This is a genomic window from Ottowia beijingensis, assembly GCF_042680925.1.
GTDB lineage: Bacteria > Pseudomonadota > Gammaproteobacteria > Burkholderiales > Burkholderiaceae_C > Ottowia > Ottowia beijingensis.
Genome location: NZ_JBHUEP010000005.1, coordinates 481473 through 536791, shown reverse-complemented (window position 1 = coordinate 536791; position 55319 = coordinate 481473). Strand labels below are relative to the sequence as shown.

Below are 55319 nucleotides of genomic sequence, written 5' to 3'. Positions count from 1 at the left end.
AAGATCTTCATCCTGCTGTCGGTGCTGATCTTCGGCATCTCGTGGGTGCAGAGCTACTTCCCGCCCGAGCGCACGCGCCGCATCCTGGGCAGCATGAGCGGCGTGAGTGCGCGGCTGGCCGGGGCGCTGCTGGGCACCATCACGCCGTTCTGCTCGTGCTCGTCGATCCCGCTGTTCATCGGCTTCACCAGCGCCGGGCTGCCGCTGGGCACCACGTTTTCGTTCCTCATCTCGTCGCCGCTGGTCGACCTGGCCTCGGTCATCCTGCTGGCCAGCATCTTCAACTGGCCCATCGCCATCGCCTATGTCGTGGTCGGCGTCGTGCTGGCCGTGATCGGCGGCACGGTGATCGACCACGCGCGCATGGAGCGCCACGTGGCCGACTTCGTGCGCCAGGCCCAGATGGCCGAGGTGCCGCAGCAAGCACTGGCCTTGCCCGACCGCCTGCGCTTCGCGCGCGAGCAGGTGCGCGACATCGTGCACCGCGTGTGGCTCTACATCCTCGTCGGCGTCGGCATCGGCGCCGCCATCCACAACTGGATTCCGCAGCCCTTCATCACCGCGCTGCTCGGCAAGGAACACTGGTGGTCGGTGCCGCTGGCCACCGCTGTGGGCGTGCCCATGTATGCCGACATCTTCGGCACCCTGCCGATTGCCGAGGCGCTGATCGGCAAGGGCGTGGGCCTGGGCACCGTGCTGGCCTTCATGATGGCCGTGACGGCGCTGTCGCTGCCCTCGCTCATCATGCTCAAGCAGGTGGTGCGTACGCCGCTGCTGGTGCTGTTCTTCGTGCTGGTGACGAGCGGCATCGTCGTCATCGGCTACCTGTTCAACGCCCTCGCGCACTGGTTCGTGTGAGGGCTGGCTTTCACCCCACCCAAGGAGAGTTCACATGCAGATCAAGATCCTCGGCTCTGGCTGCAAGCACTGCGTGGCGCTGGCCGAAAACGCCCAGGCCGCCGTCGCCCATCTCGGCCGCAGCGACGAAGTCGTCAAGGTCACCGACATGGCCGACATCGCCAAAGCTGGCGTCATGTCCACGCCCGGCCTGGCCTTCGATGATCAGGTGGTGAGCACCGGGCGGGTGTTGACGGCGGAGGAGATTGCGGGGTTGTTGAGAGCACGGAATTAACGCGTGGCGCGCATCGCACTCAAGACTCTCCCGCCATCGGCGGCTTGCGGCCATGGTGGCAAGCGCCCTGTCGACTGAGGCAATGGCCTGGCCAAGCCGCTGCTGCAGAATCGCCGCCCATGCCCCGACTGATCCACCCCGCGCTGCCGCGCTACGACTTTCACACCGATGTGCAGATCTACATCAGCCACGTCAACCAGGGCGGGCACCTCGACAACGCCCAGCTGCTGAGCCTGGTGTCGGAGGCGCGCGTGCGCTTCTTCCAGGCGCTGGGCTACCGCGAGGGCCACATCGAAGGCACGGCCGTGGTGGTGGGCGACCTGATGGCGCAGTACAAATCGGAGGGCTACCACGGCGAGACGCTGCGCATCGAGATGGCGGCCAGCGATTTCAACCGCTACGGCTTCGACCTGCAATTCCGCATGCGCGAGTTGCAGAGCGGGCGCGAAGTGGCGCTGGGCAAGACCGGCATCGTGTTCATCGACCGCCAGACGCGCCGCGTCGCGCCGCTCCCGGCGTCGGTGCGCGAGCGCCTGCAGGCGATGGCGAATGCGGCCATGGCGGCGGGCTGACATCACCGGCGACGTCGCCTTGTCCAGCCGTTGACTTGTTTGGAGTATGCAGTTGAATCGCTTTATAGACGGGCGTTTGCGGTCCACCTATAGGGGAGTATGTAACAGCCAGCCGTGCTGGACAGCGGTGCCAGCGGCCTCGGGCGCGCCCGCAGCACACGCGGCCGCGATTGACTGGGGTCAATGCCGGCCGATGCCGCGGCGCCTATCCTCGTCGGCCATGCACTTCGACCTTCTCATCAGCGGCGCCGGCCCCGCCGGGCTGTGCCTGGCGCAGGCGCTGTCGGGTCACGGCTTGTCCATCGGCATCGTGGAGCAGCAACCGCAGGCAGCCATGGCCGAGCCGGCCTTCGACGGGCGCGAGATCGCGCTGACCCAGCCTTCGGCCGAGACGCTGCGGCGCCTTGGCCTGTGGCAGCGCATCGAAGGCCATCAGCCGGCCGCCCTGGCGCCGCTGCGCGATGCCAAGGTGATGAACGGTCCGTCGCCTTTCGCCATGACCATCGGCCACGGCCTGACGGCGCGCAGCGAACTGGGCTGGCTGGTGTCCAACCACCTGATCCGCCGCGCCGCGTGGGACGCGGTGCAGGACAGCATGGCGCGGCATGGCGACATCACGCTGATCGCCGGCGACGGCGTGGCGCGGGTCAACGTGACCACCGACACGGCGCAGGTCACGCTGGCCAGCGGCGCCACGCACCAGGCGCGGCTGCTGGTGGCGGCCGACAGCCGCTTCTCGCCCACGCGGCGCGCCGTGGGCATCGGCGCGGGCATGCACGACTTTGGCCGCAGCATGGTGGTGAGCCAGTTCACGCACGCGCTGCCGCACCACCACGCGGCTTGGGAATGGTTCGGCCACGGCCAGACGCTGGCACTGCTGCCCATGAACGACGACCCGGCCACCGGCGCGCACCGCGCCTCGGTGGTGCTGACGCTGCCGCACCAGCAGATCGAGCCGCTGCTGGCGCTGGACGAGGCCGCCTTCAGCGCCGAGATCACGCGCCGCTTCGACGGGCGGCTGGGCGCGATGCGCCTGACCAGCACGCGCCACGCCTACCCGCTGGTGGGCGTGTACCCGCACCGGCTGGTGGCGCCGCGCTTTGCCTGCGTGGGCGATGCGGCGGTGGGCATGCACCCGGTGACGGCGCACGGCTTCAACTTCGGGCTGCTGAGCGTGGAAGCGCTGTCGCGCGAGCTGCTGGCCGCCCACGCCGCCGGCCGTGACATCGGCGCGCCCGAGCCACTGGCGCGCTACCAGCGCACACACCGCCTGGCCACGCGGCCGCTGTACGAGGCCACGCGCCTGGTCGCCACGCTGTACACGGCCGATGCGCCGCCCGCGCGCCTGCTGCGCGACGCCGTGCTGCGCGTGGCCGAGCGCGTGACGCCGTTCAAGCGCGCCGTCGCGGCGCAGCTGGCGGGGCGGCCTTGACGCTATTGATTAGATGGCTGCTCGCGCTTGTCCGGCGGCGACTCGGGGCGGATAACGTTCTGATTTCTTGTGGGAGCGGGCTTGCCCGCGATGCGGCGTATCTTGTGGTCCAAGCGCTGCCATCGCGGGCAAGCCCGCTCCCACAAAGCAGGTGCCCACTCAATCCGCGACGGCCAGATCGCCCTGCTCGTCCTCGGGCGGCGGCAGCGGCGTGGCGCGCGCCAGCGCCATCCAGACGTGGAATGGCAACCGCTCGACCGTCCGGCGCGGTGCAGGGCGCAACACGGCCAGGCGATCATCCGCCTCCCATTGCATGACGCCGCACTCGGGCGGCACTTCCTCGGGGCTGGCGATGGCACGGCCCTTCGCATCGCGGCCCAGCACGTACCAGCAGGCGCCGCCCATCTGCAGGTAGGCGGCGCGCTTGTCGGGCCGCTTCAGGTCGCCCAGCAGGTCGGCGCGGCTGACCTTGATCTCGTGCACGGTGGGTTGCAGGTAGGCCTCGACGCTGGTGTGGCGCAGCGAGAACACGTCGGGGCAAGCGACGAGCCAGCGGGCCTTCGGGGCACCGGGCACCATGGTCTCGCCAAGGCCTCCATCGTCTTCAGAAACTTCACTATTGATAGCTAATGGCGCTTGCCCAGCAAGCGCTGTAGCCTGATTCGACCCATCAACCGGCGGCAGCGGCACGCGCAGCCCCAGCCCGCGCCACACGATGCGCCCGGCGCGCGCCAGCTCGGTCGCCACGCGCTGCACCAGCGCCTCGTGCGCCGACAGCGCGGCGCGGTTGCTGACGGCCGATGCGGCGATGGCCGCCAGCCCGGCGTCGGTCACGCGCAGCGTCTCGGCGCCCGCGCTGCCCGGCACGCGCTGCAGCAGGCCGGCGGTCAGCAGTTCGGCCTCCAGCACGTCCAGCATCGGCCAGCCGGCCGAGCGGAGCATCTGGCGCAGGCGCTGGGTGTGGCGGCGGGTGAGCTGCATGGCTCAGCGCGGCGGCGGCAGCAGGCGCTGCGGCGCCAGCCGCCGCAGCCACGGCGACACGGCGGCGCGAAAGCGCGGGCTGTGGATGCACGCGCCGCCGACGAGCCCGATCACGCTGCCCAGCACGATGTCGACAAAGCGCGCCTGCAGCACCGCCATGGTCGACTGCTGGCCGAACGCCGCCGCCTCGGCCAGCAGCAGCGTGAGCGGCGTGATGAACACCGCCGCCACGCCGTAGTGGCGCACCACCAGCGTTTCGATGATGAAGGTCAGCACCATCACCATGGCCGCGATCAGCCACGGGTTGAACGGCAGCGCCATGAAGCCCCACGCCAGCAGCAGACCCAGCGCGGTGCCCAGGATGCGCTGCAGCTGCTTGTCCCACACCGCGCGCAGCGTGGCACCGGCAATGACGGCCAGGCAGCTCACCGGCACCCAGTAGGCACGCTGCAGGCCCAGCGCCTGCGCCACCAGCACCGACCCGCCGACGAACACGCCGATGACGACCGAGTCGAACACCACGAAGTCGAACGTGGGCGCGGGCAGGGGCGCGATGGGCGCCGGCTCGCGCAGGCGCAAGATCCACAGGCTGTAGCCGAACGCGATCAGGCAGGCCAGCACGCAGCCCAGCGTGAACAGGCCGACGTAGAGCGGAAAGTCGGGCACGTGGATCGGCATGTGCGCGCCGATGGCCGCCGCCATGACGAAGAAGAAGCTGCCCGGCGGCCCCACGGCGTAGAAGCGGCACACCATGGTGGCCAGCAGGGTGATGACGGCCAGCGACAGCGCCATCAGCGCTGGATAGAAGTGGCTCATCAACCCCAGCGCGTAGCACGCCGACATGCCGAAGGCGCAGGCCATCAGCGTGACCATGCGGTGGTGCAGCGCGGTGCGCGGCACGTAGAGGAACACCAGGCCACCCAGCGAAGAGGCCAGGCCGTAATCCAGCCGGTTGAACCACGCACCCACCATCAGCGGCAGGCCCGAGGCCAGCGCCGCTGCCAGTGGCATCTGCCAGGGGCGGTCGCTGGCGTGCACGGTGGTCAGGTGCCCCAGCTCGGTGCGCAGAAAGGCCTGGAAGCGCGACCAGGACCACCAGGGGCCGCGCTTGAATTCGCGCACCGGATCGTCCACCGCGTCAGAACCTCGTCTGGCCGCTGTGCTGCGCGATGCGCACGGTGTACGTGGCCAGATGCACCTCGCGCAGGAACAGCGCCAGGCTGATGACCAGCGCCAGCGTGGAGAGCATGAAAGTCAGCCCGACCAACCACATGATGCGCAGCGAGCCCATCACCTCCAGAAACAGCAGCACGATGACCAGGCAGGTGGTCAGTGCCGCGAAGGTGCAGGCCGTGATGGCGCCGCTGGCCAGGCGACGGCGCTTCTCCAGATCATGGAATTCACGCTCCAGGCGCGCACTACCCGCCAGCGTGGGCGGCGGCGTCTCGGCCAGGTAGCGCCCGCGGTCGATGATGCGTGCCAGCCGCCCGGTCATGACGTTGAGCAGGCCGCCGATGCCCGTGAGCAGGAACACGGGAGTCAGCGCCAGCTGGATGGCCTGGCTGACGTTGGTGATGTTGATTTCGGGCAGGGCCATGGCGCGATTCTGCCCGCTGCGATCACGCTGCTGGCAGCGCTGGCGAACCCACCCGCTCGACCCGGACCGCGCAGTACTTGAACTCCGGAATCTTGCCGAACGGGTCGAGCGCGGCGTTGGTCAGCAGGTTGGCCGCCGCCTCGCGGTAAGCGAAGGGAATGAACACGCTGCCGGGCGGCGTGCCGTCGTCGCGGCGCACCGTCAGCGCCACCTCGCCCCGGCGCGATTGCACGCGCGCGGTGGCGCCGGGCTGCAGGCCCAGGCGCGCCAGGTCGTCGCCGTGCATGCTGACGGTGGGGCCGGGCTCGATGGCGTGCAGCACCTCGGAGCGGCGCGTCATGGCGCCGGTGTGCCAGTGCTCCAGCTGGCGGCCGGTGATCAGCACCATGGGGTAATCGGCATCGGGCCGCTCGTCGGGCGGGATGATGTCGGCCGGCACCAGCTGAATGCGTCCGCTGGCCGTGGGCACGCTGTCGGTGAAGACGATGGGCTGGCCGGGGTCGTCTTCGGCGAGGCACGGGTAGGTCACGCTGCTTTCGCGCTGCAGGCGCTCCCACGTGATGCCGGCGATGGCGCCGTGCATGGCGCGGCGCATCTCGTCGTAGACGGCGGCGACGCCGTGGTAGGCGGCCGCACGCTCACCCCTGCCCTCTCCCGCCAGCGGGAGAGGGCGTTTCTGGGCGCTGCGGTCGGCGTGTGTGGGTCCTTGCTCCCTCGCCCCTCTGGGGAGAGGGTGGGGGTGAGGGGCCGGCGGCGTATTCACATTCACCGCCGCCGGCCCCCACCCCAGCCCCCGGATCGCGTCCGGGGCAGGCTCTCCCCCAGCGCGGGAGGGAGTCTCGTTTTCATAGCGCCAGTCCAGCCCCAGGCGCTGCGCCATCTGCTGGATGATCCACAGGTCAGCGCGTGCCTCGCCCGGCGGCTGCAGCGCCTGCTGGCCCAGCTGCACCATGCGATCCGTGTTGCTCACGGTGCCGGTCTTCTCGGGCCACGCCGACGCAGGCAGCACCACGTCGGCCAGCCAGGCGGTTTCGGTGAGGAAGATGTCCTGCACCACCAGGTGCTCCAGGCTGCTGAGCGCATGGCGCGCGTGGTTCAGGTCGGGGTCGCTCATCGCGGGGTTCTCGCCCATGATGTACATGCCGCGCACTTTGTGCGGGTCGCTGTCGTCGGCCAGCGCCTTGTGCATGATCTCCACCACCGTGTAGCCCGGATTCGGGTCGAGCGGCTGGCCCCAGAAGTCTTCGAACCATTCACGCGCCGATGCATCGGCCACGTGCTGGTAGTTGGGGTACATCATGGGGATCAACCCCGCATCGCTGGCGCCCTGCACGTTGTTCTGGCCGCGCAGCGGGTGCAGGCCGGTGCCGGGGCGGCCGATCTGGCCGGTGCAGGTGGCCAGGGCGATCAGGCAGCGCACGTTGTCGGTGCCGTGCACGTGCTGGCTCACGCCCATGCCCCACAGGATGATCGCCGTCCTGGCCGTGGCGTAGGCGCGCGCCACTTCGCGCAGCGTGGCGGCCGGGATGCCGCAGATCGGTGCCATCGCCTCGGGCGAATAGCCCTGCACGTTCTGCTTCAAGGCCTCGAAGTTGTCGGCGCGCTCGCGCAGGAATGCCTCGTCGCACAGCCCCTCGGTGACGATCACGTGCAGCAGCGCGTTCAGCATCGCCACGTCGGCACCCGGCTTGAAGGGCAGCACGCGCCAGGCGTGGCGCGCGATGTCGGTCACGCGCGGGTCGGCCAGCACGATCTTCGCGCCGCGCTGCGCCGCGTTCTTCATCCACGTGGCCGCCACCGGGTGGTTGGCCGTGGGGTTGGAGCCGATGATGAGGATCAGTTCGGCGTGCTCCACGTCCTTCACCGGGTTGCTGACCGCGCCCGAGCCCACGCCCTCCAGCAGCGCCGCCACGCTGGACGCATGGCACAGCCGCGTGCAGTGGTCGACGTTGTTGCTGCCGAAGCCGGTGCGCACCAGCTTCTGGAACAGGTAGGCCTCTTCGTTGCTGCCCTTGGCGCTGCCGAAGCCGGCCAGCGCTTTCGGGCCGTGCTGCGCTTTCAACTCGACCAGCTTGCCGGCGGCCAGGTCGAGGGCTTCTTCCCAAGTCGCCTCGCGGAACACGCTGCGCCAGTCGGGGTGCTGCTCGCAATGCTCGACGTTCTTGGGTGCGTCGGCGCGCCGGATCAGCGGCCTCGTGATGCGTTCCGGGCTGGCCACGTAATCGAAGCCGAACCGCCCTTTCACGCACAGCCGGCCTTCGTTGGCCGGGCCGTCGCGGCCAGTCACGCTGACGATCTGCTCATCGCGCACGTGGTAGGTGATCTGGCAGCCGACGCCACAGAACGGGCAGACCGAATCGACCTGCCGGTCCACCTTCTGCGGGCCGATGTGCGCCTTCGGCATCAGCGCGCCCGTGGGGCAGGTCTGCACGCATTCGCCGCAGGCCACGCAGGTGCTGGCGCCCATCGGGTCCTCCAGGTCGAACACGATGCGCGCGTGGCTGCCGCGCCCCGCGTAGCCGATCACGTCGTTCACCTGCGCCTCGCGGCAGGCGCGCACGCAGCGCGTGCACTGGATGCAGGCGCTGAGGTTGACGGCCATGGCGGGGTGGCTGAGGTCGGGCGCGGGTTGGGCGCGCTTCAGGGCTTGCAGCGCGGGGCGTACCGTGATGCCCATGCGATGGGCCCAGGCGCTGAGTTCGCCGTGCTGGCCGATGGGGGCCGCGCCCTCACCCTTGCCCTCTCCCGCCTGGCGGGAGAGGGGGGCATCCGTGCCGGTAGCCGCGATGTGCGCGCTTGGGGCTGTTGCCCCCTCTCCCGCGCGCGGGAGAGGGTTGGGGTGAGGGTGCCCCCTCCCCCGCTGGGGGAGGGTTGGGGTGGGGGCCGGCGGCGCGCCCTCGTCCAACGTGGATGGCCCCCATCCCGGCCTTCCCCCAGCGGGGGAAGGAGCTTCGTCATCGTTCCACTTGAAGCCGGCTTCCGGCATCTCCGCCATCAGCATCTCGACGACCAGGTTCTGCGACTTGCGCGCCCGCTCGCTCGTGGCCTTCACCTTCATGCCCGGCTGCACGGCGCGGCAGCAACTGGGGGCCAGCACGCGCTCGCCCTCGATCTCGACCACGCAAGCGCGGCAGTTGCCGTCGGCGCGCAGACCGTCCGTATAACAAAGGCGCGGAATCTCGACGCCGTGTCGTTCGGCGGCCTTCAGGATGGTTTCGCCCTCGAACGCCTCCACGGGCCGACCGTCGAGTTCGAACGCCACGCTGGCCAGCGCTGGGGGTTTCAGCGGTGCATTCATGGCTCCACCTCGTGCGGAAAGTAGCGCTGCACGCACAGCATGGGATTGGGCGCCGCCTGGCCCAGGCCGCAGATCGAGGCATCGACCATCACGGCGCTCAGGTCATTCAGCGTGGCCGCGTCCCACACGGGCGCTTCCATCAGCTGCGCAGCCTTCACGGTGCCGACGCGGCAGGGCGTGCACTGGCCGCAGCTTTCATCGGCGAAGAAGCGCATCATGTTCAGCGCCGCGTCACGCGCCTTGTCGTGCTGGCTCAGCACGATCACCGCCGCGCTGCCGATGAAGCAGCCGTGCGGCTGCAGCGTGTCGAAGTCCAGCGGCACATCGGCCAGGCGCGCGGGCAGGATGCCGCCGCTGGCGCCGCCGGGCAGGTAGGCGTACAGCGCGTGTCCCTCAGCCATGCCGCCGCAGTACTCGTCGACCAGCTCGCGCAGCGTGATGCCGGCCGGGGCCAGCTTCACGCCCGGCTGCTTCACCCGGCCGCTCACGCTGTAGCTGCGCAGCCCCTTGCGGCCATGGCGTCCTTGGCTGGCGAACCACTCGGGGCCGCGCTCCAGAATCTCGCGCACCCAATACAGCGTTTCGAAGTTGTGCTCCAGCGTCGGGCGGCCGAACAAACCGCGCTCGGCGATGTAGGGCGGGCGCAGGCGCGGCTCGCCGCGCTTGCCTTCGATGCTTTCGATCATGGCCGACTCTTCGCCGCAGATGTAGGCACCGGCGCCGCGGCGCAGCTCCATTTTCGGGAGCTGCCCGCGCAGCTCCGGCGCGGCTTGCAGCTCGGCAAGCGCCTGCGTCAGAATGGCGCGACATTCGGGGTACTCGTCGCGCAGGTAGATGTAGACGGCTTCGCAACCGACCACGTGCGCGGCGATCAGCACACCTTCCAGAAAGCGGTGCGGGTCGCGCTCCAGATAGAAGCGGTCCTTGAAGGTGCCCGGCTCGCCTTCGTCAATGTTGACCGCCATCAACCGGGGGGCATCAAAGCCCCGCACGATGCGCCACTTGCGCCCGGCCGGAAAGCCCGCGCCGCCCAGGCCGCGCAGGCCGGCGTGCTCCAGCGCGGCCATCACGCCCTCGGCATCGCGCTCGCCGCGCGCCACGGCCTGCGCCAGCGCGTAGCCGCCGCCTTGGTGATAGGCCTCGAAAGCTATCACTTCAGGAGCTGCTTGCGCTTGACTGGCGGGCGCTGAAGCCTTGCTTGACATTGAAACGATGTCCTGCGCCGTCGCATAGCCCAGCGCGCGTTGCCCCACCAGCGCGGCCGGCGCCTGCTCGCAACGGCCGATGCAGGGCGCGGGCACCACCTGCACGTCCGTGCCCAGTAGCGCGGGCAGCCGCGCCAGCAAGTCCCCGGCCCCCGCCAGCTGGCAGCTGAGCGACTGGCACACTCGCACCGTCAGCCGCGGCGCCGCGGCGTCGTCGCGCAGCAGCTCGAAGTGGTGGTAGAAGCTCGCCACCTCATACACCTCGGCCATCGACAGCCGCATCTCGGCCGCCAGCGCCACCAGGTGCCGCTCGAACAGGCCGTGCCAGTGGTCGTTCAGCGCATGCAGGTGCTCGATCAGCAGATCGCGCCGGTGCCCCTCGGCCGGCGGCGGGCCGATCAACGCGCGCACTTCGGCGCGGGCCGCATCGCTCGGCTGGCGCCCCTTCAGCTGGTGGCGCGGGCGCCGAGGATGAATTTTGATGCTTGTCTCGGTGGGCATGACATGCATTATTGTGCAAACGCCGCCGCACTGGTGCGGGCGACCTCGGCATACTGCCAGTTCCAACCATAAGTTCAAGGAGACAAGCCATGAACCCCTTCCACCCGCTTCGCACCGTGGCCGCCGCCCTGGCGCTGGGCGCGCTGACCGCCCTCGGCTCGCCCGCCATGGCGCAGGCCGGCAACGACACCCTGGCCAAGATCCGCAGCAGCGGCAAGGCCGTCATCGGCGTGCGCGAGGCCTCGCCGCCCATGGCCTATGCGCTGGGCGCCAACACCAACTTCACCGGCTACCACGTCGAGCTGTGCGAGCGCATCATCCGCAAGCTGGTGCCGCAGGCCAGGCTGGAGTACTTCGCCATGACGCCGCAGAACACCATGCCGCTGGTGCAGAACGGCACGGTGGACATCGGCTGCGGCCCGGCCACCAACAACCTCACGCGCCAGCAGCAGTTGGCGTTTGCCGTCACCACCTACCTGAGCCAGGTGCGCATGGCGGTGCGGGCCGATTCGGGCATCACCGACTGGAAGCAGCTGGACGGCAAGACCGTCTCGGCCACCACCGGCACCACCGCCGTGCAGCTGCTGCGCCGGCTTGAGCGCGACCTCGACATCAAGATCAACGTGGCGCAGCAGAAGGACAACCTGGAGAGCCTGATGTCGGTCGAGAACGGCCGCGCCGCCGCCTTCGTGCTGGACGACAACCTGCTGGCCGGCGTGGTGGCCAACTCGCGCGATCCGAAGCTGTACAAGCTGGCCGGTACCTCGCTGCAGTCCGAGCCCATCGCCATCCTGTTCCGCAAGGACGACCCCGCCTTCAAGCAGGCGGTGGATGGCGAGCTGAAGGCCATGATGGCCTCGGGCGAAATGGCCAGGCACTACGACAAGTGGTTCATGCAGCCCATTCCGCCGCGCAACGTGGCGCTGAACCTGCCGCTGTCGGACGAGCTGAAAGCGCTGTTCGCCCAGCCCAACGACGACCCGATCGAGAGCTACAACAAGCGCTGACCGATCAACTAGAACCCACCGCCCACCGCCCACCGCCCACCGCCCACCGCCCACCGCCCACCGCCCACCGCCCACCGCACAAGGAGCACCACCCCCATGAAAGGCGACCCCAAGGCCATCGAATGCCTGCAGGCCCAGCTGAAGAACGAGCTGACGGCCATCAACCAGTACTTTCTGCACTACCGGATGCTCAAGCACTGGGGCTTCGACAAGCTGGCGAAGAAGGAGTACGACGAATCCATCGGCGAGATGAAGCACGCCGACCTGCTGATGGACCGCATCTTCATGCTGGACGGCCTGCCCAACCTGCAGGACCTGGGCAAGCTGCTGGTCGGCGAGGACGTGCCCGAAATCCTGGCCTGCGACCTGAAGATGGAGCGCGCCGCGCAGGCCACCATCAAGGACGGCATCGCCCACTGCGAAAGCGTGCGCGACTACGTCTCGCGCGACCTGCTGCAGCACATCCTGGACGACACCGAGGAGCACATCGACTTTCTGGAAACGCAGCTTGAGCTGGTCGAGAAGGTGGGGCTGCCCAACTACCTGCAAAGCCAGATGGGCGAGGTCGGCTGAGGCGGCGCACGAGCCAGGGAAGAGGGTGGGCGAACCATATACTCCCTGCCCATCGATCCGCCAGCGCCCTGTTGGTGGGCGCTGACGACCTATACTCCCTATGACCATGCTCCACGCTGCTGTGGGAGCGGGCTTGCCCGCGATGCAGCGCCTGCCTCGCCCGAGGAGCCCATCGCGGGCAAGCCCGCTCCCACAGGCATGGTGGCCGCACGCTCCTCAAGCGAATGGCGGCCGCAAGACTGCCATCCCCCCAAGCCACCTGCCCTCCTGACAGACTCCCCTTGAGCTGCGCCCCCGCGCCGCAGGAGCGGCGGCAGCCGCGAACCAGCGCTTCGCCCCACGCCAGCCCATGGGCGGCTTCCACCGCCCCTGCACCGTCTGCCGAACGCACGACGCTGCCCCTCTCGACGCAGCAAGCGCTGCGCCCCGCTGTCGCCCCATCGCCACAGCCAATAACAATCATTCTCATTTGCATATAGAATCACCGACTTTCATCACACGCCAGCGAACAGCGCCGTGAAGGGTCCAGCCCTCTGCACGCAGCGCCCAGGTAGCCAGCCGAAGTTCTTCTCCACACTTTGCTGGGCCCTGCCATGTCCGTTGACCACGTTTTCAAGCCAACCCCCCCCTGCGCACCCGCCGCACAAGCGCAAGCAGCTATTGATTCAATAGCTGCACAAACCCCCTCCAAACCCTTGCTGCCGCTGGGCGCCATGCTGCTGGCCGGCTCGCTGGGCAGCACGGCGCTGGCGCAGCCGGCCGCGCCGGCAGCGGCTGCATCGGCCCCCGCGGCGCAGCAGGCGCCGGTGGCCGGCACGCTTTCCACCGTCACCGTGCGCGATTCGGCGGTGGGCGACGGGTCAACCAACAGCAAGGCGCAACTGCGCGCCACCCGCACCGAGATCGGCAAGGGCAACCAGGCGCTGCGCGACATCCCGCAGAGCGTGACGGTGATGACCGAAAAGCTCATGCAAGACCGCAACCTCGACGACTTCCGCGACGTGCTGCGCACCACCGCCGGCGTCACCTTCCTGGCCGGCGAGACGGGCGAGGAAGACGTGCGCCTGCGTGGCTTCTCGCTGGGCACCGCCGGCGACATCTACCGCGACGGCCTGCGCGATGCGCCGCTGATCGAGCGCGACACCTTCAACGACGACCGCGTGGAAGTCATCAAGGGCTCGGCGTCGATGCTGTTCGGCAAGGGCAGCACCGGCGGGGTGGTCAACCAGGTCAGCAAGCAGCCTTTCTTGATGACGCAACACGAAGCCAGCGTGACCATCGGCAACGGCAACGAAAAGCGCGTGCATGGCGACTTCAACTGGCACACCGGGCAAGACGCCGCGCTGCGCCTGAACCTGATGGGCCACGACGCCGACAACTGGGGCGCCCGGCAGCGCAAGGTCGGCATCGCGCCCACCTTCCGCTGGGGCATTGGCACGCGCAACGAGTTCTCGGTGGGCCTGTACCACCTCGACGTGGACGGTCGCGGCAACTACAACCACCCTTGGTTCATCCGTGACGGCAGGATCGTGCCCACGCTGCCGGCGCGCAATTTTTACGGGCTCGACAGCGACAAGCAGGACAGCTCGTCCACCTACGTCACGCTGGCCCACACGCACCGCTTTGCCGACGGCGGCCAGCTAAAGACGCAGCTGCGCCACGGCCGCTACGAGCGCGACCTGTGGGCCAGCGTGATCCGTTTCGGCCAGACCGACGGCGCGCCCACCACCATCGACAACTGGGGCCCCCAGACGATCATCACCCGCTCCCCCAAGGGCCGCATCGGCCGCAGCGACCTGACCCAGCTGCAAAGCGACTACAGCAACACCTTCGACTGGGGCGGGCGCAAGCACCAGATCCTGGCCGGGGTGGATTTCTACGTCGATGACGCGCGCCGCGTGAACAACTTCGCCGGCCCCGCCAGCGGCCTGACCACCACCGTGGGCCAGCCCAACAACGGCGACTGGCGTGCCGACCCGCGCGGCGCCCCCGCCTACAACACCTTCGACGCGCGCAACATCGGCGTGTACGTGCAGGACACGGTGGCCATGACCGACACGCTGAAGCTGGTGGCCGGCCTGCGCTTCGACCATTTCAAGGGAAGCTACGACACTGTGGCCAGCACCGCCGCCAACGGCACCGTCACGCCCGGCTACAGCTTCAGCAAGACCGAAAGCCTGTGGAGCCCGCGCGTCGGCCTGCTGTGGCAGCCGAGCGATACCGCGTCGTATTACGTCTCTTACGGCACCTCGTACAACACCTCGGGCGATGCCTACCAGTTCACGCCCAGCAGCCCCAACCAGACGCTGGCCAACACCCCGGCCGAGAAGAGCCGCAACCTCGAGATCGGCGGCAAGTGGGAGCTGTTCGACCAGCGCCTGTCGGTGGGCACGGCGCTGTTCTATTCAGAGAAGTACAACGAGCGCAACCAGGACCCCGACAGCGTGGCCCAGCAGTTCCTGCTCTCGGGCAAGCGCCACGCCGCCGGCATGGAGTTCAACGCCGCCGGCCGCATCACGCCGAAGTGGGAGATGTTCTGGAACCACACCTGGATCCCCGTCGCCAAGATCAGCCGCAGCAACCAGCAGTTGGCCGCCAGTGGCGGCGGCGCCCAGGTGCAGGGCGACCGCCCCGGCCTCACGCCGCGCCACAGCGGCAGCGTGTGGAGCACCTACCGCGTCTTCCCGAAGCTGCGCCTGGGCCTGGGCGCCAACTACCGCAGCAGCCAAAGCCCCGAAGGCAGCCGCGCGGTGAAGGCCGCCGGCTTCGTCACCTTCGACGCCATGGCCGAATACAGCTTCACCGAGATGACCACCCTCAAGCTCAACGTCACCAACCTCACCGACAAGCTCTACGCCGACACGCTGTACCGCGGCTTCTATGGGCCGGGGCAGCCGCGGCGGGTGCAGTTGACGCTGAAGCACCTGTTCTGAGCATGAAGAAATGACCTCGCTGCGCTTCGATGACGGCGGCTGCGCCGCCATGACTGTGCCCGTCATTTCGTCATTGACGCCGCGCCAGCGGCAAAGTCATTTCGTCATCGAATAACCTCATGCTGATCCACCTCCAACACCTGCTCACCCCCGACGAGCTGGTCCAGGGCCGCGCGCTGCTCACCGCACCCGATGCCCCGTGGCGCGACGGCCGCCACAGCGCCGGCGCGCAGGCCGTGGGCGTCAAACAGAACCAGCAGCTGGCGCAGGACAGCACCACCGCCGCCACGCTGCGCGCGCTGGTGCTGGGCGCGCTGCAGCGCGATGCGCTGGTGCTGTCGGCCGCGCTGCCGCGCAAGATTTTCAACCCGCTGTTCAACCGCTACGGCAGCGGTGCCGACCGCTACGGCGCCCACGTCGACGGTGCCGTCATGCATTCCACCGCCAGCGGCGAATGGGTGCGCAGCGACCTGTCGTGCACCGTGTTCTTCAGCGACCCGGCCGACTACGACGGCGGCGAGCTGGTGGTGCACGGCGCGCCCGGCGAGGCCGCGCAGCGCATCAAGCTGCCCGCGGGCGACGCCATCCTCTACCCCGGCACCAGCGTGCACGAGGTCACACCCGTCACCCGAGGCGAGCGCCTGGCCAGCTTTCTGTGGATCGAGAGCATGGTGCGCTCGGGCGAGCAGCGCCGCCTGCTGTTCGAGATGGACATGGCCCTGCTTGCCCTGCGCCAGCGCCACGGCGAAAGCCCCGAAGCCACGCGCCTGACCGGCGTGTACCACAACCTGCTGCGGCAATGGGCCAGCACCTGACTTGCGCTCATGATCAGAATACCCTGCAACGCCCGCCCATTAAGCGCAAGCAGCTATGTTTATTGAAGCACCCCGGATGCAGGAGCGGGCTGGCCCGCGATGCAGCGGTGGCACCGCGCACAGGCCGCATCGCGGGCCAGCCCGCTCCCACACGCCAGGCTGCACACCAACACATACTCCCCATACACCTATCCGCCAGCGCTTGATATACAAGCGCTGAACACATATACCCCACTCCAAAAACCCTCCGCACCATGGCATCGCCCGCCCCAGCGCCCCACACCCTGGCCGACTTCGCCCTGGCCGCCGAACAGGCGCTGGACGCCGCCACCTGGGCCTACTTCAACGGCGGTGCGGGCGACGAGGCCACGCTGCACGCCAACGCCGCCGCCTGGCAGGCGCTGCCCCTGTGGCCGCGCGTACTGCAGCCGCTGGCCGGCGGGCACACGCGCGTAGCACTGGCCGGGCACGAGCTGGCGCACCCCATCCTGCTGGCCCCGGTGGCGCACCAGCGGCTGGCCCACCCCGATGGCGAATGGGCCAGTGCGCTGGCCGCCGCCGCGCAGGGTGCGGGCTATGTGCTCGGCACGCAATCGAACGTGCCGATGGAGCAGGTCGCCGAAGCCGTGCTGGCCGACCCCGGGCGCGGCCCGCTGTGGTTCCAGCTCTACTGGCAGGCCGACCGCGGCTTCAACCGCGCGCTGGTGCAGCGCGCCGAGGCGGCGGGCTTCGAGGCCATCGTGCTCACCGTCGACGCCCCCGTGCAGGGCGTGCGCGACCGCGAGCGCCGCGCCGGCTTTGCCCTGCCGCCCGGCGTGCACGCCGTGCACCTGCAGGATGCACCCGCCGTGCCACCGGCCGACGGCACCTACTGCGCCGGCCTGCCCGCCCACGCCCCCACCTGGGACGACGTGGCTTGGCTGCGCGCGCAGACGCGGCTGCCGGTGTGGCTCAAGGGCTTGCTGCACCCGGCCGATGCGCGCGCCGCGCAGGCGCTGGGCGTGGCCGGCCTCATCGTCAGCAACCACGGCGGCCGCACTCTCGACACCGCGCCCGCCACTGCGCAGGCGCTGCCCCGGGTGCGCGCCGCCGCGGGCGATGCGTTGCCGCTCGTCGTCGACGGCGGCATCCGCCGCGGGACCGACGTGCTCAAGGCCATCGCCCTGGGCGCCAACGCCGTCATGGTGGGCCGCCCCGTGGCGCACGCCCTGGCGGCGGGCGGCGCGCTGGGCGTGGCGCGCATGCTGCGCCTGCTGCGCGACGAGCTGGAGATGGCCATGGCCCTCACCGGCTGCCGCACGTTGGCCGAAGCGGGCGCTCACCTGCTTGATCCCGCCACCGCCGCTGTGTGGGAGCAGGCTGGCCCGCGATGAAGGGTTTCGTCGCCACCCACGCTTGATCGCGGGCCAGCCCGCTTCCACAGCGCTGTCCGAGACGGGTGGCACATCCAACAAATATATGACTTCGCTGCGCCTCAGTGACCAAGACATCGTTCGTCGTTTGTCATGCGGCGCCAGCCGCGGTCATGGGTCATCGTTTTGAAAGCAAAACGACATGGGCCGCACTGCCGGAAAAACGCCTATCGCCAAAATAGTGATTGACAATGAGAATGGTTCGCATTTAATATACATCTCTCATCACTGTCGCGTTCCCAGGACTTCCGCCCCATGATCGTCTGCGTCTGCAACCGCATCTCCGACCGCGAAATCACCCGGCAAGCCCGTGCCGGCATGAGCTTCGACGACATCCAACTCGAGCTGGGCGTGGCCACCTGCTGCGGCCGCTGCGAGGGCTGCGCGCGCGACATCGTGGCGCAGTGCGCACCGGGCCACCCGGTGGCGGCGCTGCACCACGCCGGCCTGGCCACCGGCCCGCACGGGGCCCGCGCATGATGACCGGCGCCAGCGCCGCACTGTGGGCTGCGCTCGGCGGCCTGGTGGGCGTGCTCATCGCCCTGGCCTGGGTCTTCGGCGGCCTGCGCCGCCGCCCGTCACGCCTCTGACCCCGCACCCCGCATCGTTGCCGCCAGCGGCCTGCCCGCTGCGCCGCGCCATCCCGCTTTCGTATCATGTTCGCGACTTCGCTCTCGCCTGCTTCCACCGTGCCACCTCCGGGCCGTACCGCCGTCATCGTCGGCAGCGTTGTGTTGCTGCATGCGGTGGCGCTGTGGGCGCTGCAGCGCGGGCTGGTGCGCCCGCCGGCCGAGGTGATCGTGCCGGCGCAGATCCTGGCCGAGCTGATTGCCCCGCCGCCGCCACCCGCCGCGCCGCCTGCGCCCACACCGCCGCCGCCCGCGCCACCGGCCCCGGCATCGCCGCCGCCGCCCAAACCCCGGCCCGCACCGCCCCCACCCAAGCCACGCGCAGCGCCGCCGCGGCCGGCCCCGGTGGTGCAGCCACGCCCCGCAGCGCCCGTGGTGGCGCCCGCGCCCACCGCTCCGGCGCCCGTGCCGGCAGCGCCCGAACCCACGCCGTCGCCCGCGGCCGCAGCGGCACCGGCGGCGCCCGCGCCCAGCCCACCGGCGCCGCCCGCACCGCCCGTCATCGTGCAGCCGTCCACCAGCGCCGCGCACCTGAACAACCCCGCGCCCACCTACCCCGCCATGAGCAAGCGCCTGGGCGAGAGCGGCCGCGTGGTGGTGCGCGTGCTGATCGGCCCCGATGGCCGCGCGCAGGACGCGCGCCTCCAGCGCTCCAGCGGCTTCGACCGCCTGGACCAGGTGGCGCTGGAAACCGCGCGCGACCGCTGGCGCTACGTGCCCGGCACCCGCAACGGCGTGCCCGAGGCCATGTGGTTCAACGTCCCCCTCAATTTCGTTCTGGAGTGAAGTCAAATGAACAATGAATTAGGTCTGCTGCACGTCTGGGCCCAGGGCGACTGGGTCACGCGCAGCGTGTTCGCGGCGCTGCTGCTGATGTCGCTGGCCTCGTGGATCGTGATCCTGATGAAGGCACTGGGCGTGGTGCAGGCCAAGCGCCAGGCGGCGCGGGTGGAAGGCTTCTGGCATTCGGCCGACATGGCCGAAGGGCTGGCCAAGCTGGGCGACGATGACGCCAACCCGTTCCGCCAGCTCGCCGTGGAAGGCCGCGAAGCCGCCGCCCACCACCGCGCCACCAGGGCGCAATTGCACGATTCGCTGGACGCGAGCGACTGGATCTCGCGCGCGCTTCGCAACAGCATCGACAGCACCACCGGGAAGTTGCAGGCCGGCCTGGCCATCCTGGCCTCGGTCGGCTCCACCGCGCCCTTCGTCGGCCTGTTTGGCACCGTCTGGGGCATCTACCACGCGCTGATGAAGATCGGCGCCGCCGGCCAGGCCAGCATCGACCAGGTGGCCGGCCCGATCGGCGAGGCGCTGATCATGACCGCGCTGGGCCTGGCCGTGGCCATCCCGGCCGTGCTGGGCTACAACGCGCTGGTGCGCGGCAACAAGCACATCCTGGCCAAGCTGGGCCGCTTTGCGCACGACCTGCATGCCTACCAACTGACCGGCGCGCGCGTGACGGCGGCCAGCGGCGACGGCAACGTGGTGGCTCTGAAGCGGAGTTGAGCATGGCCGGATTCATCGCCGACGAGCACGACGAGGTGATGAGCGAGATCAACATGGTCCCGTTCATCGACGTGATGCTGGTGCTGCTGATCATCTTCATCATCACCGTGCCGGTGATGAAGCACGCCGTGAACGTGGAGCTGCCGCGCGCGGCCAACGAGAAGGAGCAGATCAAGCCCGAGACGGTGCTGCTGGCGGTGCAGGCCGACGGCAGCTACGTGCTGGGCGAGGAGAAGATCGCCGACGATCAGCTGGGCGCCCGGCTGCAGGCCGCCGCGCGGCAGCAGCCGCAGCCCGACCTGCACATCCGCGGCGACCGCGACGTGCGCTACGAGCGCGTGGCCCAGGCCATGGCGGCGGCGCAGCAGGCGGGCCTGGGCAAGATCGGCTTCGTGACCGAGCCGCCGCGCGCGCCATGACGATGCGCCCGCCCATGACCACGCGCGCCGCAACGTCGCCCGACGCGTGCCGATCCGGCACGGAGCCCGTCGACACCACGCCGCCCGAACCCAGCGGCGGCCCGGTGCCGAGCCACCGCCTGCTGCAAGGCCGCCGCGCCATCGAGATCAGCCACAACGGCGCGGTCTATCGACTGCAGGCCACCAAGCTGGGCAAGCTGATCCTGACCAAATAGCTTCATCGTGGGAAGCGCCCGTGCGGCGCTATTGACAGAGTCAGCCAGGCAGTGCCCAGCCAGCTCTTTTTTTTCATGCTGCCATCAGGCCGCCAGCGCCTTCTGATAAAGCGCTGACAGCTATTCAATCAATAGCAATAAGCATGGGTTTGCACCGTGGCAAGATGCACCCCTGCCTCATACCGTTTCGCGCTCAAAACCATGACCAATGACTGCGGCTGGCGCCGCATGACCCGTGACAAATACCCCATTTGTCATTGAAGCGCAGCGAAGTCATTCGTCATTCGTCATTCGTCATTCGTCATTTTTTGCAGCGAACCTGTATCAGCCCCCACCTGCGCATGCGCCGACTTCGCTCTGTCCTCACCATCCTGCTCGTTCTGCTGGCCCTGGCGGCGGGGGCGTGGTGGGCGTTTCAGCGCTTCGTGGGCGAGCTGGCATTGAACCTGGAACCCGCCACGCTGCAGCAGCACCTGGCCGAGCGCTTTCCGGTCCGCAACTGCCAGCTGGTGCTGGCCTGTGTGGAGTTCCGCGCGCCGCAGCTCAGCCTGCCGGCCGGGGGCGACCGGCTGCAGCTGGACACCCAGCTGGCCGTGCAGGCCGGCGGGCGCGAGTTTCCGGGCCGGGCGGGCTTGGCGGGCCGGCTGCGCTACGAGCAGGCGGCCGGCGCGTTCTACATCGACGATCTGACGGTGACCGACTTTGCGTTGGACGGCGTGCCCGAGCGCTACGCCGCGCTGGTGCGCGCGCACGGGCCGCAGGCGGTGCAGGCGGCGCTGCGCGACCGGCCGGTGTACGTGATCGACACCAGCACCACCGCCGGGGCGCTGGCGCGCTGGGCGGTGCGTGACGTGCGGGTGGCGGATGGCCGGTTTCGGGTGAGCCTGCTCAGGTGGCGTGATTGAAGGCGCTTGATGATCAAGACGTCCCGGAGGACGCGCGGACCACATCCGCCGTGTGGCAACGCGCTTGCCCGCAATCAAGCGCTGGCTGCAACGAAGCGCCTCATCGCGGGCAAGCCCGCTCCTGCAGCGCTGTCTGAGACTTGTTGCGAATCAATGAAAAATGATAGCTGCTTACGCTTGATATAACTTGATTTCAGAGAGCTTTCTATCTGAAACCATTGTATACCGGGCGCAAGCAGCTATCTTTATTGAATCATCCGGGGACCATTGCCCCGCGCCTCAATACGTTTCCAGGTGCAGCCGCCCTTCCTTCTTCAGGCGCTGGCCGATCTCGTCCCAGTTCAGGCCGGCGCCCTGCGCCACGTCGCGCAGCGCCAGCACCACGCCTTCTTCCATGCTCTTCAGGCCGCACACATAGAAGAAGGTGTTGGGGTCCTGCAGCAGCGCCGCCAGGTCGGCGGCGCGCTCGCGCATCGCGTCCTGCACGTACTTCTTGGGCTGGTGGGGCGTGCGGCTGAAGGCGAAGTTGATGTCGATAAAATCCTTCGGCAGGCTTTGCAGCGGGCCGAAGTAGGGCAACTCTTCCTTGGTGCGGGCGCCGAAGAACAGCATCAGCTTGCCGCCCTCGAACTTGCCGCTCTTGCGCAGGCGGCGGCGCCATTCCGTCATGGCGCGCATGGGAGCCGAGCCGGTACCGGTGCAGATCATCACGATGTTCGACTTGGGGTGGTTCGGCATCAGGAAGGTGGCGCCGAACGGCCCGATGACCTGCACCTTGTCGCCCACCTTCAGGTCGCACATGTAGTTGCTGCCGACGCCACGCACCGGGTTTCCCTGGTGGTCTTCGAGCACGCGCTTGATGGTGAGCGACAGGTTGTTGTAGCCCGGCCGCTCGCCGTTGCGCGGGCTGGCGATGCTGTACTGGCGCGCAAAGTGCGGCTTGCCGCGCTCGTCGGTGCCCGGCGGCACGATGCCGATGGATTGGCCCTCCAGCACCGGGAAGGGCATGGTGCCGAAGTCCAGGATGATGTGGTGCGTGTCGTATTCGGTGCCCACGTCGGTGACGCGCACGTTGCCGGCGACGGTGGCCGTCACCGTCTTCTCGGCGGCGCGCGCGCCGTAGAGGTTGGTGTAGGCGTGCGCGGCCGACCAGGGCGGGATGGTGGCGCCATAGCTGGCGGGTGCCGCGCCAGTGCCGGGCTGCGTAGGGTCGATGGCGGCGGCCTCGGCCTGCGCCTGGGTCTGCAGGGCGTCGTCGGCCTGCTCATCGCCCGCCAGTGCGTCTTCGGCCACGCCGGCTTCGGCCAGTTGCGCGGGCGTCAGCTCTTCGGGCAGCTCGAACCAGCTGAACTGCTCTTCCAGCGTGTAGGGCTTGGCCTTGGGCACCAGGCGCCAGCTGTCGATGGCGCCGGTGGGGCACACCGGCACGCAGTTCATGCACATCTTGCAGGTGTCGGCACTGACCACGTAGTTGTTCGAGTCGTGCGTGATGGCGTCGATGGGGCACGCCGCCTCGCACGCGCCGCAGCGGATGCAGATGGCGGCGTCGATCAGGTGCTGCTTGAGGATGGTGGTGTCGGTTGCGGCCATGGAAACTCATTAAAACAGCCGGACGCAGAGGACGCAAAGGATTCGCAGAGGACGCAAAAAATCCAGGAAGAAGTTTTCGGCTGTTTCCTTTGCGTCCTCTGCGTGATTTCTGCGTCCTCTGCGTCCGGTTTTCGACAGTGTCAGTTGAAACGCACGTATTCGAAATCGACCGGCTGGCGGTTGATGCCCATCACCGGCGGCGCGATCCAGTTGGCGAACTTGCCCGGCTCGACTACGCGGCCCATCAGGCTGGCGACGTAGGCGCGGTCTTCCGGCGTGGGCAGCCAGTCCTTGGCCTTGGCGTTCCACTCGGCATCGCTCACCACCTGGCCCTCGGGGCTGACCTTGACGCCCGACAGCGCGCCGATGTTGCGGTGGAAGGCCTTGTGCGGCACCTTCAGCTTGAACGGGATGCCACCCTTCTCGATGATGCGGTTCCAGCGCTCGACGCCGCCGATGGAATCCTTGATGTAGTCGTCGCGCAGCACTTCGTTCAGCGCGTTGAGCATCGGCACTTCCTTCTCGATCAGCTTGCCGTCGACCACGTTCAGCACCTTGTAGGTCTGACCCTTCAGCACGTGGTCGTCGGTGCGCTTGCCCTCCTCGAAGCGGCCCTTCAGACCCGTCGAGTAGAAGGTGGCGGCGTTGCTCGACTCGTCGGCACCGAACAGGTCGATGGTGACCGAGAAGTGGAAGTTCAGGTAGCGCTGGATCGTCGGCAGGTCGATCACGCCGGCGTTGCGCAGCTTCTGCACGTCGTCGGTCTTGAGCTGGTTCATCATGTCGACGGTGCGCTGGATCACGCGGCCCACGCCGGATTCGCCCACGAACATGTGGTGCGCCTCTTCGGTCAGCATGAACTTGGTGGTGCGGGCCAGCGGATCGAAGCCGGATTCAGCCAGCGCGCACAGCTGGAACTTGCCGTCGCGGTCGGTGAAGTAGGTGAACATGAAGAAGCTCAGCCAGTCGGGCGTCTTCTCGTTGAAGGCCTGCAGGATGCGGGGATTGTCCTGGTCGCCGCTGCGGCGCTCCAGCAGCGCCTCGCCCTCCTCGCGGCCGTCGCGGCCGAAGTACTTGTGCAGCAGGTAGACCATGGCCCACAGGTGGCGGCCTTCCTCGACGTTGACCTGGAACAGGTTGCGCAGGTCGTACTGGCTGGGGCAGGTCAGGCCCAGGTGGCGCTGCTGCTCCACGCTGGCCGGCTCGGTGTCGCCCTGGGTGACGATGATGCGGCGCAGGTTGGCGCGGTGCTCGCCGGGCACGTCCTGCCAGGCGGCTTCACCCATGTGGTCGCCGAAGTGGATCTTGCGGTCTTGCTCGGCCGGGTTCAGGAAGATGCCCCAGCGGTAGTCGGGCATCTTGACGTAGCCGAACTGCGCCCAGCCCGCCGGATCGACGCTGACCGCGGTGCGCAGGTACACGTCGTAATCCACCGAGCCCTCGGGGCCCATGTCCTGCCACCACTGCAGGTAGTTGGGCTGCCACTGCTCGAGCGCGCGCTGCAGCGTGCGGTCTTCCGACAGGTTGACGTTGTTGGGGATCTTCTCGCTGTAGTTGATGCTGCTCATGGTGGTCTCCTTGCAATGAAACAATGACTTCGCGGCCCTGCCGCTCAATGACTGCGTGCCTTCGGCACAGGCATGACGAAATGACGGAAAACTTCATGCGGCGAAGCCGCGTCATGAAAGCGAAGCGATGTCATTTCGTCATCAGGATCAGACGCGATTCATGTCGAACTGCGCCTTGTCGCCCTTGCCGTAGACCTTCAGCGCGCCCTTGTCGCCGACGGCGTTGGGGCGCTGGAAGATCCAGTTCTGCCAGGCGGACAGGCGGCCGAAGATGCGGGTGAACATGTTCTCCTGCTGGGCAAAGCGCAGGTTGGCTTCCAGGCCGGTGAGCGCGTCGGGGCTCATGGCGGCACGCTCTTCCAGCGCGATGCGCACTTCGTCGGCCCAGTCGATGTCGTCGGGCGCGGCGGTGATCAGGCCCAGCTTCTCGGCGGCTTCACCACCCAGCGCCTGACCGATGGCGGCCTTGGCGGCGGCCAGCGGCGCTTCTTCTTCATAGAAGCGGCGCGCCAGGCGCGACTGGCCGTTGACCATGGGGTAGCTGCCGAAGTTGACCTCGTGCAGCGTCAGCGTGGGGGCCTTGGCCGGCTCGTCGGGCAGCACCAGCTGGTAGGCGCGGTCGGCGCAGAAAGCCAGCTCGGCCAGCGTGCCGGCGAAGCACGAGCCCGGCTCGATCAGCGCGAACAGGCTGCGCGACGACACGTCCAGGCGCGCCAGCGTGCGGCGCAGCATGCCCAGCGTCTCGCGCACGAACCAGTGCTTCTGGTTGGCCAGCATCAGCGCGTCGTTGGCCAGCACGGCGGCGGCATCGCCCTCGGTCTTCAGCACCCAGGCGCCGATATCCAGCTCGTTGGTGCGCATGTTGAGGATTGCGTCATCCAGCTCGCGCGCCATCTGCAGCGGGTACCAAGCGGCGCCTAGAGCCTCGATGCCGGCGATGTCGGTCGGCTGCGCGCCGCTCGGTGCCTGCACGGTGAAGGTGGCGACGCGCTTGGCGCGGTCGATGGCGACATTCACATATTTGTAGGCAATGCCGTCGGCGCTTTCGGTGCGCTCCACCTTCGGCAGCTGCACGCCCTTGGCGCCAGCGGGGCGGTCGCTGCCCTCGGCCAGCTTGGCAGCACGCTCGGCCACGAAGCCGTCGAACTGCTGCGGCTTGACCACGGCATCGACCAGACGCCAGTCCACGGCCTTCTGGCCGCGCACGCCTTCGCTGGTGGTGCAGAAGATGTCGGCCAGGTCGTGGCGCACGTGGCGCTTGTCGGTCACGCGGGTCAGGCCGCCGGTGCCCGGCAGCACGCCCAGCAGCGGCACTTCAGGCAGGCTGACGCTGCTGCTGCGGTCGTCGACCAGCACGATGTCGTCGCAGGCCAGGGCCAGCTCGTAGCCGCCGCCGGCGCAGGCGCCGTTCAGCGCGGCGATGAATTTCAGGCCGCTGTGTTGGCTGCTGTCCTCTATGCCGTTGCGGGTCTCGTTGGTGAACTTGCAGAAGTTGACCTTCCACGCATGGCTGGACAGGCCCAGCATGAAGATGTTGGCGCCGGAGCAGAACACGCGGTCCTTGCCGCTGGTGACCACCACGGTGCGCACTTCGGGGTGTTCGAAGCGGATGCGCTGCAGCGCGTCGTGCAGTTCGATGTCCACGCCCAGGTCGTAGCTGTTCAGCTTGAGCTTGTAGCCGGGGCGGATGCCGGCGTCCTCGTCGATGTCGATGGCCAGTTTGGCCACCGGGCCATCGAACGACAGCTGGATGTGGCGGTACTGGCTCGGCTCGGTGCGGTAGTCGACTTGGGGGTTCGGCTGGCTCATGCGATGAATCCTTGGGTGGTGGTGTCAGGGGCGACTGCCCGGTCTGTGCCCGCCTTCGCGGCTGGCATTAGATGAATAATAGTGCATAAATCCGGCAAGGTCAATGCACTTTAATGCATGCCCTCAAACCGGCAGGCCGATCACCTGCCGCACCTGCCGCCGCAGCTCGCGGTGCGCCTGCTCCTCGGTGTAGGCGCTGGTGTCGAAGCGCAGGTCGGCCTTGGCGTAGAACGCCGCGCGGCCGGCCAGGATGCGCTTGAGGTCGTCCATGGCCTCGGGGCTGGCGGCCATGGGGCGCATGTCGCCCTGCGCCGCCACGCGCGACATGTGGTCGGCCGGGTCGGCCTGCAGCCAGATGGTGTAGCAGTGCTGCAGCAGCAGGTTGAAGTTGGCCGCGTCCGACACCAGGCCGCCGGGCGTGGCGATGACCACCTCGGGGTAGATCTGGATGGCTTCTTCCAGCGCGCGGCGCTCGTAGCGACGGTAGGCGTTGGTGCCGTACAGGTTGTGGATCTCGTGGATGCTGCAGCCAGCAAACTGCTCGATCTCGCGGCTCAGCTCGATGAAGGCGTAGCCCAGATCGTCCGCCAGGCGCTGGCCCAGCGACGACTTGCCGGCACCGCGCAGGCCGATCAGCGCGATGCGCGTGGTGCGCGCGCGGTCGGCATCGCCCGGCGCGTGGAACAGCTCGGACAGCGCCTGCCGCGCGCGGCGCAGATCTGCCTCGTTGCGGTGCTCCAGCAGTTCGCGGATCATCAGCCACTCGGGCGACGAGGTGGTCACGTCGCCCAGCAGCTCGCTCAGCTCGGCGTGCAGGGCATGGGCCACCTGCAGCAGCACCAGAATGGAGGCGTTGCCGGTGCCGTATTCAAGATTGGCCAGGTGCCGCTCGGACACATTGGCCGCCTGCGCCACCGCCTTGCGCGTGAGGCCGCGGCGCGAGCGCAGCGTGCGCACCCGCTCGCCCAGGGCCACCAGAAAGGGATGTCGCGCGGCCTCGGCGGGCGGGGCGGCCGGCGGATGCACCAACTCTTCAAGCATCATGTTCACGTGTTGTCGGCCTGCGAGAGCACCGGGTGCGCCCTCTTGACATGCACTTTAATGCATGTACGATGACAGGCAGAATAATGCATTTCACCACGCAGCGGGCAAAAGCGCAATGCGCGCCGCGTGGGCCCAGCCCTCGACACAGCCCCACGGAGACCCCATGAACACCGCTGCCAACGTCGCGCCGCCGCCCGAGCGCTTCAACTTTGCCGAGCATCTGCTGGCGCTGAACAGCACCCGCGGGGCCAAGCCGGCCTTCGTGGACGACCACGGCACGCTCACCTACGGCGCACTGGACGAGCGCGTGCGCCGCATGGCCGCCGCGCTGCGCAGCCTGTACCTGCGCCGCGAAGAACGCGTGCTGGTGCTGATGCACGACGGCACCGATTGGCCGGTGGCCTTCCTCGGCAGCCTGTACGCCGGCCTGGTGCCGGTGGCCGTCAACACCCTGCTCACGCCCGACGATTACGCCTACATGCTGGAGCACTCACGCGCGCAAGCGGTGCTGGTGTCGGGCGCGCTGCTGCCCACGTTGACCACCGCCATGGTCAAGAGCGACCACGAGGTGCAGAAGGTCATCGTCTCGCACCCGCAGGCGCCGCTGCACCCGTCCGAGGTGGAGTTCGAGGCCTTCCTGAAGGCCCATGCGCCGATGGACAAGGCCGCGCCCACCGGCCCGGACGACCCGGCCTTCTGGCTCTACTCCAGCGGCTCCACCGGCCGCCCCAAGGGCACGGTGCATTCGCACGCCAACCCGTACTGGACCTGCGAGCTGTACGGCAAGGCCGTGCTGGGCCTGACCGAGCGGGACGTGTGCTTCTCGGCCGCCAAGCTGTTCTTCGCCTACGGGCTGGGCAACGGCCTCACCTTCCCCATGAGCGTGGGCGCCACCACCATCCTGATGGGCGAGCGCCCCACGCCTGAGGCCACCTTCAAGCGCTGGACCGGTGGCGTGGGCGGCCTCAAGCCCACCGTGTTCTTCGGCGCACCCACCGGCTTTGCCGGCATGCTGGCGCATCCGCAGTTGCCCAAGCGCGACGAGGTGGCGATGCGCCTGGCCTCGTCGGCCGGCGAGGCGCTGCCGGCCGAGATCGGCGAACGCTTCAAGGCGCATTTCGGCATCGACATCGTGGACGGCATCGGCTCCACCGAGATGCTGCACATCTTCCTCTCCAACCGGCCCGACAAGGTGCGCTACGGCACCACCGGCTGGCCGGTGCCGGGCTACACCATCGAACTGCGCGGCGACGACGGCGGCCCCGTGCCCGACGGCGAGCCGGGCGACCTCTACATCGCCGGCCCCAGCGCCGCCATGATGTACTGGGGCAACCGCAGCAAGACGCGCGAGACCTTCCAGGGCGGCTGGACGAAGAGCGGCGACAAGTACGTGCGCAACGCCGACGGCAGCTACACCTACGGCGGCCGCAGCGACGACATGCTGAAGGTGAGCGGCATCTACGTGTCGCCGTTCGAGGTCGAGGCCACGCTGGTGCAGCACCCCGCCGTGCTCGAGGCCGCCGTGGTCGGCAAGCAGGACAGCGACGGCCTGACCAAGACCAAGGCCTTCGTGATCCTGAAGCCCGGCGCCGAGGCCACCGAGGACGAACTGAAGGCCTTCGTGAAGGATCGCCTGGCGCCCTACAAGTACCCGCGCTTCATCGAGTTCGTGCACGAACTGCCGAAGACCGCCACCGGCAAGATCCAGCGCTTCAAGCTGCGCGAGCAGTCGGTGGACTGATTCCGTTTCCGCTTCAGAACGTTGACCATCGTCATCCCGGCGAGAGCCGGGACCCATGCCTCACCGCACGCGCGCTGTCTGGATTCCGGCTTTCGCCGGAATGACGAGATTCATGCCGTATCGATTGGAAAGATGGCATGACTGTCCTTGCAGCGCCAGAGTCTTCCCGGCGACGGCTGAACCTGCGGTGCTGAAGAGCTGTTCAGCGGAGCGTGCGCCCCGAATGCCGGCAGCGCGAGATGGCCGCAGGTTGCTATTCAATAAATATCTTATTGCGCCCGATTGGCGCCATTTTCAAGCCAAATCAATCTGAAATCATTGCCCGTCGTGCGCAAGCAGCTATATCAACCATAGCGACACTGCCCGGCCCGCGCGCGCCTCAGCGCTTGCGCACCGATGCCCAGGGGTCGTCGCTGCCGGCGCTCAGCCCCATCAGGCCGGTCAGGCTCATCACGCCCGAATCGGGTGCGCTGCGCGAGGGCGCAAAGTCGGACGGCGGGCCGAAGGCCGAGGGCTCGAAGCCCGAGGGCCGCGCCTCGGGCGCCGGCGGTGGCGTGCGCTGCGCGGCCAGCAGGCGCATGCGCAGCACCTCGGGCGGCGGCCACTGGGGCTGCGCGCCCTTCAGCCGGATCAGGCGGATGCCGGCGCTCTTGAGCATGCCGTTCTTCTCGGCCGCGCTGCGCGCCAGGCCCGCATCGCCCTTGGCCTTGAACGCATCCACCTCGAACGCGAACAGCGGCTTGCCGTCGTCGGCGCAGACCAGAAAGTCCACGTGCGTATCGCCCAGGCGCTGCTGCGCATCCAGGCGGTGGCGGCTCTTGCGCACCATCAGAAAGCGCGCCAGCCGCGGCTGGAACAGCACCGCACCATCGGGAAAGGCCTGCTGCAGGTAGTGCAGCAGCCGCACCTGCTCTTCGTTGATGGGGGCCGACTGCGCGAACTGGTCGCCGCTGGCGTCGTAATCGCGCGCCGCTCGGCCGCCCGCGCCGCCGCGGCGCAGCACGCGCCACAGCAGCATCAGCGCCACCACGGCCACCAGCGTGCTCACCAGCGGCATCGCGTCGGCGCCGTCCAGGCCGGCCCAAGACGCCAGCCAGTCTGAATTGAACCAGTTCATTGTCGTGCTCCCTGTCGGGGCACCTTACGCTCTTGCGGCACGTCTGACAATCACCCATTTGGCGGATGCCGTCCGCCCGGTTGAATACGTTGTAATTACAAATTGAAACGCCCGTGGGTATATATCCCACGGGCGTTGCCAGCTATCAAATCGGAAGTGAACCGAGCCGGCTCAGGTATCCCTTGAAATGGTGATGGACGGAAACTTGGCCGAGAAATCCTTGGCCCGCGCCGCCACCTTGATGGCCACCTGCCGCGCAATGGCCTTGTAATTGGTTGCCGCCTGGCCATCCGGGTCGGCCACCACGCTGGGGCGGCCCGAATCGGCCTGTTCGCGGATCGACATCGCCAACGGCAGCGCGCCCAGGTACTCGATGCCCTTCTCGGCCGCGTAGCGCTTGCCGCCCTCGGCGCCGAAGATGTGCTCGACATGGCCGCAGTTGCTGCACACGTGCACGGCCATGTTCTCCACCAGGCCCAGGATGGGCACGCCCACCTTCTCGAACATGGCCACGCCCTTGCGCGCGTCGGCCAGGGCGATGTCCTGCGGCGTGGTGACGATGACGGCGCCCGTCAGCGGCACGCGCTGCGACAGCGACAGCTGGATGTCGCCCGTGCCGGGCGGCATGTCGACGATCAGGTAATCCAGATCCTTCCAGTTGGTCTGGCGCAGCAGCTGGTCGAGCGCCTGGCTCGCCATGGGGCCGCGCCAGATCATGGCCTCGTCCGGGTCGACCAGGAAGCCGATGGAGCTGACCTGCACGCCGTAGTTTTCCATCGGCTCCATGTTCTGGCCATCCAGGCTTTCGGGGCGGCCGCTGATGCCCATCATGATCGGCATGCTGGGGCCGTAGATGTCGGCGTCCAGCAAGCCGACGCTGGCGCCCTCGGCCGCCAGCGCCAGCGCCAGGTTGACGGCGGTGGTGCTCTTGCCCACACCGCCCTTGCCCGAGGCCACGGCGATGATGTTCTTGACCTGCGGCATCAGCTGCACGCCGCGCTGCACGGCGTGAGCGATCACTTTCGTCACCACGTTGACCGACACGTTGCCCACGCCCGGCACGCCGCGCGCGGCGTTGATCAACGCCTGGCGCAGCGCCGGAATCTGGCTCTTGGCCGGGTAGCCCAGCTCGACGTCGAAGGACACATCGCCGCCGTTCAGCTGCAGGTTCTTGACCTGCTTGGTCGAGACAAAGTCCTTGCCGGTGTTGGGGTCGATCACGGCCGCGATGGCCTGCAGTACGTCTTGTTGCTGAATGCTCATTTGCTCTCTTCCGGTGGAGCCGGTAGTCTAGTCGCGCCACCGTGGCGCACCGCTGGTACACGGCCAAAACCTCACCCCGCACCGATGAATAGGCCCGCCGCCCCCTCGCCCGCCCGCCCCGGCACCGCGCTGCTGCTGACGGGCGGCGGCGCGCGCGCGGCCTACCAGGTGGGTGTGCTGCAGGCGCTGGCGGCCCTGCGGCGCCACGGCGAGCCGGCGCACCGCGGCTCGCCGTTCGACATCATCGTCGGCACCTCGGCCGGCGCCATGAACGCCGCGGCGGTGGCCACCGGCGCCGACCATTTCAGCCACGCGGTGGCGCGGCTGTCGCGCATCTGGCGCGGCTTTCACGCGGCGCAGGTGTACCGCGCCGACGCACTGGACGCCGCCCGAGCCGGTGCCCGCTGGATCCGCCTGCTGTCGATGGGCTGGGCGCTGGCGCGCTCGGCACGGCTGCAGCCCTACTCGCTGCTCGACAACCAGCCCCTGCGCCGCCTGCTGCAGGCGCACCTGCCGTTCGAGCGCCTGCCGCAGCTGCTGGCCGGCGGCCACCTGCGCGGCTTTGCCGTCACCGCGTCCAGCTACGTCAGCGGCGAGCACGTGACCTTCTACGACGCCATCGACGACATGCAGGACTGGGCACGCGCGCAGCGCCGCGCCGTGCGGGCGCGCATCGGCGTCGAGCACCTGATGGCCTCGGCCGCCATCCCCTTCATCTTTCCGGCGGCACGCCTGTCGGTGGACGACCGCACGGCCTACTACGGCGACGGCTCGATGCGGCAGATGGCGCCGATCGCGCCGGTGATCCACCTCGGGGCCGAGCGCGTGTTCGTGGTAGGCGCCGGCCGTGCGCACCAGCCCGCGGTGGCCACCGACCCGCATGCCGGCGACTACCCCACGCTGGCCCAGGTGGCGGGCCACGCGCTGTCGGCCATCTTTCTCGACACCCTGGCGTCCGACGTGGAGCGGCTGCAGCGCGTCAACCACACGCTGTCGCTGGTGCCACCGGCGCAGCGCGGCCAGACCCGGCTGCGGCACATCGAGTTGCTGGCCATCACGCCATCGCAGCGGCTCGACGAGCTGGCCGGCCGGCACCTGCACGCACTGCCGCAAGCGGCGCAGGCGCTGCTGGGCATTCTGGGCGAGCGCGACAACGTGCACGACGAGCGCAACGCGGCGCTGGCCAGCTACCTGCTGTTCGAGTCGGGCTACACACGCGCCCTGATGGCGCTGGGGCGTGCCGACGCGCTGGCGCAGCGTGCGGCCATCTGCCAGTTCTTCGGCTGGCGCCATCGGCCGGGCGATGTGGGCTGAGCCGGGGCGCGCTGCCTAAAATGGCGGGTTGACCCCAGTGAGAGTGTTCCGCATGCCCGCCCCCCGCCAGATCTTCGTCACCACCGCCCTGCCGTACGCCAACGGCACCTTCCACATCGGCCACATCATGGAATACATCCAGGCCGACATCTGGGTACGCTTTCAGCGCATGCAGGGCCACGCGGTGAACTTCGTCGGCGCCGACGACGCGCACGGCGCGCCGATCATGATCGCCGCCGAAAAGGCGGGCAAGACGCCCGAGCAGTTTGTGGCCGACATCGCCGCCGGGCGCCAGCAGTACCTGGACGGCTTCCTGATCAGCTTCGACAACTGGCACTCCACGCACAGCCCCGAGAACACCGCCATCTCGCAGGCCATCTACAAGGATTTGAAGGCCAATGGCCTGATCGAGACCCGCACCATCGAGCAGTTCTTCGACCCCGAGAAGGGCATGTTCCTGCCCGACCGCTTCATCAAGGGCGAGTGCCCCAACTGCCATGCCAAGGACCAGTACGGCGACAACTGCGAGGTATGCGGCGCCGTCTATGCGCCCACCGAGCTGATCGAGCCGTACTCGGCCCTCAGCGGCGCCAAGCCTGAGCTGAAGAGCAGCGAGCACTTCTTCTTCAAGCTGTCCGACCCGCGTTGCATCGAGTTTTTGCGCGAGTGGACCACCAGCGGCGCCGTGCAGCCCGAGGTACTGAACAAGATCACCGAGTGGATCGCCCCCGGCGAAGACGGCAAGCCCAAGATGGGCGACTGGGACATCAGCCGCGACGCGCCCTACTTCGGCATCGAGATCCCGGACGCGCCGGGCAAGTACTTCTACGTCTGGCTCGACGCCCCCATTGGCTACCTGGCCAGCCTGAAGAACCTGTTCGATAAAGGAGCCGGCAAGACCGCCAGCGGCCAGCCGCAGAGCTACGAGCAGTTCATCGCCGACCCGGCGACCGAGCAGTACCACTTCATCGGCAAGGACATCATCACCTTCCACACGCTGTTCTGGCCGGCCATGCTGAAGTTCAGCGGCCGCAAGGTGCCCGACAAGGTGTTCGTGCACGGCTTCCTCACCGTGAACAACGGCGAGAAGATGAGCAAGAGCCGCGGCACGGGCCTCGACCCGCTGAAATACCTGTCCCTGAAGATGAACCCCGAGTGGCTGCGCTACTACCTGGCGGCCAAACTGTCGGGCCGCAACGAGGACATCGACTTCAACGCCGATGACTTCATGGCGCGCGTGAACGCCGACCTGATCGGCAAGTACGTCAACATTGCCTCGCGCGCGGCCGGCTTCATCAGCAAGAAGTTCGGCGGCCGTCTGGGCGCGATTTCGCCCGACGGCGACCAGTTGCTGACGCACCTGCGCGACGCCCTGCCCCAGATCACCGAGCTGTACGCCGAGCGCGAAACCGGCAAGGTGGTGCGCGAGGTGATGGCGCTGTGCGACCGCGTGAACGGCTACGTGGACGCCAACAAGCCCTGGGAGCTGGCCAAGAAGGAGGGCATGGAGGGCCGCCTGCACGACGTGTGCAGCACCTCCATCGAGGCGTTCCGCATCCTCACGATCTATCTGAAACCCATCCTGCCCAAGCTGGCCGCCGACGTGGCCTTCTTCCTGATGGTGCCGCCCGAGAGCTTCGACGACGTGAAGACGCCGCTGGGCGAAGGCGCGCAGATCGGCGAATACCAGCACCTGATGCAGCGCGTGGACGTCAAGCAATTGGATGCACTGTTTGAGCCTCCAGCGCCCGCCCCACAAGCGCTGGCAGCTATGAAAACGGAAGCGCCCAGCACCACACCGGCGCCGGGTGGCGAGCCACTGGCCCCCTCCATCACCATCGACGACTTCGTCAAGATCGACCTGCGCATCGCGAAGATCGTGAACTGCGAACCCGTGGAAGGCAGTACCAAGCTGCTGCGCCTGACGCTGGACGTGGGCGAGACCAGCGACGACGGTCAACCGAAGCTGCGCAACGTCTTCAGCGGCATTGCCAGCGCCTACCAGCCCGCAGACCTGCGGGGCAAGCTCACCGTGCTGGTCGCCAACCTGGCGCCGCGCAAGATGAAGTTCGGCATCAGCGAAGGCATGGTGCTGGCCGCCAGCCACGGCGACGAAAAGGCCCACCCCGGCATATACGTGCTGGAGCCCACGGCCGGCGCGCAGCCCGGTATGCGCGTGCGCTGACCGACTCGCTCTGGCCATCAAAGCGCGGTACCGTGAGAGCGGGCCGCGCTTTTTCGTGACCGACGCCCGGGCATTAACATAAAATTCGAATTGAATTCACATAAATCGCCATGGCCTTGCCGATTGCCCCCTTCCGCCCCCGCCTGTTCAACGCCCTGCAAGGCTACGACAGGGCGCGCTTCGCCAAGGACTTCGCCGCCGGGCTGACGGTGGCGGTGGTGGCGCTGCCGCTGGCCATGGCCTTCGCCATCGCCTCGGGGCTGAAGCCCGAGGCCGGGCTGTTCACCGCCATCATCGCCGGCTTCATCATCTCCGCGCTGGGCGGCAGCCGGGTGCAGATCGGCGGGCCGGCGGGCGCGTTCATCGTCATCGTCTACGGCATCGTCGAGCGCTACGGCGTGGGCAACCTGATCATCGCCACCGCCATGTCGGGCGTGCTGCTGTTCCTGATGGGGCTGTTCAAGCTGGGCACGCTGGTGCGCTTCATCCCCATCTCGGTGATCATCGGCTTCACCAACGGCATCGCGGTGCTGATCGCGCTGTCGCAGGTGAAGGACTTCCTGGGCCTCACCGTGCCCAAGATGCCGGGCGATTTCTTCGGCATCCTAGGCGCGCTGTACGGCCACCTGCACACGGTGAACTGGTGGGCCGTGGGCGTGGCGGTGGTGTCGCTGGCCATCGTCATCGGCTGGCAGCGCTGGCTGCCCAGCCTGGGGCCCAAGGTGCAGTTCTCGGGCAAGCTCAGCACGGTGCCCGGCTCCATCGTGGCGCTGGTGGTGGCCACGCTGGTGGTGGGCGTGTTCAAGCTGCCGGTGGAGACCATCGGCAGCAAGTTCGGCGGCATTCCGGCCGCGCTGCCGGCATTCCAGCTGCCCAATTTCAGCTGGGAATCGGCGCGCTTTCTGCTGATGCCCACCATCACGCTGGCGCTGCTGGGCGCCATCGAGTCGCTGCTGTGCGCGCGCGTGGCCGACGGCGTGATCGGCGACCGGCATGACCCCAACCAGGAGTTGATGGCGCAGGGCGCGGCCAACTTCGTCACGCCCTTCTTCGGCGGCATGCCGGCCACCGGCACCATTGCCCGCACCATGACCAACGTGAAGAGCGGCGCCACCAGCCCGGTGGCCGGCATGGTGCATGCGCTGGCGCTGCTGCTGGTGATTCTGGTGGCAGCGCCGCTGGCCGGCTCGATTCCGCTGGCCTGCCTGGCGGCCATCCTGATGTTCGTGGCCTGGAACATGGGCGAATGGCGCGAGTTCGCCCATCTGAAGAATTACCGCATGCCGTATCGCGTGACACTGGTGGCGGTGTTCCTGCTGACGGTGATCTTCGACCTGACGGTGGCGGTGGAGTTCGGCATCTTCGCCGCCTGCATCACCTTCATCTACCGCATTTCCAGCCTGTCGCGCGCCGAGCGGCTGGGCGCGTCCGATGAAGTCGAACTGGCTGGCCGCGGCGAGCAGATGCAGGCCTGGCGCCTGTATGGCGCGATCTTCTTCGGCGCCACCAAGCTGGTGGAGGAACTGGAAGACCACCTGCCGCCGCACACCCTGGTGCTGGATCTGAAGAACGTGATCTACGTCGACTCGACCGGCGCCGAGGCGCTGGAGAACCTGGTCAGGACCTGCCGCAAGCAAGGCGTGCGCCTGGTGGTGAGCGGGCTGATCAACCAGCCGCACGACATCGCGCGGCGCACCGGCCTGCTCGAGCTGATCACCGCCCAGTCGCCGGACGACTTGCAGCCCGACGTGGCCCACGCCATCGAAGCTGCCGTGGCGGGCCTGCCGCCGCGGCCGGACGACGCGGCGGAGATGGGCTATTCGGGCGCCTGAATCGCCTGCGCCGTCAGCAAATACTCTCGATTTGATAGCTGCCTGCGCTTGACTGGCGGGCGCTGAAGCCCGATTTTGCACAAAAAAACAGCGCCCGATGGCGCTGCCTTTCAAGCGGCTCGGCGCTTGCCGTTCAGCCGCCGCCGCGCATGTCGGGGCCGTCCGGGTCGGGCCCCACCTCGGTGCGGATCACGCGGTAATCCGGGCTGAAGACCACGTTGAAGCCGCGCGTCTCGTTCGGCTGCTCCAGGAACTTCCAGGTCCACACGATCTGGTTCTGCAGCTGGTAGGGCACCTGCTTGGCCGGCTTGCCCAGCATGCGGCGCACGTCTTCCACCCCCATGCCCGGCTGAACACGGCGGAAGTTGTCAGGCGTCAGCACCTGGCGCAGCGCGCTCATGCGGCCATCGGGGCCGATGGTGATCATGTAGTTGCGCAGGCCCTCGGGCTGGCGGTTGTATTCGAAGGTCTTGGCGCCGCCGGCCTCGGGCCACACGCGCTCGGGCTGGCCGAAGCGCTGCACCACGTCGGCCTCGGTGGCCACGCCCTCCTCCAGCTCCTTGATGGCCTGCGGGTCGCAGGCGGCCAGCCAGAGGGCGCTGCCCAGCAGGCCGCCCAGGCCCAGGGTGCGAAGTCGGTCGAAACGGAGCGTCATAGGTGGTGCCCGGTAAAATGAATGAAAACTGTGTTGTAACGCCGCACGCGCTGTGTGCGCCGTCGGACCAGTCCCACAAAGGAATCCCAAGTTTATGTCGCTCGCCCGCATCTTCCAGCGCCCGCACTACCGTTCCGAGGTCACGCAGTTCCTGGACGACCTCAAGCAGTCGCGCCCGGAGCTCGACCTGCAGCAGCGCCAGGGCCGCGCCCTGCTGTGGGACAAGCAGATCGACCGCGAGCTGCAGGCCGAATTCAAGGCCGGCCGCGTGAAGCAGGCGCCCTACGTCTACCAGACCGCGCCGACGCAGGACTGAGCGCGCCGGCGCTCGCCCCGAGCGCCCGCCACTGACCTGCCATTGATCACAAGCCAAATCGGCCTCCAGCGCTTATCCCGCAAGCGCTGATAGCTCATATTTAGATAGCATTCCATGTCGGTTGCCGACCCCGATCAGCTGCTGGCCGAAGGCCCGGCGCAGGCGCCGCTGCCCGAGGTGGTGGACCACGTGGCCGTGGCGCGCCTGTACGGCGAGCCGCTGTTCGCGCTGCCGACCGACCTGTACATCCCGCCCGACGCGCTGGAGGTGTTCCTCGAGGCCTTCGAAGGCCCGCTGGACCTGCTGCTGTACCTGATCCGCAAGCAGAACTTCAACATCCTCGACATTCCGATGGCGAACGTGACGCGCCAGTACCTGAGCTATGTCGACGAAATTCGCAGCCGGAACCTGGAGTTGGCGGCCGAATACCTGCTGATGGCGGCGATGCTCATCGAGATCAAGTCGCGCATGCTGCTGCCGCCCAAGAAGACGGCCGAGGGCGAGGAGCCCGAAGACCCGCGCGCCGAGCTGGTGCGCCGCCTGCTCGAATACGAGCAGATGAAACTGGCCGCCACGCACCTGTCGGAAGTGCCGCAGTACGGCCGCGACTTCCTGAAGGCGCAGGTGTACGTCGAGCAGGCGCTGAAGCCGCGCTTTCCCGACGTGGAACTGGCCGATCTGCAATCGGCCTGGGCCGACATCCTGCGGCGCGCCAAGCTGGTGCAGCACCACAGGATCAGCCGCGAGGAACTGAGCGTGCGCGAGCACATGTCCATCGTGCTGAAAAAGCTGCAGGGCCGCCGCTTCGCGCCGTTCGAGGACCTGTTCGACCCCGCCAAGGGCGTGCCCGTGCTGGTGGTCACGCTGATCGCACTGCTGGAACTGGCCAAGGAGAACCTGGTGGAGATCACCCAGGCCGAGGCCTATGCGCCGATTTACGTGCGGCTGGCGTTCACACCGAATTAAGAGGCATCCCCCTGAGCGGCTGACGCCGCTTCCCCCTTCTCTCTTGCCGCTGCGCGGCGGGGGAAGGGGGACGCACCCAGCGGGCGGGCCAAGCCCTTCCGCGGGTGCCCCCGCATGGCCTGCTCCGCGGCCGCCAGATGGTGGCGCGCGCCACCGCCAAGGATGTGGGAGCGGGCTTGCCCGCGATGCAGCGACGACTGGGGGCAAGGCGCTTATCGCGGGCAAGCCCGCTCCCACAAGGCCGTTCCAGCGGCTGTGCAGCTTGCGCATAGACTCGGCGCGTTTGTTTGCCTGACGGAGCGCCACCGCATGACCACACCATCGTCCTCCACCCCATCGCCCGGCTCGCCCTACGGCACGCTGCCGCCCGCATCGCCGCTGCCGCAGCGCAAGCCGGTCAGCCTGCCGCGGCTGGCACAGCTGCGCGCCGACGGCGAGAAGATCACCATGCTGACCGCCTACGACGCCACCTTTGCCGCCGTGGCCGATGCGGCGGGGGTGGAATGCCTGCTGGTGGGTGATTCGCTGGGCATGGTGTGCCAGGGGCTGCCCTCCACCGTGGGCGTGACGCTGGAGGCCATGCGTTACCACACCGAGAGCGTCTCGCGCGGGCTGCACCGTGTGCAGGGCACGGCTTGGCTGATCGCCGACCTGCCCTTCGGCAGCTACCACGAATCGCCCGAGCAGGCGCTGCGCAGCGCCACCACGCTGATGCAGGCGGGCGCGCACATGGTCAAGCTGGAAGGCGGCGGCTGGACGGCGCCGACGGTGCGCTTCCTGGTCGAGCGCGGCATTCCCGTGTGCGCGCACCTGGGCCTGACGCCGCAGACCGTGCACGCGCTGGGCGGCTACCGCGTGCAGGGCCGGGGCGACGAGGCGGCGCAGACGCTGCGCCAGCACGCGCTGGAACTGCAGGACGCCGGCGCCGCCATGCTGGTGCTGGAAATGGTGCCCGCCCTGCTCTCGGCGCAGCTGACGCAGGAGCTGCCGCGCTGCGCCACCATCGGCATCGGTGCCGGCAAGGGCACCGCCGGGCAGGTGCTGGTGATGCACGACATGCTGGGCGTGAACCTGGGCAAGAACCCGAAGTTCGTGCGCAACTTCATGGACGGCAGCGGCAGCGTGAAGGCCGCCATCGAGGCCTATGTGCGGGCGGTGAAGGACGGCAGCTTCCCCGACGACGCCCTGCACGCCTGGTAAGCCGCCGCCCCCATTGATCCGCCCACCCACCATGCACATCGTCCACACCCTTCCCGAACTGCGCCACGCCCTGCGGCACGCGCAGCGCCCCGCCTTCGTGCCCACCATGGGCAACCTGCACGCCGGCCACCTGGCGCTGGTCGAACAGGCCCGCCCGCTGGGCGATGCCACCGTGGCCAGCATCTTCGTCAACCGGCTGCAGTTTCTGCCGCACGAGGATTTCGACAGCTACCCGCGCACCTTCGAGGCCGACTGCGCCAAACTGCGCGAGGCCGGCTGCGACCTGCTGTTCGCCCCGCGCGAGCGCGACCTGTACCCCGAGCCGCAGACCTTCAAGGTGCTGCCCGACCCAGCGCTGGCCGACCTGCTGGAGGGCGAGTTCCGCCCCGGCTTCTTCACCGGCGTGGCCACCGTGGTGATGAAACTCTTCATGGCCGTGTTCGCCGGCAAGCCGCACGGCTTCGGCGTTTTCGGCAAGAAGGACTACCAGCAGCTGATGGTGATCCGCCGCATGGTGCAGCAGTTCGCGCTGCCCATCGAGATCGTCGGCCACGGCACCGAGCGCAGCGCCGATGGCCTGGCGCTCAGCTCGCGCAACAGTTACCTGAGCGAGGCCGAGCGCGCCGAGGCCTTGCAGCTGTCACTGGCGCTGCGCGCCCTGTCGCGCGACGCCCTGGCCGCCGCGCACGCCCTGCCCGCGCAACTGCCGGCGCTGGAAGCGGCGGCGATGCAGGCGCTGGCCGCACGCGGCTGGCTGCCCGACTACCTCACGGTGCGCCGCCGCGCCGACCTGCTGCCGCCGCAGGCGGGCGATGGCAGCGGTGACTTGGTGGCGCTGGGCGCGGCGCGCCTGGGCGGCACGCGGCTGATCGACAACCTGGAGATCTGAAGGCCGGCGCGTGGCGGACGGGACTTCGAGTCTGGCTGCCTTGTGGGAGCGGGCTTGCCCGCGATGGGGCCTCGCCACAGTAGCGGCGCTACATCGCGGGCAAGCCCGCTCCCACAGAGAGTACAGTGGAGTATGCCTACCTAGCGCCCTGAATCCGGGCGCTACAGGGCATCAACCAGGGGAGTATGCTGCACCCATCCGCTCACAGCAGTTCCCCCTTCGGATCGCGCCCCATCAGCGCGGCCACGGCCTCCACGGGCTTCAGCTGCCCGTCCAGCAGCGCCACCACGCATTCGGTGATCGGCATCTCCACGCCCAGATGGCGCGCGCGCTGCAGCACGGTGCGGGCGCTGTACACGCCCTCGGCCACGTGACCGAGCGACTGCACGGCCTCGTCCAGCGTCTGGCCCTCGGCCAGCAGCAGGCCGACGCGGCGGTTGCGGCTCAAATCGCCCGTGGCCGTCAGCACCAGGTCGCCCAGGCCCGAGAGGCCCATGAAGGTCTCGGCCTGCGCGCCCAGCGCCCCGCCCAGACGCGCCGTTTCGGCCAGACCGCGGGTGATGAGGGCGGCACGTGCGTTCAGCCCCAGGTTCAGGCCATCGGCCAGGCCGGTGGCAATGGCCAGCACGTTCTTCACCGCGCCGCCCACTTCCACGCCGGTCAAGTCCTCATTGCCGTACACCCGCAGCGTGGGGCCGTGAAAGCCGTCGACCAGCGCCTGGCGCACGTGCGGCTGGCGGCTGGCGGCCACAAGCGCGGTGGGCTGGCCGCGCGCCACTTCCTGCGCGAAGCTGGGCCCGCTGAGCGCACCGGCCTGCAGCGCGGGCGCCACCTGGGCCTGGATTTCGTGCGGCATCAGCCCGAAGGGGTTGGGTGCCTGCGGGTTCTGCGCCGGCTCGAAGCCCTTGCACAGCCAGCCGATGGGCACGCGCACCTCGCGCAGCAGCGCCAGCGTGGGGCGCAGGCCCGCGACAGGGGTGGCGACGATGATCAGGTCGGCCTGCGGCACCGCCTGCATCAGGGTGCCCACGTCGCCGCCACGCACGTTCAACTCGCGCGGCAGCGGAATGCCCGGCAGGTAGCGCGCGTTCTCGCGCGTGTCGTCCATGGCCTCGGCCTGCGCCCCGTCGCGCGCCCACAGCACCACATGGTGCCCGGCCGGGTTGCGCGCCGCGCTGACGGCCAGCGCCGTGCCCCAGGCGCCGGCACCGATAACTATGATTTTCATAGCTGCTCGCGCTTGCTGGACGGGCGCTGGAGGCCTATTCGATGCTTACTGCGTGACGATCGGCGAGGCGTCGGCCTGGGCGGCGTTCTGCTGCTCGTACATCGACTGGAAGTTGATCTCGGCCAGGTGCACGGGCGGAAAGCCGCCGCGCTGGATCAGGTCGGCCACGTTGCCGCGCAGGTAGGGGTAGACGATCTGCGGGCAGGCGATGCCGATGACGCCCCCCATCTGGTCTTCGGGGATGTTGCGGATCTCGAAGATACCGGCCTGCTTGCACTCGCACAGGAACACGGTCTTGTCCTGGATCTTGGTCTGCACGGTGGCGGTGACGGTGATCTCGAACACGCCCTCGGCCACGTTCTCGGCGTTCACGCCCAGGTTGATCTCGACGGCCGGCTGCTCCTGCTCCAGCAGGATGGCGGGCGAATTGGGCTGCTCCAGCGAGGCCTCTTTCAGGTAGACGCGCTGGATGTTGAACACGGGATCGGTGTCGGCCATGAGGTTCTCGCTAAGGGAAAGGATGGATGAAAAAGACGGGCAGCGGCCCTTGGGCGCGCTGCCTTACGGTCATTATCTCAGGCGGGCGTGACACGCCCGGGGCGCCGGTCAGGCCTGGCCGGCCAGCAGCGGATCGAGCCCGCCGCGTTGATCCAGCGCCACCAGGTCATCGTGGCCGCCCACGTGCGTGTCGCCGATGAAGATCTGCGGCACGGTGCGGCGGCCGGTGATGTCCATCATGGTCTGGCGCTGGGCCGGGTCGAGGTCGACGCGGATCTCGTCGATCTGCACCCCCTTGGCCTGCAGGATTTGCTTGGCACGGATGCAGTAGGGGCAGGTGCCGGTGGCGTACATCTTCACTTTTTGCATGGTTTCAGGCCTTCTCGATCGGCAGGCTGGCCTCGCGCCAGCTCTTCAGGCCGCCGGACAGCGACTGGGCGTTGTCGTAACCCAGTTTCCTGGCGATGGCCACCGCGCGGCCCGAGCGCATGCCCGAAGCACACACCAGCACCAGCGGCGTAGCCTTGTTCTTCACGGCGCCGGGCAGTTTGGCCTCCAATTCGCCCAGCGGAATGCTCCTGGCGCCGCCCACGTGGCCGGCCTGGTATTCGGCCGGCTCGCACACGTCGATGACCACCGCCTTCTCGCGGTTGATGAGTTGCACCGCGGCCGCCGGGGTCAGCCCCGCACCCCCGCCGCCGGTCAGCATCGGCATCAGCAGCATGCCGCCCGACACCAGGGCCACCGCGATCAACATCCAGTTCGCCAGCACGAAATCCACGATCAATATCCTTCTTGAATGCGTCAGTGAGAGGCGCCAGCGCGCCCCCGATCAGGCGGGGATTCTAAAATGATGGGTTTGCGCCCGCCCAGCCGGCGGTTATTGACTTCTTACTGGCTGCCTCCCGATGTACAAGCTCGTTCTGATCCGCCACGGCGAATCCACCTGGAACCTCGAAAACCGCTTCACCGGCTGGACCGACGTGGACCTGACCCCCACCGGCGTCGAGCAAGCCAAGCAGGCCGGCCGCCTGCTGAAGGCCGAGGGCTACGATTTCGACGTCGCCTACACCAGCGTGCTGACGCGCGCCATCCGCACCCTGCACCTGGCGCTGGACGAGATGGACCGCCTGTGGCTGCCCACCGTCAAGCACTGGCGCCTGAACGAGCGCCACTACGGCGCCCTGCAGGGCCTGAACAAGGCCGAAACCGCCCAGAAGCACGGCGACGCGCAGGTGCTGGTGTGGCGCCGCAGCTACGACACGCCGCCGCCCGCGCTGGAGCCGACCGATCCGCGCAGCGAACGCGGCGACCCACGCTACGCCAGGCTGCAGCCCGGCGAGGTGCCGCTGACCGAGTGCCTGAAGGACACCGTGGCGCGCGTACTGCCGTTCTGGAACGAATCCATGGCGCCCGCCATCCTGGCCGGCAAGCGCATCGTGGTGTCGGCGCACGGCAACTCGATCCGGGCGCTGGTCAAGTACCTCGACAACATCTCCGAGACGGACATCGTGGAGCTGAACATCCCCAACGGCATCCCGCTGGTGTACGAGTTGGACGCCGGACTGAAGCCGATCCGCAGCTACTACCTGGGCGACGCCGAGGCCGCGGCCAAGGCCGCCGCGGCGGTGGCCAGCCAAGGCAAGGCCTGACAGGCCACCCGGACCCACGTAAAGCCGGCGCAATGACCCGTTTGGCACGGAACTTCGCGGTGCGGTCGCAACCGAAAGCAGTTGCCAAGGTTTATATTGGGCGCAAGCCTTGAGGACGTTCCTGAACATGAGCCAGAAAACCAAGATCGCCGGATGGATTGCCGTGGGTGCGCTGGCCGGCGCGCTGACCACCGTGTCGCTGCAGACCGTGGCGCGCGGCACGCTGGCGCCGCTGCCGCTCGAAGAGCTGCAGCAGCTCGCCGCCGTGTTCGGCATGATCAAGTCCGACTACGTCGAGCCGGTGGATGAGAAGAAACTGATCACCGACGCCATCTCGGGCATGGTGGCCAGTCTCGATCCGCATTCGCAGTATTTCGACAAGAAAAGCTTCAAGGAATTCCGCGAAGGCACCACCGGCAGGTTCGTCGGCGTGGGCATCGAGATCACGCAGGAAGACGGTCTGATCCGCGTGGTGTCGCCCATCGAGGGCTCGCCCGCCGACCGCGCCGGCCTCAAACCGGGCGACCTGATCACCAAGGTGGACGACACCGCCGTCAAGGGCCTGTCGCTGAACGAAGCCGTCAAGCGCATGCGCGGCGAGCCGGGCACCAAGGTCATCCTCACCATCCTGCGCCGCGACGAGAACCGCAGCTTCCCGGTCACCATCGTTCGCGAGGAAATCCGCACCCAGTCGGTAAAGAGCAAGGTGGTCGAGCCGGGCTACGCCTGGCTGCGCCTGTCGCAGTTCCAGGAGCGCACCGTGGAGGACTTCGTCACCAAGCTCGAGGACATCTACAAACGCGAGCCCGGCCTGAAGGGTCTGGTGCTGGACCTGCGCAACGATCCGGGCGGCCTGCTCGACGCCGCCGTGGCCGTGTCGGCCGCCTTCCTGCCCGAGGGCGTGACCGTGGTGTCCACCAACGGCCAGATCGAGGAAAGCAAGTCGATCTACAAGGCCGTGCCCGAGGACTATCTGCGCCGCCGCGGCGCCGATCCGCTCAAGCGCCTGCCCGCGGCCGTCAAGTCGGTGCCGATGGTGGTGCTGGTCAACGAAGGCTCGGCCTCGGCCAGCGAGATCGTGGCCGGCGCGCTGCAGGACCACAAGCGCGCCACCATCATGGGCAGCCAGACCTTCGGCAAGGGTTCGGTGCAGACCGTGCGCCCGCTCGGCCCGGACACGGCGCTGAAGATCACCACCGCCCGCTACTACACGCCCAACGGCCACACCATCCAGGCCAAGGGCATCGTGCCCGACATCATGGTCGACGACACCGCCGAGGGCAGCCCGTTCGCCGTGCTGCGCATGCGCGAAGCCGACCTGGAGAAGCACCTGAGCGGCGGCGAGGCCGAGAAGAAGGACCCCGCCGTCGAGAAGGAGCGCGAGGCCGCCCTCAAGCGCCTGGAAGAAGAATCGCGCAAGCCCGCCGCCGAGCGCCGTCCGCCCGAGTACGGCAGCGACAAGGACTTCCCGCTGCAGCAGGCGCTGGCCAAGCTCAAGGGCCAGCCGGTCAAGGTCAGCAAGACCCTGGTCGAGCGCAAGGACGACACCAAGACGGAATAAGGCCTGCCGCGCCCCGGCGCGGCAGGCTACAGCGCCGATGGACGACCGGCAACTGCTGCGCTATTCACGCCACATCCTGCTCGACGACATCGGTGTCGAGGGGCAGGAGAAGCTGCTGGCGGAGCATGCGCTCGTCATCGGCGCCGGCGGGCTGGGCTCGCCGGTGGCGCTGTATCTGGCCAGCGCGGGCGTCGGCCGCATCACGCTGGTGGACGACGACACCGTCGACCTGACCAACCTGCAGCGCCAGATCGCGCACACCGAGGCGCGCGTGGGCCAGCCCAAGGTGGAATCGGCGCGTGCCGCCATCGCCGCCATCAACCCCGATGTGCAGGTCCACACCGTGGCGCAGCGCGCCGACGAGGCACTGCTGCGGCCACTGGTGGCCGAGGCCGACGTGGTGCTGGACTGCACCGACAACTTTGCCACCCGCCAGGCCCTCAATCGCGCCTGCGTGGCCGCCCGCAAGCCGCTGGTGGCCGGCGCGGCCATCGGCTTTGACGGGCAGGTCTCGGTGTACGACCTGCGCCAGGCCGACTCGCCCTGCTACGCCTGCGTGTTTCCGCCGTCGCACACCGTCGAGGAAGTGCGCTGCGCCACCATGGGCGTGTTCGCGCCGCTGGTGGGCCTGATCGGCACGGTGCAGGCGGCCGAGGCGCTCAAGCTGTTGTGCGGCATCGGCCAGCCGCTGGTGGGGCGCCTGCTGATGCTCGACAGCCGCCGCATGGAGTGGACCGAAGTGCGGGTGCAGCGGCAGCCGGACTGCCAGGTTTGTAGCACCCCACCCAAGGTGTAGGCGGGCTCCTACACGGTGGCAGTCTGCACACTGTCACGGCCGAAGACCGTGTCCCCGTAGACTCTGGTCAAGTATTTCCCTCGCGCCACGGTTCGAAGGATTTTCACCAGCCACCTTGACCACAGCCATGTCCGGCCCCCCTGCAGTGCGAGCCTATTTCGTCGAAGACAACCCCACCATCCGAGAGAACCTCATCGCCACGCTGGAGGAACTCGGTGGGGTGGCTCCGGTCGGCTACGCCGAAACCGAGCACCAGGGCAGCGAATGGCTGGTCAACCACACCAGCCAGTGGGACCTGGCCATCGTCGACCTGTTTCTCAAGCAGGGCAGCGGGCTGGGTGTGCTGCAGGCCACCCGCGAACGCAACCCGGACCAGAAGGTGGTCGTGCTCACCAACTACGCCACGCCGGACATCCGCGTGCGCTGCCACCAGCTGGGCGTGGACGCGGTGTTCGACAAATCCAACGACATCGAGGCCCTGATCGACTTCTGCCTGGAAATGAAGGGAACCGATTGATGGGCTCCGCGCCATCGCAGCCGTCCGCACGAAAAAAGCCGCCCCGAGGCGGCTTTTTTCGTCGCCGGCGCAGCCCCTGCTGCGCCACGGCGCGCCGATCAATCGATCAGCTTGTTCTTCAGCGCGTAGTAGGTCAGGTCGCTGTTCGAGCTCAGGCCCATCTTCTCCATCAGGCGCGTGCGGTAGGTGCTCACCGTCTTCACCGACAGCGACAGCGACTCGGCGATGTCGCCCGCCGTCTGCCCCTTGGCCAGCTTGAGGAACACCTGAAACTCGCGCTCCGACAGCTGCTCGTGCGGTGCCGCATCGCCCTTGCGCCCCAGTTGCTGGGCCAGCAGTTCGGCCACCGAGGGCGTGATGTAGCGCTTGCCCAGCGCGATGGTGCGGATCGCCTCGACGATCTCGCTCGGGTCGCACTCCTTGTTCAGGTAGCCGCTCGCGCCCTGGCGGATCAGGTTCATGGCGTAGTGCTCCTCGGGGTAGCCCGAGAGGATCAGGATGCCCACGTCCGGCGCCTTGGCGCGGATCATGGCCAGCGCGTCGATGCCGCTCTGCCCGGGCATCGACAGGTCCATCACCAGCACGTCCAGCTCGGTGGTGCGCACCAGGTCGATGGCTTCGCGCCCGCTGGCGGCTTCGCCGGCAACCCGCAGATCCACGTGCTCCGAGAAGAACTGCTTGAGCCCCGACCGCACGATGGCGTGGTCATCCACAATACCGATTCTGATCACAGCGTGCCTTTCCAACTGATTGAAGGCCCGGCCAGGCGCGGCGGGGCAATTGCCGATTCTAGTGGCCCCGCGACATGCCTGAAGTGACCCTTGCCCCCGCCCCGGCGCGCGACAGCGCGCGCCCCCGCAACCCGCTGTCGCTGCGCGCCACGCTCATCATCGCCGCGCTGTGCGCGCTGGCGATCATGTGGCTGAACGAGGACACGCACCGGCGCGCCACGCAGACGCTGCTGGAGATCCAGCAGGGCCATGCGGCGCGCGCCACCGTCAACATGCTGGTGCGACGTCTGGTGGAGGCCGAATCGAACCAGCGCGGCTACGCCCTGACCGGCGATCGCGCCTACCTTGAGCCCTACACCGCGGCGCTGGAAAGCATCGACGGCCTACTGAAGCAGCTCAACACCCGGGCACCGCGCGAGGTGCTGGATTCGGACGCCATGCTGAGCTTTCGCAACCTGCTGTCGCAGAAGATCGGCGAGATGGCGCTCACGGTGCGCATGCGGCAGGAAGACCGGCCCGAGGTGGTCAACTTCGTGGTCACCTCCAACGTCGGGCTGGAGCAGATGCGCGCTTTCAGCCTGCAGGCCGATGCGCTGATCGCCCAGGCCGAGGCCATCGTGGCCACCAAGCGGGCCGAGGTGTTCCGGCTGCTCAACGTGTCGCGCTTCGGGCTGGCGGCGGGCGTGCTGGCGGCTTTCTTCGCCTTCTTCCTGTACGTCAACCAGACCCGCGCGCTGCGCGAAGCCGACAGCCGCCAGAAGCAGTTGCTGGAAGCCGAACGCGATGCGCTCGAATCGCAGGTGCGCGAGCGCACTGCACGCCTGACCGAGCTGGCCAACTACCTGCAGCAAGCCGTCGAGGACGAGCGCGCCCACTTGGCGCGGGAACTGCACGACGAACTGGGCGCGCTGCTGACCGCCGCCAAGCTGAACGTGGCGCGCGTCAAGTCCAAGCTGCCCAAGGACGCCGTCGACGTGACCGAGCGCCTGCAGCACCTGACCGAAACGCTCAACCAGGGCATCGCGCTCAAGCGCCGCATCATCGAGGACCTGCGGCCTTCGTCGCTCTCCAACCTGGGCCTGGTCGCATCGCTGGAAATCCTCACGCGCGAGTTCGCCGACCGCTCGGGCATCGAGGTGGTGACGGCGCTGGAGCCGGTGGACCTGGACGCCAACAGCGAACTCACGATCTACCGCCTGGTGCAGGAGGCGCTGACCAACATCGGCAAGTACGCCAAGGCCAACAAGGTGCACGTGAACCTGAAGAACTACGTCTACCACGCCGAGGTGTCGGTGACCGACGACGGCGTGGGCTTCGACCCGGCCGACCTGCCGCAGAGCTCGCACGGTCTGGTGGGCATGCGCCACCGGGTGGAGGCCAGCGGCGGCCGGCTCGACGTCAACTCGCAGCCGGGCCGGGGCTCGCGCGTGTCGGGCACCATCCCGCGCCGCAGCGCCAAGCAGCAGCAGGAGCTGGCCGCGGCCGTCAGCGCCATGTCGGCCGATTCCTACAAGGCATCGCCGGCCCCGCTGACACCGCCCGACGCGGCCCGCTGATGCGCCCCGGCCCTGCGTGGCGTATGCTTGACCCACGCTTCAGGCCACGGCGCCAGCCACCGCCGCCAAGCGCTTTGTCCCACCACCTCCGGTCGCCACGGGCGCCACGAAAGGAAGTCTGAATGAACACGCACCAAGCCGTCGACAAGATCGCCGACAGCGCACAGAACGCCACCGACAAAGTGGCCGACAAGGCCGAGCGCACGGTCGAATCCGCCCGCCTGTACGCCAACGAGGCGCTGGACAAGGCCGATGCCAAGGTGCGCAGCCTGCGCGAGGACGTGCAACCCGCCATCGACGCCGTGTCGGCCCGCGTGCACGACATGGCCGCCCGCGGCAAGGCCGCCGCCGCCGAGACCTCGGCCCAGGCGCGCGACAAGCTGCACGACGTGACCGACCGCACCAGCGCCTACGTGTCCGAGCAGCCGCTCAAGTCCATGGCCATGGCCGCCGCGGCCGGCGCCGCGCTGGCGCTGCTGATGGGCCGCCGCCGCCGCTGATGCGCGGCGCGCTTGACGCGCCCCCCCGCCCCACAGGCCCCGCCGATGCAGACCGGCGGGGTTTTTTCATGCACCGGGCAAGGGACGATAGCTATGTTTAATATAGCTACCAGCGCCTGCCACCATTGGGCCGAAGCCGAAAACCACCCTGATACCGTTTTGCCTTCAGAACGATGAAACTAACCGCGGGGCTGCCGCCGCATGACCGATGCCGAACGTCTTCTTTGTCATTGAAGCGCAGCGAAGTCATTTGTCATTCTTGAAAGCACATTCGCGCAAAAAAGCCCAGCGCACTTCAGTCTTCCACCATGCGCTCGGCCTGCGCGCGCAGGCGCTGCACCAGCGCGTCCAGCGTGGCCACCTCGGTTTCGCTCAGCACCGACAGCAGCTCCTGGTTGATGGCCGCCACGCGCGGCAGCAGCGCGGCGTAAAGCGCGCGGCCGCGCTCGGTCAGGTGCAGCAGCACCTCGCGCCGGTTGCCGGGGCGCGGCGTGCGCACCACCAGGCCTTTCTGCACCAGCGCGCTCACGGCGCGCGAGGTCTGCGCCCGGTCCAGCGCCGCGCGCTCGGCCAGCGCCGACGAGGGCATGCCCTCCGAATCCGCCAGCTGCGCCAGCATGCGCCATTCGCGCCGCGTGATGCCGAACTCCGCCTCGCACAGGCGCACCACCGGCCGGCGCGCCGCCGCCTGCAGCTGCCACAGCACGTACAGCAGCATGTCGTCCAGGGATTTGGGCTGGGTCAAGCGGTTCGTCGGCATGCGGGTAAATCCTGAGAACAGTTGATTTTGTCAATTCGGCGCGCACGACCTAGAGTGCCACCCCTGTTGCCGGAAAAGACGAGGAGATACCCCATGCACCGCAGACACCTGCTGCTGGCCGCCAGCGCCGCCGCCCTGGCCAGCGCGGCGGGCAACGTTCACGCCCAGTCCGCCGACGCGCCGCTGCGCATCGTCGTGCCCTACGCCGCCGGCGGCTCCAGCGACCGGGCCGCGCGCCTGGTGGCCGACCGCCTGGGCCCCAGGCTGGGCCAGACCGTGCTGGTGGAGAACCGCACCGGCGCCGGCGGCCGCCTGGCGGCGCAGCAGCTGAGGAACGCGCCCGCCAACCAGAACGTGCTGCTGCTGGCCAACCCGGCCATCATGGTGGTGGCGCCGCTGGTGTTCAAAGACGCCGGCTACGACCCCGACAAGGACTTCCAGCCCGTGTCGCAGGTGACCGAGTACGAATTCGGCCTGGCCGTGGCCTCGGCCGTGCCGGTCAAGGAGCTGTCGCACCTGCTGGCCTGGCTGCGCGTCAACCCGGCGCAGGCCAACTTCGGCGTGCCGGCCACCGGCAGCCTGCCGCATTTCTTTGCGCTGATGACGGGCGAGAAGGCCGCGGTGAAGGCGCAGGTGGTGGGCTACCGCGGCTCGGCGCCGCTGATCAGCGATCTCATCGGCGGCCAACTGCCGGTGGCCTTCGACACCTTCGACACCCTGCTGCCGCAGCACGAGGGCGGCAAGATCCGCATCCTGGCCAGCTCGGGCGCCAAGCGCTCGCAATTCGCCAAGGACATCCCGACGTACAAGGAATCCGGCCTGGACCTGGTGGCCACGGGCTGGAACGCCTTCTTCGCCCCCGCCGCCATGCCGGCGGCGCAGGTGCAGCGCCTGTCCACCGCCATCCGCGAGGTGATGAGCGAGCCCGACCTGCAGCACAAGTTCGTCGACGCCAGGATGACCCCCGTGGCCAGTACGGCGGCGCAGACGGCGACCATGCTGAAAACCTACCGCGCGCAATGGGCGCCGGTGGTGCGCCAGTCGGGCTACCAGCCGTGACGGGGCATGCGCCGATCACTATGAAAACATGAGCTGTTTGCGCCCGTCACACCTACATTTCATACACTTTTCTCTTGAAATCAATCGTGGACGGGCGCAAGCCACTATAAAAACCAAAGCAACCTGCAACGCCATGACCTTCGCTTCCCGCCCTCTCTTCTCCACCCGCTTCGCCCCCGCCGCCTGCCGCGCCGTGGTGGCCGCCGGCCTGGCCCTGCTGGCCGGTGCCGCCGCCGCGCAGGCCTACCCGGCCAAGCAGATCAGCTTCGTCAACAACTTTCCACCCGGCGGGCCGTCGGACATGATCGCGCGCTCGGTGGCCGACGTGCTGCAGAAGCGCTTCAGTCAGCCGGTGGTGGTCGAGAACAAGCCCGGCGCCGCCGGCAACATCGGCGCCACCCAGGTGGCGCGCAGCAAGCCCGACGGCTACACCGTGCTGATCGGCATCGACACCACCTTCACCGTCAACCCGCACATCTACAAGGGCATGCCGTTCAAGCCGGCCGACTTCCGCCCCATCATGGTGATGGCCTCGTCGGGCCTGCTGGTGGGCGCGCACCCGTCCACCGGCTTCAAGACCATGGCCGATCTGGTGGCCGCCGGCAAGGGCAAGGGCGTCACCTTCAGCTCGGCCGGCGCCGGAAGCCCCGGCCACCTGGCTGCCGAGCTGTTCCACGAGGCCACGGGCATGAAGATCACCCACGTGCCGTACAAGGGCAACACGCCCGCCGTCACCGCCATCCTGAGCGGCGAGGTCAACGGCGGCGTGCTGGCCACGCCCGGCCTGCTGCCGCACGTGAAGGCCGGCAAGGTCACGGCGCTGGCCGTCACCAGCCGCCAGCGCTCCACCCTGGCGCCCGAAGTGCCCACCGTGGCCGAGGCCGGCCACAAGGGCCTGGAGCAGGAAGTGCTCTACATCGCCATGGTGCCCGCCGCCACGCCCGATGCCGTGGTGCAGACGCTGGAAAAAGCCTTTGCCGAGGCGCTGGCCCAGCCCGAGGTGAAGCAGCGCCTGGCCAACCTGGACCTGTTCTACGAAGGCCTGACCGGCGCCGACGCCGTGCGCCGCCTGGCCGACCTGTCGCTGCGCTATGGCAAGGTCATCCAGGCCACTGGCATGAAGGTCGAATAAGCTATCATTTCAATAGCTGCTTGCGCTTGATGCACGGGCGCTGGAGGCCAAAATGACCACAAACCCCAAACGCCCCAACTTCATCTACATCGTCGCGGACGACCTGGGCTTTGCCGACCTGGGTTGCTACGGCGGGCGCGATGCCGCCTTCGGCCCCGTCTCGCCCGTGCTCGACCGGCTGGCCGCCGCGGGCGTCAAGTTCACGCAGGGCTACAGCAACTCGCCCGTGTGCTCGCCCACGCGCTTCGGCCTCATCACCGCGCGCTACCAGTACCGCCTGCGCGGCGCGGCCGAGGAACCGATCAGCAGCAAAAGCAAGGGCAGCACCACCCTGGGCCTGCCGCCCGAGCACCCCACCCTGCCCTCGCTGCTGAAGGACGCCGGCTACCGCACGGCGCTGATGGGCAAATGGCACCTGGGCTATCCGCCGGTGTTCGGGCCGCTCAAATCAGGCTACGAGGAATTCTTCGGCCCCATCTCGGGCGGGGTCGACTACTTCACCCACTGCAGTAACAACGGCACGCACGATTTGTACCTGGGCGATGCCGAGCACCACGAAGAAGGCTATCTGACCGACCTGATCACCGACCGCTCGGTCGACTACATCCAGCGCATGGCGGCGGGTGCGCGCGGCGATGCGCCGTTTTTCCTCAGCGTGCACTACACCGCGCCGCACTGGCCGTGGGAAACGCGCGACGACGCCGCGCTGGCCGAAGAGCTGAAGGACAACCTGTTCCACCTGCACGGCGGCAACATCCACACCTACCGCCGCATGATCCACCACATGGACGAAGGCATCGGCAAGCTGGTCGACACGCTGCGCGCCGAGGGCCTGCTGGACGACACGCTGATCGTCTTCACCAGCGACAACGGCGGCGAGCGCTTTTCCGACAACTGGCCGCTGGTGGGCGGCAAGATGGATCTGACGGAAGGCGGCATCCGCGTGCCCTGGATCGCCCACTGGCCCGCCCGCATCGCCCCCGGCGGCGTGAGCGCGCAGCCGTGCATAACGATGGACTGGTCAGCCACCATGCTCGATGCCGCCAGCGTGGCCGCGCACCCGGAGTACCCGCTCGACGGCGTCACGCTGCTGCCGGTGCTGGGCGATGCGGCGCAGCGCTTCGACCGCCCGCTGTTCTGGCGCATGAACCACCGCGGCCAGCGCGCGCACCGCGACGGCGACTGGAAGTACCTGCGCGTGGACGGCCACGACTACCTGTTCAACCTGCCGCAGGACGAGCGCGAGCGCGCCAACCTGGCGGCGCGCGAGCCCGCCCGCCTGGCCGCGCTGCGCGACGCGTGGGAGCACTGGAACGCCAGCATGCCCGCCATCCCGCCCGATGCCACCATCAGCCTGGGTTACGGCGCCAAGGACATGCCGCAGCGTTGACGCGTGGCGCGCTACGGCTCAGGCATCGGTGTTTCAGCGCGCCGACGGCGGGCGCACCTGGGCCGGGATCGGCTCGGTGCCGGGTTCGTAGCGCGGGCGTGGCGTCGGGCGCGGCATGCCGAACGGGCCGCCGCCCCAGCCGGGCGAATACTCGCCATGGCCGGGGCGCGGGTAGCGGTGCGGCGGGCGCGGATAGGGCGCCACCGGCGCATAGGGCTGCACCACCACGATGTCGGCCGGCGGCGGCTGGCCGCAGGCCAGGGCGGCGTTGTGGCGCGCGGTGCGGATTTCCTCCTCGCTGGCCGAGAAGCTGCCGGCGCGGAAGGCCGCCTCGGCGCGCGCGGCGCGGCAGGCTTCGGAATCGGCCGGCGATGCGGGCGGGCGGGCCGCCTCCTGCACGCGGGCGGCGTCCAGGCGCTGCTGCTCGCGCTGCAGGGTCAGCTCTTCGCGCCGCAGGGCCTGCTCGCGCGCGGCGGCGGCGCTTTCGGCGTCGCGGCGCTGCTCTTCGGCTGTGCGCGGCGGCACCACCAGCTGGCCGCCCTGGCAGGGCTGGTCGGTGTACAGCGTCTTGCCGGTGGCCGGGTCGGTGCAGCGGATGGCCTGCGCGCTGGCCAGCAGTGGCAAGCTCAGCAGGGCGGCCAGCAGAACAGTGCGGTTCATGGGTTGCCTTTCGGATTCAGCGCGATGCAGGGGCATCGTAACTTCACTACAACGCCCGCGGCCCCCGGCACGCCGACGGGCGCCGGCGCCTGAGCGCGCGCGCCGCTGCCGTACCATCACGCCCCATGCCGCCCCGCATCCAGCACATGCTCCCTTTCCTGCGCTGGCCGCGCCCGTCGGCCGCCCTGCTGCGGGGCGAGGCGATGGCCGGCCTCACGGTCGGCCTGATGGTGATTCCGCAGGGCGTGGCCTATGCCCAGCTGGCGGGCATGCCGCTGGTGACGGGCATCTACGCCTCGATGCTGCCGGCGCTGGTGGCGGTGCTGTTCTCGGCCTCGGCGCGGCTGTCGGTGGGGCCGACGGCGCTGACCAGCCTGCTGATCTACGCCTCGCTCAGCCCGCTGGCCGCGCCGGCCAGCCCCGAGTGGGTGGAGCTGGCGGTGTGGCTGGCGCTGCTGTCGGGCGGGCTGCAGGTGGTGCTGGGCGCGGCGCGCTTCGGCTGGCTGCTGAATCTGGTGAATTCGCCGGTGCTGATGGCCTTCACGCAGGCGGCGGCGGTGCTCATCATCAGCTCGCAGCTGCCGGCGCTGCTGGGCTTTCGCGTCGGCTGGGCCGAGATGCTGAGCGCACCGTCCATCGACGCGCTGGCCGCCGC

At 68.6% G+C, this 55319-nt stretch carries 53 protein-coding genes (2 of these 53 cut by a window edge); 34 read left to right on the top strand and 19 right to left on the bottom strand.

Annotation, left to right across the window (positions count from 1 at the left end; genetic code table 11):
- The 4 genes from ACFSCU_RS05905 to ubiM all read left to right on the top strand — a co-directional run.
- A protein-coding gene (locus tag ACFSCU_RS05905) for a permease (protein ID WP_377560148.1) crosses the window boundary here: on the top strand, positions 1 to 858 show its 3' portion. It extends 144 nt beyond the left edge of the window; only the last 858 of its 1002 coding nucleotides appear in the window; the start codon falls outside the window, past its left edge; the stop codon is at positions 856 to 858.
- A gap of 34 nt (positions 859 to 892) precedes the next feature.
- Positions 893 to 1132: a thioredoxin family protein gene (locus ACFSCU_RS05900; RefSeq protein WP_180550915.1), complete on the top strand. Its 240-nt coding sequence runs from the start codon at positions 893 to 895 to the stop codon at positions 1130 to 1132.
- 119 nt (positions 1133 to 1251) lie between these two features.
- Positions 1252 to 1704 carry an acyl-CoA thioesterase gene (locus tag ACFSCU_RS05895; protein WP_180550914.1) on the top strand — a complete coding sequence of 151 codons (453 nt, stop codon included), beginning with the start codon at positions 1252 to 1254 and terminating at the stop codon, positions 1702 to 1704.
- Between the two features lie 220 nt (positions 1705 to 1924).
- Positions 1925 to 3136 carry a 5-demethoxyubiquinol-8 5-hydroxylase UbiM gene (gene ubiM / locus ACFSCU_RS05890; RefSeq protein WP_180550913.1) on the top strand — a complete coding sequence of 404 codons (1212 nt, stop codon included), beginning with the start codon at positions 1925 to 1927 and terminating at the stop codon, positions 3134 to 3136.
- 159 nt (positions 3137 to 3295) lie between these two features.
- On the opposite strand, the gene ACFSCU_RS05885 is transcribed toward ubiM, so the two are convergent.
- Genes ACFSCU_RS05885 through ACFSCU_RS05865 form a run of 5 tightly spaced genes read right to left on the bottom strand, consistent with a single transcriptional unit; the run spans position 3296 to position 10718 of the window.
- Positions 3296 to 4117 (bottom strand): hypothetical protein, encoded by an 822-nt coding sequence (locus ACFSCU_RS05885; RefSeq protein WP_180550912.1) that lies wholly within the window; start codon positions 4115 to 4117, stop codon positions 3296 to 3298.
- Positions 4118 to 4120: 3 nt separating this feature from the next.
- Complete coding sequence (locus tag ACFSCU_RS05880) at positions 4121 to 5251, bottom strand: FUSC family protein (protein ID WP_333707706.1); 1131 nt, start codon at positions 5249 to 5251, stop codon at positions 4121 to 4123.
- Positions 5252 to 5255: 4 nt separating this feature from the next.
- Positions 5256 to 5714 carry a DUF2721 domain-containing protein gene (locus ACFSCU_RS05875; protein ID WP_180550911.1) on the bottom strand — a complete coding sequence of 153 codons (459 nt, stop codon included), beginning with the start codon at positions 5712 to 5714 and terminating at the stop codon, positions 5256 to 5258.
- Between the two features lie 22 nt (positions 5715 to 5736).
- Positions 5737 to 9012, bottom strand: a complete 3276-nt coding sequence (locus tag ACFSCU_RS05870) for a molybdopterin-dependent oxidoreductase (RefSeq protein WP_377560146.1) — start codon at positions 9010 to 9012, stop codon at positions 5737 to 5739.
- Positions 9009 to 10718, bottom strand: a complete 1710-nt coding sequence (locus tag ACFSCU_RS05865) for an NADH-ubiquinone oxidoreductase-F iron-sulfur binding region domain-containing protein (protein WP_377560145.1) — start codon at positions 10716 to 10718, stop codon at positions 9009 to 9011. The genes ACFSCU_RS05870 and ACFSCU_RS05865 overlap by 4 nt, the downstream gene beginning before the upstream one ends.
- An 89-nt stretch (positions 10719 to 10807) precedes the next feature.
- On the opposite strand from ACFSCU_RS05865, the gene ACFSCU_RS05860 reads away from it, so the two are divergent.
- The 12 genes from ACFSCU_RS05860 (at position 10808) to ACFSCU_RS05805 (ending at position 21135) form a co-directional block, all read left to right on the top strand.
- Positions 10808 to 11725 (top strand): transporter substrate-binding domain-containing protein, encoded by a 918-nt coding sequence (locus ACFSCU_RS05860; protein WP_377560144.1) that lies wholly within the window; start codon positions 10808 to 10810, stop codon positions 11723 to 11725.
- 96 nt (positions 11726 to 11821) lie between these two features.
- Positions 11822 to 12298 (top strand): bacterioferritin, encoded by a 477-nt coding sequence (gene bfr / locus ACFSCU_RS05855; protein WP_180550909.1) that lies wholly within the window; start codon positions 11822 to 11824, stop codon positions 12296 to 12298.
- A gap of 593 nt (positions 12299 to 12891) precedes the next feature.
- On the top strand, positions 12892 to 15231 hold the full coding sequence (locus ACFSCU_RS05850; RefSeq protein WP_377560143.1) for a TonB-dependent receptor: 2340 nt from the start codon (positions 12892 to 12894) through the stop codon (positions 15229 to 15231).
- Between the two features lie 119 nt (positions 15232 to 15350).
- Positions 15351 to 16046, top strand: a complete 696-nt coding sequence (locus ACFSCU_RS05845) for a Fe2+-dependent dioxygenase (protein WP_180550908.1) — start codon at positions 15351 to 15353, stop codon at positions 16044 to 16046.
- Between the two features lie 254 nt (positions 16047 to 16300).
- Positions 16301 to 17419 carry an alpha-hydroxy acid oxidase gene (locus ACFSCU_RS05840; protein WP_377560141.1) on the top strand — a complete coding sequence of 373 codons (1119 nt, stop codon included), beginning with the start codon at positions 16301 to 16303 and terminating at the stop codon, positions 17417 to 17419.
- 294 nt (positions 17420 to 17713) lie between these two features.
- Complete coding sequence (locus tag ACFSCU_RS05835) at positions 17714 to 17938, top strand: (2Fe-2S)-binding protein (protein ID WP_377560139.1); 225 nt, start codon at positions 17714 to 17716, stop codon at positions 17936 to 17938.
- A complete protein-coding gene (locus ACFSCU_RS05830) occupies positions 17935 to 18048 on the top strand; it encodes an LPXTG cell wall anchor domain-containing protein (protein WP_180550907.1) in 114 nt (37 codons plus the stop codon). The genes ACFSCU_RS05835 and ACFSCU_RS05830 overlap by 4 nt, the downstream gene beginning before the upstream one ends.
- A 66-nt stretch (positions 18049 to 18114) precedes the next feature.
- Positions 18115 to 18873 (top strand): energy transducer TonB, encoded by a 759-nt coding sequence (locus tag ACFSCU_RS05825; RefSeq protein WP_180550906.1) that lies wholly within the window; start codon positions 18115 to 18117, stop codon positions 18871 to 18873.
- A 6-nt stretch (positions 18874 to 18879) separates the two neighbouring features.
- Positions 18880 to 19596: a MotA/TolQ/ExbB proton channel family protein gene (locus tag ACFSCU_RS05820; RefSeq protein ID WP_180550905.1), complete on the top strand. Its 717-nt coding sequence runs from the start codon at positions 18880 to 18882 to the stop codon at positions 19594 to 19596.
- Between the two features lie 2 nt (positions 19597 to 19598).
- Complete coding sequence (locus tag ACFSCU_RS05815) at positions 19599 to 20015, top strand: ExbD/TolR family protein (protein ID WP_180550904.1); 417 nt, start codon at positions 19599 to 19601, stop codon at positions 20013 to 20015.
- 14 nt (positions 20016 to 20029) lie between these two features.
- Positions 20030 to 20230 (top strand): hemin uptake protein HemP, encoded by a 201-nt coding sequence (gene hemP / locus ACFSCU_RS05810; RefSeq protein ID WP_180551819.1) that lies wholly within the window; start codon positions 20030 to 20032, stop codon positions 20228 to 20230.
- Between the two features lie 341 nt (positions 20231 to 20571).
- Positions 20572 to 21135 (top strand): DUF1439 domain-containing protein, encoded by a 564-nt coding sequence (locus ACFSCU_RS05805; RefSeq protein WP_180550903.1) that lies wholly within the window; start codon positions 20572 to 20574, stop codon positions 21133 to 21135.
- A gap of 279 nt (positions 21136 to 21414) precedes the next feature.
- On the opposite strand, the gene boxA is transcribed toward ACFSCU_RS05805, so the two are convergent.
- The 4 genes from boxA to ACFSCU_RS05785 all read right to left on the bottom strand — a co-directional run bounded on the left by boxA (position 21415) and on the right by ACFSCU_RS05785 (position 27143).
- Positions 21415 to 22725 carry a benzoyl-CoA 2,3-epoxidase subunit BoxA gene (gene boxA / locus ACFSCU_RS05800; protein WP_377560138.1) on the bottom strand — a complete coding sequence of 437 codons (1311 nt, stop codon included), beginning with the start codon at positions 22723 to 22725 and terminating at the stop codon, positions 21415 to 21417.
- A 140-nt stretch (positions 22726 to 22865) separates the two neighbouring features.
- On the bottom strand, positions 22866 to 24293 hold the full coding sequence (boxB, locus tag ACFSCU_RS05795; protein WP_180550902.1) for a benzoyl-CoA 2,3-epoxidase subunit BoxB: 1428 nt from the start codon (positions 24291 to 24293) through the stop codon (positions 22866 to 22868).
- A 147-nt stretch (positions 24294 to 24440) separates the two neighbouring features.
- Complete coding sequence (gene boxC, locus ACFSCU_RS05790) at positions 24441 to 26102, bottom strand: 2,3-epoxybenzoyl-CoA dihydrolase (protein ID WP_180550901.1); 1662 nt, start codon at positions 26100 to 26102, stop codon at positions 24441 to 24443.
- A 123-nt stretch (positions 26103 to 26225) separates the two neighbouring features.
- On the bottom strand, positions 26226 to 27143 hold the full coding sequence (locus ACFSCU_RS05785; RefSeq protein WP_180551818.1) for a helix-turn-helix transcriptional regulator: 918 nt from the start codon (positions 27141 to 27143) through the stop codon (positions 26226 to 26228).
- Positions 27144 to 27309: 166 nt separating this feature from the next.
- On the opposite strand from ACFSCU_RS05785, the gene ACFSCU_RS05780 reads away from it, so the two are divergent.
- Positions 27310 to 28887, top strand: a complete 1578-nt coding sequence (locus tag ACFSCU_RS05780) for a benzoate-CoA ligase family protein (RefSeq protein ID WP_180550900.1) — start codon at positions 27310 to 27312, stop codon at positions 28885 to 28887.
- Positions 28888 to 29266: 379 nt separating this feature from the next.
- On the opposite strand, the gene ACFSCU_RS05775 is transcribed toward ACFSCU_RS05780, so the two are convergent.
- Both ACFSCU_RS05775 and apbC read right to left on the bottom strand, forming a co-directional pair.
- Positions 29267 to 30004 (bottom strand): DUF2726 domain-containing protein, encoded by a 738-nt coding sequence (locus ACFSCU_RS05775; protein ID WP_377560137.1) that lies wholly within the window; start codon positions 30002 to 30004, stop codon positions 29267 to 29269.
- Positions 30005 to 30175: 171 nt separating this feature from the next.
- Positions 30176 to 31267: an iron-sulfur cluster carrier protein ApbC gene (gene apbC / locus ACFSCU_RS05770; protein ID WP_180550898.1), complete on the bottom strand. Its 1092-nt coding sequence runs from the start codon at positions 31265 to 31267 to the stop codon at positions 30176 to 30178.
- A gap of 84 nt (positions 31268 to 31351) precedes the next feature.
- Here apbC and ACFSCU_RS05765 point away from each other — a divergent pair, with 84 nt between their 5' ends.
- The 3 genes from ACFSCU_RS05765 to ACFSCU_RS05755 all read left to right on the top strand — a co-directional run bounded on the left by ACFSCU_RS05765 (position 31352) and on the right by ACFSCU_RS05755 (position 36598).
- Entirely contained in the window at positions 31352 to 32581 is a 1230-nt protein-coding gene (locus ACFSCU_RS05765; protein WP_377560136.1) for a patatin-like phospholipase family protein, read from the top strand.
- Between the two features lie 52 nt (positions 32582 to 32633).
- Positions 32634 to 34766, top strand: a complete 2133-nt coding sequence (gene metG, locus ACFSCU_RS05760) for a methionine--tRNA ligase (RefSeq protein WP_377560133.1) — start codon at positions 32634 to 32636, stop codon at positions 34764 to 34766.
- 110 nt (positions 34767 to 34876) lie between these two features.
- Entirely contained in the window at positions 34877 to 36598 is a 1722-nt protein-coding gene (locus ACFSCU_RS05755) for a SulP family inorganic anion transporter (protein WP_180550896.1), read from the top strand.
- Positions 36599 to 36731: 133 nt separating this feature from the next.
- Here the strand turns inward: ACFSCU_RS05755 and ACFSCU_RS05750 are convergent, their stop codons facing one another.
- Positions 36732 to 37253: an outer membrane protein assembly factor BamE gene (locus tag ACFSCU_RS05750; RefSeq protein WP_180550895.1), complete on the bottom strand. Its 522-nt coding sequence runs from the start codon at positions 37251 to 37253 to the stop codon at positions 36732 to 36734.
- Positions 37254 to 37347: 94 nt separating this feature from the next.
- Between ACFSCU_RS05750 and ACFSCU_RS05745 the strand changes: the two genes are divergently transcribed.
- The 4 genes from ACFSCU_RS05745 (at position 37348) to panC (ending at position 40624) form a co-directional block, all read left to right on the top strand.
- On the top strand, positions 37348 to 37569 hold the full coding sequence (locus ACFSCU_RS05745; protein WP_180550894.1) for a DUF3460 family protein: 222 nt from the start codon (positions 37348 to 37350) through the stop codon (positions 37567 to 37569).
- 114 nt (positions 37570 to 37683) lie between these two features.
- Positions 37684 to 38535 (top strand): segregation and condensation protein A, encoded by an 852-nt coding sequence (locus tag ACFSCU_RS05740; protein WP_180550893.1) that lies wholly within the window; start codon positions 37684 to 37686, stop codon positions 38533 to 38535.
- A gap of 309 nt (positions 38536 to 38844) precedes the next feature.
- Complete coding sequence (panB, locus tag ACFSCU_RS05735; RefSeq protein ID WP_333705587.1) at positions 38845 to 39735, top strand: 3-methyl-2-oxobutanoate hydroxymethyltransferase; 891 nt, start codon at positions 38845 to 38847, stop codon at positions 39733 to 39735.
- Between the two features lie 31 nt (positions 39736 to 39766).
- The gene (panC, locus tag ACFSCU_RS05730; RefSeq protein ID WP_180550892.1) at positions 39767 to 40624 is read left to right on the top strand and encodes a pantoate--beta-alanine ligase; all 858 of its coding nucleotides are present in this window, start codon (positions 39767 to 39769) and stop codon (positions 40622 to 40624) included.
- A 202-nt stretch (positions 40625 to 40826) separates the two neighbouring features.
- On the opposite strand, the gene ACFSCU_RS05725 is transcribed toward panC, so the two are convergent.
- The 4 genes from ACFSCU_RS05725 to ACFSCU_RS05710 all read right to left on the bottom strand — a co-directional run bounded on the left by ACFSCU_RS05725 (position 40827) and on the right by ACFSCU_RS05710 (position 43107).
- Entirely contained in the window at positions 40827 to 41852 is a 1026-nt protein-coding gene (locus ACFSCU_RS05725) for an NAD(P)H-dependent glycerol-3-phosphate dehydrogenase (RefSeq protein ID WP_377560132.1), read from the bottom strand.
- A gap of 45 nt (positions 41853 to 41897) precedes the next feature.
- Entirely contained in the window at positions 41898 to 42350 is a 453-nt protein-coding gene (gene secB, locus ACFSCU_RS05720; RefSeq protein WP_333705589.1) for a protein-export chaperone SecB, read from the bottom strand.
- A gap of 108 nt (positions 42351 to 42458) precedes the next feature.
- On the bottom strand, positions 42459 to 42719 hold the full coding sequence (grxC, locus tag ACFSCU_RS05715) for a glutaredoxin 3 (protein ID WP_333705590.1): 261 nt from the start codon (positions 42717 to 42719) through the stop codon (positions 42459 to 42461).
- Between the two features lie 4 nt (positions 42720 to 42723).
- On the bottom strand, positions 42724 to 43107 hold the full coding sequence (locus tag ACFSCU_RS05710; protein ID WP_257646164.1) for a rhodanese-like domain-containing protein: 384 nt from the start codon (positions 43105 to 43107) through the stop codon (positions 42724 to 42726).
- A gap of 151 nt (positions 43108 to 43258) precedes the next feature.
- Here ACFSCU_RS05710 and gpmA point away from each other — a divergent pair, with 151 nt between their 5' ends.
- The 4 genes from gpmA to ACFSCU_RS05690 all read left to right on the top strand — a co-directional run bounded on the left by gpmA (position 43259) and on the right by ACFSCU_RS05690 (position 46876).
- On the top strand, positions 43259 to 44002 hold the full coding sequence (gene gpmA / locus ACFSCU_RS05705) for a 2,3-diphosphoglycerate-dependent phosphoglycerate mutase (RefSeq protein ID WP_180550889.1): 744 nt from the start codon (positions 43259 to 43261) through the stop codon (positions 44000 to 44002).
- Positions 44003 to 44129: 127 nt separating this feature from the next.
- A complete protein-coding gene (locus ACFSCU_RS05700; protein ID WP_180550888.1) occupies positions 44130 to 45563 on the top strand; it encodes a S41 family peptidase in 1434 nt (477 codons plus the stop codon).
- Between the two features lie 37 nt (positions 45564 to 45600).
- On the top strand, positions 45601 to 46359 hold the full coding sequence (locus ACFSCU_RS05695; RefSeq protein WP_180550887.1) for a HesA/MoeB/ThiF family protein: 759 nt from the start codon (positions 45601 to 45603) through the stop codon (positions 46357 to 46359).
- A gap of 127 nt (positions 46360 to 46486) precedes the next feature.
- Positions 46487 to 46876 carry a response regulator gene (locus tag ACFSCU_RS05690; protein ID WP_377560129.1) on the top strand — a complete coding sequence of 130 codons (390 nt, stop codon included), beginning with the start codon at positions 46487 to 46489 and terminating at the stop codon, positions 46874 to 46876.
- A gap of 98 nt (positions 46877 to 46974) precedes the next feature.
- Here the strand turns inward: ACFSCU_RS05690 and ACFSCU_RS05685 are convergent, their stop codons facing one another.
- Positions 46975 to 47607 carry a response regulator gene (locus ACFSCU_RS05685; protein WP_180550885.1) on the bottom strand — a complete coding sequence of 211 codons (633 nt, stop codon included), beginning with the start codon at positions 47605 to 47607 and terminating at the stop codon, positions 46975 to 46977.
- A gap of 83 nt (positions 47608 to 47690) precedes the next feature.
- On the opposite strand from ACFSCU_RS05685, the gene ACFSCU_RS05680 reads away from it, so the two are divergent.
- Together ACFSCU_RS05680 and ACFSCU_RS05675 are read left to right on the top strand one after the other, a co-directional pair.
- Positions 47691 to 49163 carry a CHASE3 domain-containing protein gene (locus ACFSCU_RS05680; RefSeq protein ID WP_377560128.1) on the top strand — a complete coding sequence of 491 codons (1473 nt, stop codon included), beginning with the start codon at positions 47691 to 47693 and terminating at the stop codon, positions 49161 to 49163.
- Positions 49164 to 49285: 122 nt separating this feature from the next.
- Positions 49286 to 49663: a glycine zipper domain-containing protein gene (locus ACFSCU_RS05675; RefSeq protein WP_180550883.1), complete on the top strand. Its 378-nt coding sequence runs from the start codon at positions 49286 to 49288 to the stop codon at positions 49661 to 49663.
- Positions 49664 to 49958: 295 nt separating this feature from the next.
- Here the strand turns inward: ACFSCU_RS05675 and ACFSCU_RS05670 are convergent, their stop codons facing one another.
- Positions 49959 to 50423, bottom strand: a complete 465-nt coding sequence (locus ACFSCU_RS05670; protein ID WP_180550882.1) for a MarR family winged helix-turn-helix transcriptional regulator — start codon at positions 50421 to 50423, stop codon at positions 49959 to 49961.
- A 93-nt stretch (positions 50424 to 50516) separates the two neighbouring features.
- On the opposite strand from ACFSCU_RS05670, the gene ACFSCU_RS05665 reads away from it, so the two are divergent.
- From ACFSCU_RS05665 to ACFSCU_RS05655, 3 genes are all read left to right on the top strand, one after another.
- Positions 50517 to 51482 carry a tripartite tricarboxylate transporter substrate-binding protein gene (locus ACFSCU_RS05665; protein ID WP_377560127.1) on the top strand — a complete coding sequence of 322 codons (966 nt, stop codon included), beginning with the start codon at positions 50517 to 50519 and terminating at the stop codon, positions 51480 to 51482.
- A gap of 133 nt (positions 51483 to 51615) precedes the next feature.
- Positions 51616 to 52614, top strand: coding sequence for a Bug family tripartite tricarboxylate transporter substrate binding protein (locus ACFSCU_RS05660; protein ID WP_180550881.1), 999 nt, complete (start codon positions 51616 to 51618; stop codon positions 52612 to 52614).
- Positions 52615 to 52666: 52 nt separating this feature from the next.
- A complete protein-coding gene (locus tag ACFSCU_RS05655) occupies positions 52667 to 54004 on the top strand; it encodes a sulfatase family protein (protein ID WP_180550880.1) in 1338 nt (445 codons plus the stop codon).
- 33 nt (positions 54005 to 54037) lie between these two features.
- Here ACFSCU_RS05655 and ACFSCU_RS05650 read toward each other — a convergent pair whose 3' ends face one another.
- A complete protein-coding gene (locus ACFSCU_RS05650) occupies positions 54038 to 54664 on the bottom strand; it encodes a DUF4124 domain-containing protein (RefSeq protein WP_180550879.1) in 627 nt (208 codons plus the stop codon).
- 125 nt (positions 54665 to 54789) lie between these two features.
- On the opposite strand from ACFSCU_RS05650, the gene ACFSCU_RS05645 reads away from it, so the two are divergent.
- Positions 54790 to 55319, top strand: the 5' portion of a protein-coding gene (locus tag ACFSCU_RS05645; protein ID WP_180550878.1) for a SulP family inorganic anion transporter. 1171 nt of this gene lie beyond the right edge of the window; only the first 530 of its 1701 coding nucleotides appear in the window; the start codon lies at positions 54790 to 54792; the stop codon falls past the right edge of the window.

Bases quoted from the DNA above. Each gene is read 5' to 3' on its own strand.
- ACFSCU_RS05900 (WP_180550915.1), top strand. From the start codon at position 893: ATGCAGATCAAGATCCTCGGCTCTGGCTGCAAGCACTGCGTGGCGCTG.
- ACFSCU_RS05895 (WP_180550914.1), top strand. From the start codon at position 1,252: ATGCCCCGACTGATCCACCCCGCGCTGCCGCGCTACGACTTTCACACC.
- ubiM (WP_180550913.1), top strand. From the start codon at position 1,925: ATGCACTTCGACCTTCTCATCAGCGGCGCCGGCCCCGCCGGGCTGTGC.
- ACFSCU_RS05885 (WP_180550912.1), bottom strand. From the start codon at position 4,117: ATGCAGCTCACCCGCCGCCACACCCAGCGCCTGCGCCAGATGCTCCGC.
- ACFSCU_RS05875 (WP_180550911.1), bottom strand. From the start codon at position 5,714: ATGGCCCTGCCCGAAATCAACATCACCAACGTCAGCCAGGCCATCCAG.
- ACFSCU_RS05870 (WP_377560146.1), bottom strand. From the start codon at position 9,012: ATGAATGCACCGCTGAAACCCCCAGCGCTGGCCAGCGTGGCGTTCGAA.
- ACFSCU_RS05865 (WP_377560145.1), bottom strand. From the start codon at position 10,718: ATGCCCACCGAGACAAGCATCAAAATTCATCCTCGGCGCCCGCGCCAC.
- ACFSCU_RS05860 (WP_377560144.1), top strand. From the start codon at position 10,808: ATGAACCCCTTCCACCCGCTTCGCACCGTGGCCGCCGCCCTGGCGCTG.
- bfr (WP_180550909.1), top strand. From the start codon at position 11,822: ATGAAAGGCGACCCCAAGGCCATCGAATGCCTGCAGGCCCAGCTGAAG.
- ACFSCU_RS05850 (WP_377560143.1), top strand. From the start codon at position 12,892: ATGTCCGTTGACCACGTTTTCAAGCCAACCCCCCCCTGCGCACCCGCC.
- ACFSCU_RS05845 (WP_180550908.1), top strand. From the start codon at position 15,351: ATGCTGATCCACCTCCAACACCTGCTCACCCCCGACGAGCTGGTCCAG.
- ACFSCU_RS05840 (WP_377560141.1), top strand. From the start codon at position 16,301: ATGGCATCGCCCGCCCCAGCGCCCCACACCCTGGCCGACTTCGCCCTG.
- ACFSCU_RS05835 (WP_377560139.1), top strand. From the start codon at position 17,714: ATGATCGTCTGCGTCTGCAACCGCATCTCCGACCGCGAAATCACCCGG.
- ACFSCU_RS05830 (WP_180550907.1), top strand. From the start codon at position 17,935: ATGATGACCGGCGCCAGCGCCGCACTGTGGGCTGCGCTCGGCGGCCTG.
- ACFSCU_RS05825 (WP_180550906.1), top strand. From the start codon at position 18,115: ATGTTCGCGACTTCGCTCTCGCCTGCTTCCACCGTGCCACCTCCGGGC.
- ACFSCU_RS05820 (WP_180550905.1), top strand. From the start codon at position 18,880: ATGAACAATGAATTAGGTCTGCTGCACGTCTGGGCCCAGGGCGACTGG.
- ACFSCU_RS05815 (WP_180550904.1), top strand. From the start codon at position 19,599: ATGGCCGGATTCATCGCCGACGAGCACGACGAGGTGATGAGCGAGATC.
- hemP (WP_180551819.1), top strand. From the start codon at position 20,030: ATGACCACGCGCGCCGCAACGTCGCCCGACGCGTGCCGATCCGGCACG.
- ACFSCU_RS05805 (WP_180550903.1), top strand. From the start codon at position 20,572: ATGCGCCGACTTCGCTCTGTCCTCACCATCCTGCTCGTTCTGCTGGCC.
- boxA (WP_377560138.1), bottom strand. From the start codon at position 22,725: ATGGCCGCAACCGACACCACCATCCTCAAGCAGCACCTGATCGACGCC.
- boxB (WP_180550902.1), bottom strand. From the start codon at position 24,293: ATGAGCAGCATCAACTACAGCGAGAAGATCCCCAACAACGTCAACCTG.
- boxC (WP_180550901.1), bottom strand. From the start codon at position 26,102: ATGAGCCAGCCGAACCCCCAAGTCGACTACCGCACCGAGCCGAGCCAG.
- ACFSCU_RS05785 (WP_180551818.1), bottom strand. From the start codon at position 27,143: ATGCTTGAAGAGTTGGTGCATCCGCCGGCCGCCCCGCCCGCCGAGGCC.
- ACFSCU_RS05780 (WP_180550900.1), top strand. From the start codon at position 27,310: ATGAACACCGCTGCCAACGTCGCGCCGCCGCCCGAGCGCTTCAACTTT.
- ACFSCU_RS05775 (WP_377560137.1), bottom strand. From the start codon at position 30,004: ATGAACTGGTTCAATTCAGACTGGCTGGCGTCTTGGGCCGGCCTGGAC.
- apbC (WP_180550898.1), bottom strand. From the start codon at position 31,267: ATGAGCATTCAGCAACAAGACGTACTGCAGGCCATCGCGGCCGTGATC.
- ACFSCU_RS05765 (WP_377560136.1), top strand. From the start codon at position 31,352: ATGAATAGGCCCGCCGCCCCCTCGCCCGCCCGCCCCGGCACCGCGCTG.
- metG (WP_377560133.1), top strand. From the start codon at position 32,634: ATGCCCGCCCCCCGCCAGATCTTCGTCACCACCGCCCTGCCGTACGCC.
- ACFSCU_RS05755 (WP_180550896.1), top strand. From the start codon at position 34,877: ATGGCCTTGCCGATTGCCCCCTTCCGCCCCCGCCTGTTCAACGCCCTG.
- ACFSCU_RS05750 (WP_180550895.1), bottom strand. From the start codon at position 37,253: ATGACGCTCCGTTTCGACCGACTTCGCACCCTGGGCCTGGGCGGCCTG.
- ACFSCU_RS05745 (WP_180550894.1), top strand. From the start codon at position 37,348: ATGTCGCTCGCCCGCATCTTCCAGCGCCCGCACTACCGTTCCGAGGTC.
- ACFSCU_RS05740 (WP_180550893.1), top strand. From the start codon at position 37,684: ATGTCGGTTGCCGACCCCGATCAGCTGCTGGCCGAAGGCCCGGCGCAG.
- panB (WP_333705587.1), top strand. From the start codon at position 38,845: ATGACCACACCATCGTCCTCCACCCCATCGCCCGGCTCGCCCTACGGC.
- panC (WP_180550892.1), top strand. From the start codon at position 39,767: ATGCACATCGTCCACACCCTTCCCGAACTGCGCCACGCCCTGCGGCAC.
- ACFSCU_RS05725 (WP_377560132.1), bottom strand. From the start codon at position 41,852: ATGAAAATCATAGTTATCGGTGCCGGCGCCTGGGGCACGGCGCTGGCC.
- secB (WP_333705589.1), bottom strand. From the start codon at position 42,350: ATGGCCGACACCGATCCCGTGTTCAACATCCAGCGCGTCTACCTGAAA.
- grxC (WP_333705590.1), bottom strand. From the start codon at position 42,719: ATGCAAAAAGTGAAGATGTACGCCACCGGCACCTGCCCCTACTGCATC.
- ACFSCU_RS05710 (WP_257646164.1), bottom strand. From the start codon at position 43,107: ATGTTGATCGCGGTGGCCCTGGTGTCGGGCGGCATGCTGCTGATGCCG.
- gpmA (WP_180550889.1), top strand. From the start codon at position 43,259: ATGTACAAGCTCGTTCTGATCCGCCACGGCGAATCCACCTGGAACCTC.
- ACFSCU_RS05700 (WP_180550888.1), top strand. From the start codon at position 44,130: ATGAGCCAGAAAACCAAGATCGCCGGATGGATTGCCGTGGGTGCGCTG.
- ACFSCU_RS05695 (WP_180550887.1), top strand. From the start codon at position 45,601: ATGGACGACCGGCAACTGCTGCGCTATTCACGCCACATCCTGCTCGAC.
- ACFSCU_RS05690 (WP_377560129.1), top strand. From the start codon at position 46,487: ATGTCCGGCCCCCCTGCAGTGCGAGCCTATTTCGTCGAAGACAACCCC.
- ACFSCU_RS05675 (WP_180550883.1), top strand. From the start codon at position 49,286: ATGAACACGCACCAAGCCGTCGACAAGATCGCCGACAGCGCACAGAAC.
- ACFSCU_RS05670 (WP_180550882.1), bottom strand. From the start codon at position 50,423: ATGCCGACGAACCGCTTGACCCAGCCCAAATCCCTGGACGACATGCTG.
- ACFSCU_RS05665 (WP_377560127.1), top strand. From the start codon at position 50,517: ATGCACCGCAGACACCTGCTGCTGGCCGCCAGCGCCGCCGCCCTGGCC.
- ACFSCU_RS05660 (WP_180550881.1), top strand. From the start codon at position 51,616: ATGACCTTCGCTTCCCGCCCTCTCTTCTCCACCCGCTTCGCCCCCGCC.
- ACFSCU_RS05655 (WP_180550880.1), top strand. From the start codon at position 52,667: ATGACCACAAACCCCAAACGCCCCAACTTCATCTACATCGTCGCGGAC.
- ACFSCU_RS05650 (WP_180550879.1), bottom strand. From the start codon at position 54,664: ATGAACCGCACTGTTCTGCTGGCCGCCCTGCTGAGCTTGCCACTGCTG.